This is a genomic window from Pseudomonas sp. (assembly GCF_051660785.1).
Lineage (GTDB): Bacteria > Pseudomonadota > Gammaproteobacteria > Pseudomonadales > Pseudomonadaceae > Aquipseudomonas.
Genome location: NZ_JBOFQE010000089.1, coordinates 166,997 through 224,194, shown reverse-complemented (window position 1 = coordinate 224,194; position 57,198 = coordinate 166,997). Strand labels below are relative to the sequence as shown.

At 58.2% G+C, this 57,198-nt stretch carries 51 protein-coding genes and 5 tRNA genes (2 of these 56 only partly in view); 33 read left to right on the top strand and 23 right to left on the bottom strand.

Annotation, left to right across the window (positions count from 1 at the left end; genetic code table 11):
• Both ACRC4F_RS25760 and ACRC4F_RS25755 read left to right on the top strand, forming a co-directional pair.
• On the top strand, positions 1–19 hold the 3' portion of the coding sequence (locus ACRC4F_RS25760) for a capsule biosynthesis GfcC family protein (protein ID WP_438661881.1). Its footprint begins 743 nt before the window's first position; 19 of the gene's 762 nt are visible here — the last part of the coding sequence; its start codon lies off the left edge, out of view; it ends in the stop codon at positions 17–19.
• A complete protein-coding gene (locus tag ACRC4F_RS25755; RefSeq protein ID WP_438661880.1) occupies positions 16–2,094 on the top strand; it encodes a YjbH domain-containing protein in 2,079 nt (692 codons plus the stop codon). The genes ACRC4F_RS25760 and ACRC4F_RS25755 overlap by 4 nt, the downstream gene beginning before the upstream one ends.
• Positions 2,095–2,349: 255 nt before the next feature.
• Here the strand turns inward: ACRC4F_RS25755 and ACRC4F_RS25750 are convergent, their stop codons facing one another.
• The 4 genes from ACRC4F_RS25750 to ACRC4F_RS25735 form a co-directional block, all read right to left on the bottom strand.
• Complete coding sequence (locus ACRC4F_RS25750; RefSeq protein ID WP_438661879.1) at positions 2,350–3,744, bottom strand: undecaprenyl-phosphate glucose phosphotransferase; 1,395 nt, start codon at positions 3,742–3,744, stop codon at positions 2,350–2,352.
• 352 nt (positions 3,745–4,096) lie between these two features.
• Positions 4,097–4,786 carry a helix-turn-helix domain-containing protein gene (locus ACRC4F_RS25745; RefSeq protein WP_438661878.1) on the bottom strand — a complete coding sequence of 230 codons (690 nt, stop codon included), beginning with the start codon at positions 4,784–4,786 and terminating at the stop codon, positions 4,097–4,099.
• A 31-nt stretch (positions 4,787–4,817) separates the two neighbouring features.
• Positions 4,818–5,570, bottom strand: coding sequence for an EAL domain-containing protein (locus tag ACRC4F_RS25740; protein ID WP_438661877.1), 753 nt, complete (start codon positions 5,568–5,570; stop codon positions 4,818–4,820).
• A 27-nt stretch (positions 5,571–5,597) separates the two neighbouring features.
• On the bottom strand, positions 5,598–6,338 hold the full coding sequence (locus ACRC4F_RS25735) for a winged helix-turn-helix domain-containing protein (protein WP_438661876.1): 741 nt from the start codon (positions 6,336–6,338) through the stop codon (positions 5,598–5,600).
• A gap of 499 nt (positions 6,339–6,837) precedes the next feature.
• Here ACRC4F_RS25735 and ACRC4F_RS25730 point away from each other — a divergent pair, with 499 nt between their 5' ends.
• On the top strand, positions 6,838–7,671 hold the full coding sequence (locus ACRC4F_RS25730; protein ID WP_438661875.1) for an undecaprenyl-diphosphate phosphatase: 834 nt from the start codon (positions 6,838–6,840) through the stop codon (positions 7,669–7,671).
• A gap of 59 nt (positions 7,672–7,730) precedes the next feature.
• Here ACRC4F_RS25730 and dusA read toward each other — a convergent pair whose 3' ends face one another.
• Positions 7,731–8,726, bottom strand: a complete 996-nt coding sequence (gene dusA / locus ACRC4F_RS25725) for a tRNA dihydrouridine(20/20a) synthase DusA (RefSeq protein WP_438661874.1) — start codon at positions 8,724–8,726, stop codon at positions 7,731–7,733.
• 259 nt (positions 8,727–8,985) lie between these two features.
• Here dusA and ACRC4F_RS25720 point away from each other — a divergent pair, with 259 nt between their 5' ends.
• Positions 8,986–9,186 carry a hypothetical protein gene (locus ACRC4F_RS25720; protein ID WP_438661873.1) on the top strand — a complete coding sequence of 67 codons (201 nt, stop codon included), beginning with the start codon at positions 8,986–8,988 and terminating at the stop codon, positions 9,184–9,186.
• 134 nt (positions 9,187–9,320) lie between these two features.
• On the opposite strand, the gene ACRC4F_RS25715 is transcribed toward ACRC4F_RS25720, so the two are convergent.
• The 4 genes from ACRC4F_RS25715 to ACRC4F_RS25700 all read right to left on the bottom strand — a co-directional run bounded on the left by ACRC4F_RS25715 (position 9,321) and on the right by ACRC4F_RS25700 (position 12,987).
• The gene (locus ACRC4F_RS25715) at positions 9,321–10,106 is read right to left on the bottom strand and encodes a transporter substrate-binding domain-containing protein (protein WP_438661872.1); all 786 of its coding nucleotides are present in this window, start codon (positions 10,104–10,106) and stop codon (positions 9,321–9,323) included.
• A gap of 47 nt (positions 10,107–10,153) precedes the next feature.
• Entirely contained in the window at positions 10,154–11,335 is a 1,182-nt protein-coding gene (locus tag ACRC4F_RS25710; protein ID WP_438661871.1) for an ATP-binding protein, read from the bottom strand.
• Complete coding sequence (locus tag ACRC4F_RS25705) at positions 11,322–12,140, bottom strand: alpha/beta fold hydrolase (RefSeq protein ID WP_438661870.1); 819 nt, start codon at positions 12,138–12,140, stop codon at positions 11,322–11,324. The genes ACRC4F_RS25710 and ACRC4F_RS25705 overlap by 14 nt, the downstream gene beginning before the upstream one ends.
• A 142-nt stretch (positions 12,141–12,282) precedes the next feature.
• A complete protein-coding gene (locus ACRC4F_RS25700; protein WP_438661869.1) occupies positions 12,283–12,987 on the bottom strand; it encodes a murein L,D-transpeptidase catalytic domain family protein in 705 nt (234 codons plus the stop codon).
• An 81-nt stretch (positions 12,988–13,068) separates the two neighbouring features.
• Here ACRC4F_RS25700 and ACRC4F_RS25695 point away from each other — a divergent pair, with 81 nt between their 5' ends.
• On the top strand, positions 13,069–14,820 hold the full coding sequence (locus ACRC4F_RS25695; protein ID WP_438661868.1) for a L,D-transpeptidase family protein: 1,752 nt from the start codon (positions 13,069–13,071) through the stop codon (positions 14,818–14,820).
• Between the two features lie 56 nt (positions 14,821–14,876).
• On the opposite strand, the gene ACRC4F_RS25690 is transcribed toward ACRC4F_RS25695, so the two are convergent.
• Positions 14,877–15,341 carry a hypothetical protein gene (locus tag ACRC4F_RS25690; RefSeq protein WP_438661867.1) on the bottom strand — a complete coding sequence of 155 codons (465 nt, stop codon included), beginning with the start codon at positions 15,339–15,341 and terminating at the stop codon, positions 14,877–14,879.
• 111 nt (positions 15,342–15,452) lie between these two features.
• Entirely contained in the window at positions 15,453–16,301 is an 849-nt protein-coding gene (locus tag ACRC4F_RS25685; protein ID WP_438661866.1) for a LysR substrate-binding domain-containing protein, read from the bottom strand.
• A 108-nt stretch (positions 16,302–16,409) separates the two neighbouring features.
• On the opposite strand from ACRC4F_RS25685, the gene ACRC4F_RS25680 reads away from it, so the two are divergent.
• From ACRC4F_RS25680 to ACRC4F_RS25660, 5 genes are all read left to right on the top strand, one after another.
• Positions 16,410–17,114 carry a haloacid dehalogenase type II gene (locus ACRC4F_RS25680; protein WP_438661865.1) on the top strand — a complete coding sequence of 235 codons (705 nt, stop codon included), beginning with the start codon at positions 16,410–16,412 and terminating at the stop codon, positions 17,112–17,114.
• Positions 17,115–17,132: 18 nt separating this feature from the next.
• The gene (locus ACRC4F_RS25675; protein WP_438661864.1) at positions 17,133–17,900 is read left to right on the top strand and encodes an aldolase; all 768 of its coding nucleotides are present in this window, start codon (positions 17,133–17,135) and stop codon (positions 17,898–17,900) included.
• Positions 17,901–18,141: 241 nt separating this feature from the next.
• Complete coding sequence (locus ACRC4F_RS25670; protein ID WP_438661863.1) at positions 18,142–18,600, top strand: hypothetical protein; 459 nt, start codon at positions 18,142–18,144, stop codon at positions 18,598–18,600.
• Between the two features lie 137 nt (positions 18,601–18,737).
• Positions 18,738–20,309, top strand: a complete 1,572-nt coding sequence (locus ACRC4F_RS25665; RefSeq protein WP_438661862.1) for a sensor domain-containing diguanylate cyclase — start codon at positions 18,738–18,740, stop codon at positions 20,307–20,309.
• A gap of 141 nt (positions 20,310–20,450) precedes the next feature.
• Positions 20,451–21,026: a DUF1254 domain-containing protein gene (locus ACRC4F_RS25660; protein ID WP_438661861.1), complete on the top strand. Its 576-nt coding sequence runs from the start codon at positions 20,451–20,453 to the stop codon at positions 21,024–21,026.
• 67 nt (positions 21,027–21,093) lie between these two features.
• Here ACRC4F_RS25660 and ACRC4F_RS25655 read toward each other — a convergent pair whose 3' ends face one another.
• The gene (locus ACRC4F_RS25655) at positions 21,094–21,432 is read right to left on the bottom strand and encodes a hypothetical protein (RefSeq protein WP_438661937.1); all 339 of its coding nucleotides are present in this window, start codon (positions 21,430–21,432) and stop codon (positions 21,094–21,096) included.
• Positions 21,433–21,659: 227 nt separating this feature from the next.
• Complete coding sequence (locus ACRC4F_RS25650; RefSeq protein WP_438661860.1) at positions 21,660–22,244, bottom strand: GNAT family N-acetyltransferase; 585 nt, start codon at positions 22,242–22,244, stop codon at positions 21,660–21,662.
• 170 nt (positions 22,245–22,414) lie between these two features.
• Here ACRC4F_RS25650 and ACRC4F_RS25645 point away from each other — a divergent pair, with 170 nt between their 5' ends.
• From ACRC4F_RS25645 to ACRC4F_RS25635, 3 genes are all read left to right on the top strand, one after another.
• Entirely contained in the window at positions 22,415–24,982 is a 2,568-nt protein-coding gene (locus ACRC4F_RS25645) for a bifunctional diguanylate cyclase/phosphodiesterase (RefSeq protein ID WP_438661859.1), read from the top strand.
• Positions 24,983–25,078: 96 nt separating this feature from the next.
• Entirely contained in the window at positions 25,079–25,873 is a 795-nt protein-coding gene (locus ACRC4F_RS25640) for an exodeoxyribonuclease III (protein ID WP_438661858.1), read from the top strand.
• Between the two features lie 112 nt (positions 25,874–25,985).
• Positions 25,986–26,813 (top strand): arylamine N-acetyltransferase family protein, encoded by an 828-nt coding sequence (locus tag ACRC4F_RS25635; protein WP_438661857.1) that lies wholly within the window; start codon positions 25,986–25,988, stop codon positions 26,811–26,813.
• Between the two features lie 69 nt (positions 26,814–26,882).
• On the opposite strand, the gene ACRC4F_RS25630 is transcribed toward ACRC4F_RS25635, so the two are convergent.
• Positions 26,883–27,215 (bottom strand): BrnA antitoxin family protein, encoded by a 333-nt coding sequence (locus ACRC4F_RS25630; protein WP_438661856.1) that lies wholly within the window; start codon positions 27,213–27,215, stop codon positions 26,883–26,885.
• Between the two features lie 3 nt (positions 27,216–27,218).
• On the bottom strand, positions 27,219–27,500 hold the full coding sequence (locus ACRC4F_RS25625) for a BrnT family toxin (protein ID WP_438661855.1): 282 nt from the start codon (positions 27,498–27,500) through the stop codon (positions 27,219–27,221).
• A 255-nt stretch (positions 27,501–27,755) separates the two neighbouring features.
• Here ACRC4F_RS25625 and ACRC4F_RS25620 point away from each other — a divergent pair, with 255 nt between their 5' ends.
• Positions 27,756–29,273: a nucleobase:cation symporter-2 family protein gene (locus tag ACRC4F_RS25620; protein WP_438661854.1), complete on the top strand. Its 1,518-nt coding sequence runs from the start codon at positions 27,756–27,758 to the stop codon at positions 29,271–29,273.
• 286 nt (positions 29,274–29,559) lie between these two features.
• On the opposite strand, the gene ACRC4F_RS25615 is transcribed toward ACRC4F_RS25620, so the two are convergent.
• On the bottom strand, positions 29,560–30,018 hold the full coding sequence (locus tag ACRC4F_RS25615; RefSeq protein ID WP_438661853.1) for a hypothetical protein: 459 nt from the start codon (positions 30,016–30,018) through the stop codon (positions 29,560–29,562).
• Positions 30,019–30,289: 271 nt separating this feature from the next.
• Positions 30,290–30,365 (bottom strand) — tRNA-Asn (locus tag ACRC4F_RS25610).
• Between the two features lie 227 nt (positions 30,366–30,592).
• Here ACRC4F_RS25610 and ACRC4F_RS25605 point away from each other — a divergent pair.
• Positions 30,593–30,823: a hypothetical protein gene (locus tag ACRC4F_RS25605; protein WP_438661852.1), complete on the top strand. Its 231-nt coding sequence runs from the start codon at positions 30,593–30,595 to the stop codon at positions 30,821–30,823.
• On the opposite strand, the gene ACRC4F_RS25600 is transcribed toward ACRC4F_RS25605, so the two are convergent.
• Both ACRC4F_RS25600 and ACRC4F_RS25595 read right to left on the bottom strand, forming a co-directional pair.
• Positions 30,820–31,029, bottom strand: a complete 210-nt coding sequence (locus tag ACRC4F_RS25600; protein ID WP_109633239.1) for a hypothetical protein — start codon at positions 31,027–31,029, stop codon at positions 30,820–30,822. The two genes, ACRC4F_RS25605 and ACRC4F_RS25600, sit on opposite strands and share 4 nt — an antisense overlap.
• Before the next feature lie 237 nt (positions 31,030–31,266).
• Entirely contained in the window at positions 31,267–32,463 is a 1,197-nt protein-coding gene (locus ACRC4F_RS25595) for an amino acid aminotransferase (protein WP_109633237.1), read from the bottom strand.
• Between the two features lie 351 nt (positions 32,464–32,814).
• Between ACRC4F_RS25595 and uvrB the strand changes: the two genes are divergently transcribed.
• Entirely contained in the window at positions 32,815–34,830 is a 2,016-nt protein-coding gene (gene uvrB / locus ACRC4F_RS25590; RefSeq protein ID WP_438661851.1) for an excinuclease ABC subunit UvrB, read from the top strand.
• 121 nt (positions 34,831–34,951) lie between these two features.
• Here the strand turns inward: uvrB and ACRC4F_RS25585 are convergent, their stop codons facing one another.
• Entirely contained in the window at positions 34,952–36,442 is a 1,491-nt protein-coding gene (locus ACRC4F_RS25585) for an MDR family MFS transporter (protein ID WP_438661936.1), read from the bottom strand.
• Between the two features lie 49 nt (positions 36,443–36,491).
• Positions 36,492–37,541 carry an HlyD family secretion protein gene (locus ACRC4F_RS25580; RefSeq protein WP_438661850.1) on the bottom strand — a complete coding sequence of 350 codons (1,050 nt, stop codon included), beginning with the start codon at positions 37,539–37,541 and terminating at the stop codon, positions 36,492–36,494.
• A 220-nt stretch (positions 37,542–37,761) separates the two neighbouring features.
• Here ACRC4F_RS25580 and gltX point away from each other — a divergent pair, with 220 nt between their 5' ends.
• The 10 genes from gltX to ACRC4F_RS25530 all read left to right on the top strand — a co-directional run bounded on the left by gltX (position 37,762) and on the right by ACRC4F_RS25530 (position 43,717).
• The gene (gene gltX, locus ACRC4F_RS25575; RefSeq protein ID WP_008037650.1) at positions 37,762–39,243 is read left to right on the top strand and encodes a glutamate--tRNA ligase; all 1,482 of its coding nucleotides are present in this window, start codon (positions 37,762–37,764) and stop codon (positions 39,241–39,243) included.
• Positions 39,244–39,432: 189 nt separating this feature from the next.
• Positions 39,433–39,508, top strand: a tRNA-Ala gene (locus ACRC4F_RS25570).
• A gap of 79 nt (positions 39,509–39,587) precedes the next feature.
• Positions 39,588–39,663, top strand: a tRNA-Glu gene (locus ACRC4F_RS25565).
• 53 nt (positions 39,664–39,716) lie between these two features.
• Positions 39,717–39,792: transfer RNA gene (locus ACRC4F_RS25560), tRNA-Ala, on the top strand.
• Positions 39,793–39,872: 80 nt separating this feature from the next.
• Positions 39,873–39,948: transfer RNA gene (locus tag ACRC4F_RS25555), tRNA-Glu, on the top strand.
• A gap of 183 nt (positions 39,949–40,131) precedes the next feature.
• Entirely contained in the window at positions 40,132–40,671 is a 540-nt protein-coding gene (locus ACRC4F_RS25550; RefSeq protein WP_008028313.1) for a TetR/AcrR family transcriptional regulator, read from the top strand.
• A 31-nt stretch (positions 40,672–40,702) separates the two neighbouring features.
• The gene (locus ACRC4F_RS25545) at positions 40,703–41,536 is read left to right on the top strand and encodes an alpha/beta fold hydrolase (protein ID WP_438661849.1); all 834 of its coding nucleotides are present in this window, start codon (positions 40,703–40,705) and stop codon (positions 41,534–41,536) included.
• A gap of 48 nt (positions 41,537–41,584) precedes the next feature.
• Entirely contained in the window at positions 41,585–42,022 is a 438-nt protein-coding gene (locus tag ACRC4F_RS25540) for an acyl-CoA thioesterase (RefSeq protein ID WP_438661848.1), read from the top strand.
• A gap of 172 nt (positions 42,023–42,194) precedes the next feature.
• A complete protein-coding gene (locus tag ACRC4F_RS25535) occupies positions 42,195–43,154 on the top strand; it encodes a tRNA dihydrouridine synthase (protein ID WP_438661847.1) in 960 nt (319 codons plus the stop codon).
• A 119-nt stretch (positions 43,155–43,273) separates the two neighbouring features.
• Complete coding sequence (locus ACRC4F_RS25530; RefSeq protein WP_438661846.1) at positions 43,274–43,717, top strand: Hsp20 family protein; 444 nt, start codon at positions 43,274–43,276, stop codon at positions 43,715–43,717.
• A gap of 235 nt (positions 43,718–43,952) precedes the next feature.
• On the opposite strand, the gene ACRC4F_RS25525 is transcribed toward ACRC4F_RS25530, so the two are convergent.
• Complete coding sequence (locus ACRC4F_RS25525; protein WP_438661845.1) at positions 43,953–47,231, bottom strand: PAS domain S-box protein; 3,279 nt, start codon at positions 47,229–47,231, stop codon at positions 43,953–43,955.
• Positions 47,232–47,300: 69 nt separating this feature from the next.
• Positions 47,301–48,191, bottom strand: coding sequence for a LysR family transcriptional regulator (locus tag ACRC4F_RS25520; RefSeq protein ID WP_438661844.1), 891 nt, complete (start codon positions 48,189–48,191; stop codon positions 47,301–47,303).
• Positions 48,192–48,339: 148 nt separating this feature from the next.
• Here ACRC4F_RS25520 and leuC point away from each other — a divergent pair, with 148 nt between their 5' ends.
• From leuC to ACRC4F_RS25485, 7 genes are all read left to right on the top strand, one after another.
• The gene (gene leuC, locus ACRC4F_RS25515) at positions 48,340–49,758 is read left to right on the top strand and encodes a 3-isopropylmalate dehydratase large subunit (protein WP_438661843.1); all 1,419 of its coding nucleotides are present in this window, start codon (positions 48,340–48,342) and stop codon (positions 49,756–49,758) included.
• An 11-nt stretch (positions 49,759–49,769) separates the two neighbouring features.
• Positions 49,770–50,414, top strand: a complete 645-nt coding sequence (gene leuD / locus ACRC4F_RS25510) for a 3-isopropylmalate dehydratase small subunit (RefSeq protein WP_438661842.1) — start codon at positions 49,770–49,772, stop codon at positions 50,412–50,414.
• A 154-nt stretch (positions 50,415–50,568) separates the two neighbouring features.
• Entirely contained in the window at positions 50,569–51,336 is a 768-nt protein-coding gene (locus ACRC4F_RS25505) for a class I SAM-dependent methyltransferase (protein WP_438661841.1), read from the top strand.
• Between the two features lie 51 nt (positions 51,337–51,387).
• Complete coding sequence (gene leuB, locus ACRC4F_RS25500) at positions 51,388–52,470, top strand: 3-isopropylmalate dehydrogenase (RefSeq protein WP_438661840.1); 1,083 nt, start codon at positions 51,388–51,390, stop codon at positions 52,468–52,470.
• A 69-nt stretch (positions 52,471–52,539) separates the two neighbouring features.
• A complete protein-coding gene (gene asd, locus ACRC4F_RS25495; RefSeq protein ID WP_054052925.1) occupies positions 52,540–53,652 on the top strand; it encodes an aspartate-semialdehyde dehydrogenase in 1,113 nt (370 codons plus the stop codon).
• Between the two features lie 281 nt (positions 53,653–53,933).
• Entirely contained in the window at positions 53,934–54,944 is a 1,011-nt protein-coding gene (locus ACRC4F_RS25490) for an aspartate-semialdehyde dehydrogenase (RefSeq protein ID WP_438661839.1), read from the top strand.
• 208 nt (positions 54,945–55,152) lie between these two features.
• Positions 55,153–57,198: the 5' portion of a FimV/HubP family polar landmark protein gene (locus ACRC4F_RS25485; RefSeq protein WP_438661838.1), read on the top strand. 588 nt of this gene lie beyond the right edge of the window; the window shows 2,046 of its 2,634 coding nt (coding positions 1–2,046); the start codon lies at positions 55,153–55,155; the stop codon falls past the right edge of the window.

The window sequence follows — 57,198 nt, the reverse complement described above, 5'->3', positions numbered from 1 at the left end:
GGCTGAGGTGGTTCCTTGAATTTACGTTTTGCAGCAGTGCTGTTGTTGCCATGTGGTTTGGCTCACGCAGAGCCGCGATTGACTCAAAATGATTTCGGCGGCGTGGGCTTGATGCAGACACCGACTGCCCGAATGGCCCCGGCCGGCGAGTTGAGTGTGAATGCCAGTCGAACCGATCCCTACACCCGTTACAGCGTTTCGTTGCAACCGTTTGAATGGCTGGAAGGCTCGTTTCGCTACACCGCGATCACTAACCGCAAGTACGGCCCCGAGTCGTTGAGCGGCGACCAGAGCTACAAGGACAAGGCCGTGGACCTCAAGGTGCGCTTGTGGCAAGAAAGCCACTGGGCGCCTGAACTGGCCCTGGGCTTTCGCGACATCGGCGGCACCGGCCTGTTCTCCAGCGAATTCCTGGTCGCCAACAAACGCTATGACGACTTTGATTTCAGCGCCGGTATTGCCTGGGGATACATCGGTAATCGCGGCGATTTCGACAACCCGTTGGGTTGGGCAGCGGATCGCTTCGACACTCGGCCAGACGGCGAGGGCACTGGTGACGTTAATACCAATGCCTATTTCCGTGGGCGACCTTCATTGTTCGGCGGTGTCACCTACCAGACACCCTGGGAGCCGCTCAGCCTGAAGCTCGAGTACGAAGGCAACGACTACAAGAACGAGCCGAAAGACAACGACATCAAACAGGACTCGCCCATCAACATCGGTGCGGTGTTCAAGCTGACCGATTCGGTCGATCTCAGTGCTGGTTGGGAGCGCGGCAATACCGCGATGTTCGGCATCACCGTGCACACCAACTTCATCAGCCGCAAGTCGCCGGCCAAGACTTACGATCCGCCAGCGGAACGCCTGCCGGCACAGGCACCCGCCACCCCGCCGGATCAGGTCAACTGGGCCAACGTGTCGCAACGTCTGCAGAAAAATGCCGGCTATAAAGTCGAGCGCATCACCCAGCGCGGCCCCGAGTTATTTGTGTACGGAGAGCAGACGAATTATTTCCATTCGGCTAAAGCCGTCGGCCGCGCCAGCCGGATTCTGGACAACAGCGTCAACGACGACATTGACTGGTTCACCCTGGTGAACAAGCGTTACGACATGCCACTGGAAGAAACCAGTGTGCCGCGCCAGACCTTTCGCGAAGTGGTTAATAACGAGGAGCCGCTGCAAACGCTGCACCGTACGACCGAGGTCAACGGGGCGATGCCGCACACCGAGACCACGCTTTTTACCGCGGCCCGCGATCCGTTCAACTACGGCATCGGGCTGGGCTACAAACAGAACGTCGGTGGCCCGGATGGCTTGCTCTATCAGTTGAGCGCCGATGCGGACGCCGAGTATCGTTTCACGCGCAATACCTGGTGGAGCGGCCTGCTCAGCGCCAATCTGGTGAACAACTACGACAAATTTACCTACGATGCACCGAGCGGATTACCGCGGGTGCGCACGGACCTGCGCAAGTACCTGACCACCTCTGACGTCACCATGCCCACGTTTCAGCTCACCCATGCCGAGCAACTGGACAAAGACCTGTACGGCATGGTCTACGGCGGCTATCTGGAGTCGATGTTTGCCGGTGTGGGCGGTGAAGTGCTGTTCCGTCCGGCGGGTCAGCGCTGGTCGGTGGGCGCCGACCTGAACTACGTGCGTCAGCGCGAGTTCAACCAGGGCTTTGGCCTGCGTGATTACTCGACCGTTACCGGCCACATCACCGGCTATACCGACTTGCCTTTCGATACCCAGGCCGCCGTCAGTGTCGGCCGTTACCTGGCGCGGGATTGGGGCGCCACGGTCGACCTGTCCCGGGAGTTCCGCAATGGTGTGCGATTCGGCGCCTGGGCCACACTGACCACCGCGACCAAAGCGGAATACGGCGAAGGCAGTTTCGACAAGGGCATCTACATCTCGATTCCTTTCGACGAATTGATGAGCATGTCGACCATGCGTCGGGCCAATATCGTCTGGTCGCCGTTGACCCGGGACGGTGGTGCACGGCTCAATCGCAGCTATTGGTTGCACTCGATGACCGATAGCCGTGACAGCGACTTGTTCTACCGCAACTTCGACAAGATCACTGAGTGAAAGTGGGTGAACTACAGGGCGACAGGCGCTGTAGTTCGCAACGCGGTCTACCGGAAGGGGAAACCCTGGAAGGTTTACAGTGAGCACATTTCTGCGCAGGGTTCCCTGCGTTATCCCACACATTCAAGACGGTAAGCAGGGGGCTGGCATAGATCCCCTTTTAAGCGTCTGAGTACGTATCCAAGCCTGATAGACGCCCACGAAAAAGGGGACTTGCGTCCCCTTTTCATTTAACGGTTTCTGCCTGCTAAGCCATTAATAAATGTCTTTTGACAGCAAGGTGAAGGGCGTCTTCACCAGGATCTTCAGATCCAGCCACAACGACCAGTTATTGATGTACGTAAGGTCGATCTCTACACGCTTCTGCATCTTGTCGATGGTGTCCGTTTCGCCGCGGCAACCGTTGATTTGAGCCAGTCCGGTAATCCCCGGCTTGATTCGGTGACGTGCCATGTAGGCGAGAATCTTTCCAGAGTAATAATCGTTGTGTGCAACGGCGTGTGGACGTGGCCCGACGAGGGCCATGTGGCCTTGGAGCACATTGATCAGTTGCGGCAGCTCATCGAGGGAAGTGCGGCGGATAAAGCGTCCGACCGGGGTGATTCGCGAATCGTTACGGCTAGCCTGCTTCACCTCCTTGTCATCGTGCACGCGCATCGAGCGGAACTTCCAGACCTGGATCACCTTGCCATTCCAGCCGTGACGGTCCTGCTTGAAGAACACCGGGCCCGGGGAGTTGAGTTTAACGGACAGGGCAATCAGCAACAGCAACGGACTGAGAAGGACAATCGCCAACAGCGCCACGCTCTTTTCCAGCAAGCTTTTGCTCAGTGCCGCGGTCGGCTGGCTGGTCAACGGACTTTCATTCAAGTAGATCGCTGGCAAGCCGTCCACGACCCTTACCGAATGATTGAGCAGCGTAAGGCTGTTCAAGTCCGGCACCCACACCACATCGACGTTGGCGCCCAGCAAATCGATATACATCGCTTCGATTTTTGCCGCTTCACTCAGGGGCATCGTGATGTACAAACGTCGGATGTCATGGGTTTTGATCAACTCCAGCAACTGCTCCTGCGGGCCTACGATAGGCGGCGAGCCCATCGCCAGCGGGACCGTGGTGTCGGTGCTGACCAAACCAACCAGCGGGAAATGCTCAAGGCTACGCAACTTCCTGGCCAGTCCCAATGCCAACTCACCCGTACCGACGATCAGGGTTTTGTGCTCGCTTTGAAGTGACCGTTGATAGAATTGCGAAAATCCGTGCAGCGGTACGTACAATAGTGCCTGTCCGATGTAACCGCAGGCTGCCCATACCAGGATCAGTTGACGGGAAAACAGTTCATCCGCCTTGCAGATGAATGCCACGCAAGCCAATGCCGCCAGGGTCATTGCCCAGCCCATCAACAAACGTCCCAATCCCTCCAGGTAGTTATCTTTCTTTGCATAGACGCCACACCATGTATAGGCGGGCACCGAGGCAAGTACCGTCAGAATTGCGCACACTCGGTAATAAAACTCTACCGTCCCGGTCTGGTAGTAAACCAATAGAAACAACAGGGCCACAACAAAGCCCTGACCCAGTGCCCATTGTCCCCAGAAGGTCAATCCTTTGAGGTGGGTATTTCGATTGATACGAAGATTGTTAACCATGCGATATCCCCAAAATACGTCCATTCGCGCGTCGACAGACAAGAGCCAAGTTAATGTAGCAAGCGTTATTATTTTTATAAGAGGGCGAAACATTGACGGTCGAAACGCCAGTGTGCGGCGCGCTCGTCAGTGAATAGATTAAGTTATTGGGCTGAAAGCTGTCTGACGACTTTTAACGGGTGGTTAGTTATATATGGCAGCTATGCTGGAGGGCGAGTTGTTAGAAATAGTCGAAAATGAAAGTCGGTTTCAGGTAAGGAGCAGGCGGGGGATGTTGGGGGTAAGCGGTGGGTGAAATGGTGAGGTGCTTTGTTATTTTTGTATGCACTACCATCGTGGTCATTTCATTGACTCAGGTAAGACTTTTCCCCCGTACGATTTTTTGAATCAGGCAATAGCCACGATTTCTGACCGCTCTGAAAAGACGTTCGCCGTTGCTCGCATTTTTAAACTTTTCCTGTAATCGGCTCAGGCACATTTCCAGGCCTCGATAATGTTCGGGTTCTCGGCCAATGCTCCGGATAAGATCATCTTTGCTGACTACACGGTCATCATTGTGAAGCATCTTTTTGACCAATGTGGCCTCCAGGCCGGTCAAGACAATCTCGACATCATCTTTAATCAATGCGCCATTGACATTGCTCAGTCGCCAGGCTTCGGTAAAGGGATAGTGTGGTTTGGCCGTCACGTTGGAGATGGAGTCACGGGTGTCATTCCGGTCTTCATCCGCCTTTGAGGAAGTGTTATTGAGTCGTGTGTCGGACTGGGCTGCTCGCCACTCGGACTCGAATGTCGACAGTATGCGTTGTGTATCGTGTCTGATAACAGGAGGAACAATCCTGTCCAGGTGAGGGGAAATAAATTCCATGAGCTTAGGGGCGGAAGAGGGTAGGGCAACACCTTCGACAAACATCTTTGCCTGCGATGTACCGAATGAGTTATATCGCTCGCTCGATAGTAATGCCTCCAGCTCAAGTTGTAATGCCGGGCTATGAGTAACTACGACAAAATATTTTCTGGGGAGGGGGGTCGTGCTTTCCATGTCTCTCTCCTGAAGGGGCACACTCGGTTTATTAATTTAGTAGGTTGTCGGCAGGGGAGTAATAGCTCCCTTGAAAATAATCAAAAGGCAACGCGCGTGCCAGTATATGGCTAGCAGCCTGCTCGACTCTGTCGGCTATGAAAACGACTTTTGTGGTGTGAGTCAGCATGGTCATGCGTTCGTGGAGTCGATTGAATAAATCGGGGTTGCCCGCCAGTTTAAGGCTCAAGTCTAGGGTTGAAAGGGGAATCTTTATATAGTCAAAAAGATTCAGGGTTGTAAATATTTCGATACTTTCATCATTCATATCGTAGCCATCGAAGGCTATTTCTATGCCGTGGTCTTTCAACAGATATAGATTATTCAGGATCTTCTTTTTTTCAGTAAGACTGACTGCAGAAAGGGGCAACTCATTGAAAGCGATTACCAGTGTCTGACCAAAATTGCGCAGGGCATCGCTGGACTGTATCAACTCTTCAGTCAGTGCGGAATCGGCGAGATCCGCTTGCTCAACGCAAACGAACCGATGACTCAAGTATTTGTTTTTACTAGGAATATTATGGTCTTTCAACGAAAATGCAATCAGCCGGGTCTGCATCAGAGCTTCGCTGTAAATGCCACTCATCTGTTGCATGGGGGCAACAAAAGCTGCATGAGTCGGACTGTCGTTAAACTGTATTTTGATCTCGCTGCCAAATGGGCAGTCATCACGAGTGAGGATCAATTGTCGAGACAGATAATGATTCGCACGATAGATGTGTGACGCGCTCATCGTTGCGTTCATATTGCAATAACTCCCTGCGTGTTTATATCAGGCGGTCGAGATCAGACCCCTGACAAGACGATATCCATGCCCGCGAATACTTTGAATGGCGTTGGTGCCATACATACCTTTTATCTTTCCGCGAAGGCGGCTGATAGATTTTTCCAAGGCTCTTGGGTCATAAAAAGTTATATTCAATCCCATGATTCTTGCAATTTCATCATGGCTTAGAATTTGGTTTCTTGTTTCGGAAAATGCTTCTAGAATCTTCATTTCCGGAAACGATACATCCAGCTTTTTATAGTCTCCAATCAGGCACATGCGAGTAGGGTCCAAGAGCAAATGGTGCTGCTTGTTCCATTCTGCACTATTAAAAAACTCGGACAGTGCGTCCGTATTTTCTTCGGAAAGTGTATTGAATTTAATACAGTGGTCGGCCCCGGCAAGATAATATTTCATCTTGTTGTAGGTGCCTCTGCCAGTGATCGCTACAAAAATAATAAGGGCCTGGTTGTCGGCGCGTATATTTTCCACCAAGGCGAGGCTTTCATCAAACGCCTGAGGGCTATCAATGACAATGAATGCTGCACGGTACGAATAGGAGTCCTTGTTTTTTTTAAACGAGCTGTTGTAACACGTGGTATCAACGGGTATATCATTAGTTAAACAACTTGTTACTAATGTCGTGAAACCCTCAGCTAAACTATGGGTTCGCCCAATGGTGAGAATACCGGCCACCTCCATTGCGGGGCTGTGGCTGGTATTCGTTAATTTCCCTGTAAGCATCATGCTTTGACTCGGCTGGGTGCTGACATTTGGATGTTAAAGCACCAATTCTCATTTGTGACTGACAATTGGTAACATTTCACGGATTTTTCAAGCAGGCGTCACAATTTTTTTAACATTGGTGGCCAATCTGACGAGAATCATTGCGCTCCTGACGCTCGGCTTGCACGGTGGCAAAGGAGTATCATTGTGCCATCTTTTCCCGCTATGTCCCGCTTTTCCAGTTCAATAAGCAGGAGGCGGTGACTCATGCGTGCGTAGTTGATTTCTTTGGTAGGTGTTTATAAGTTGCCAGAACCTGTCTGCTTTAAGTGCTGGTTTAAGCGTGTTTTTGGTTTGAGACTATCGAGAGTTTTCAGTTATATAACAGTCGCATAGTAAGTGGCGGTCATGGACATTTGTTAACGTTGAGTTTTAAAGCGGTGCTGAATGCGCTTTACTGACTCGTTGGCGATAAATTAGACCACGCCAGCGGTTTTGATTTTGTCGATGAGGGGGATTGATGGATTTTTGGACTACCGTAACGGTATTGATTTTAGGCGTTGTGGAAGGGCTGACGGAGTTTTTGCCTATTTCCAGCACAGGGCACCAGATTATTGTTGCAGACCTGCTCGGCTTCGGTGGTGAACGCGCCATGGCCTTCAATATTATTATTCAGTTGGGCGCTATCCTGGCCGTCGTCTGGGAGTTTCGGCGCAAGATCTTCGAGATTGTCACAGGCTTGCCAACCCAACGGAATGCGCAACGTTTCACTTTAAACTTAATGATCGGTTTTCTGCCGGCCGTGGTCTTGGGCGTAATGTTTGCCGATAAGATTCATGAGTATCTGTTCAATCCAATTACCGTAGCGATGGCATTGGTAGTGGGCGGCATTATCATGTTGTGGGCTGAGCAACGCGAACATGTGGTGTATGTCGACCATGTTGACGACATGCGCTGGACTGACGCGCTGAAGGTCGGTTTCGCTCAGTGCCTTGCGATGATTCCGGGCACCTCACGCTCTGGATCGACCATTATCGGTGGGTTGCTCTTTGGACTGTCGCGCAAGGCGGCCACCGAGTTTTCGTTCTTCCTGGCCATGCCGACCATGGTCGGTGCCGCCGTCTACTCAGGTTACAAGTATCGCGATCTGTTCCAGTCCGGCGACCTGCCGGTCTTTGCCTTGGGCTTCGTGACAGCGTTCTTGTTTGCCATGATCGCCGTGCGCGGCTTGCTCAGGTTTATCGCCAGCCACAGTTACGCCGTATTCGCCTGGTACCGAATTGCATTCGGCCTGGTGATCCTGGCTACATGGGTATTTGGTTGGGTTGACTGGACTGAAGCTGCAGCGCTCTGACACTGGAACCAGGCTGCGGACCCGCCAGCCTGGTATTTACTTCGATAAAGCGCAGACCATTACCGACCTTCAAGCAACTCCGCCGCCTGATCCAGCAACGCCAAAGGCTCTTTTGCCTTGTGGATATCCACCGACAACAACTGCCGAAACTTGCGTGCCCCCGGAAAACCGGTGCCCAGTCCGAGCACATGCCGGGTGATATGGTGCATCGATCCGCCCGACTCAATATGCGCGGCTATATAAGGCCGCAACTGCGCCAGCGCCTCGGCCCGACTGATCACCGGCGCCGTACTGCCGAACAACTGCTGATCCACCTCAGCCATCACATAAGGATTGTGATACGCCTCACGGCCCAGCATCACCCCGTCAAACGTCTGCAAATGCGCGTGACAGGCCTCCAGCGTCTTGATCCCTCCGTTAAGAATAATCTCCAACTCCGGAAAATCCGCCTTCAACCGCGCCGCCACGTCATAACGCAAAGGCGGAATGTCACGGTTCTCCTTCGGCGACAACCCCTCCAGAATCGCAATCCGCGCATGCACGGTAAAACTCGTGCACCCGGCATCCCGAACCGTGCCGACGAAATCACACAACTCCTCGTAACTGTCTCGCCCATTAATCCCGATCCGATGCTTCACCGTCACCGGAATCGACACCGCATCGCGCATCGCCTTCACACAATCCGCCACCAACTGCGGATGCCCCATCAGGCACGCGCCGATCATATTGTTCTGCACCCGATCACTCGGGCAGCCGACGTTCAGGTTTACTTCGTCGTAACCGTGGTCCTGGGCCATGCGGGCGCAGGCAGCCAGATCGAGGGGGACGCTACCGCCGAGTTGCAGGGCCAGCGGGTGCTCGGCTTCGTTGTGACGGAGGAAGCGCTCGTGATCACCGTTGAGGAGCGCGCCGGTGGTGACCATTTCGGTGTAGAGGAGGGCGTTTTTCGACAATAACCGTAGGAAGAAACGGCAGTGTCTATCGGTCCAGTCCATCATCGGTGCGACGGAGAAGCGGCGTGAGAGCGGGGCGGGTGTGGCGGTGATTGGGGGCATTGGGGGATCTGGAATTGGTGAGGCTGGGAGGTGGGGGAGTTTATCAGGATTGAGACTGTCGGGGTCGGGCGAGGTTACTGCTCAGTATCAGCGGGCAAGGGATTCGGCAGGAGACTGTCCCCAATTTTGGCTGTACATCAAAGAAGCGCCATAGCTGAACCAATGCTGTCGAACGACCAAGTTTCATAATGTCTGACGAATTGGCGTTCTAGGATGAAGTATGGAAATACCGCGCTTCCAACCCCCAGGAATCTGAAACATGATCTCAAACCTCTTAAAAGTCGTGATGATCACCAGCGCTTTGCTGCTAAGCGCCTGCTCAGGCGTCAGCACCAGCACCTGTTTTTCAGATGACTGCCAATCGTTCGATGGCCACGGCTCCAACAAGTTGAACCTCGGCGGAAGCGCGATCGGTAGCAGTTTCAGCGAGTACAGCTCGGGGTTGTTGCACGATGACTAACGTGTGACGTTCCGGCGGAAGATGTTTCCGCCGGAGCGCTTTGTTATCTGATGCACCGTGGTGTCGAGTTTTGCGGCTGCTTCGCAGCCGGACGCAGGCTTCGCCAGCTGCTACAGTAGAATTGTGCGCGGCTGCTATTTGGAATCAGGCGTTGCGATCCACTGGCTCAGGACTTTCTGATAGTTGCCGGTCACCTTGGCCAAGTGCAGCCATTGGTCGACATATAACTTCCAGGTCATGTCATCACGAGGCAGCAAGTAAGCCTTCTCGCCGTATTGCATGAATTGACTTGGGTTAACAGCACACAACCCGGGTTTAAGTTTCTGCTGATACAACGCTTCCGACGCATCGGTAATCATCACGTCAGCCTTTTTATCCAGCAGCTCCTCAAAGATCGTCACGTTGTCGTGAAGGCTCAGTTGCGCCTTCGGCAGAAACGCGTGAACAAACGCTTCGTTAGTGCCACCAGCCGGTTCGACCAAGCGAACCGAAGGCTGGTTGATCTGTTCGACAGTCTGATACAGCGCCTGATCTTCGCAGCGCACTAACGGGATCTTGCCGTCGACGTCCAGTGTGGTGCTGAAGAATGCCTTCTTCTGGCGTTCCAGGGTGACCGAGATACCGCCGACGCCGATGTCGCACTTGCCGGCCAGCATGTCGGGCATCAGGGTTTTCCAGGTGGTCTGCACCCATTCAACTTTGACGCCGAGACTGTCGGCCAGTGAACGGGCCATGGCAATGTCGATCCCCGAATATTCGCCATCTTCGGATTTGAAGGTATAGGGTTTATAGTCACCGGTTGTGCAAACGCGTAGTTGGCCTTGCTGGATGACGCTGTCCAGGTGCGAGGGCTCTGCCTCAGCGGTAAACGATAGGGCGAGCAGGCCACCGAGCATGATTGTGCTTTTCAGGTTTTTCATTGTTATCCGGCTTCCATAATGGACTTGATCAGTTCTTGGCGTAGCGCTCAGAGCGCAGTTGCCCCCAACGGAAAATAAACACTAAACACCGTCCCGTCCTCCTGACTCGAACTCACCGAAACATCCCCGCCATGCGCCTTGGCAATTTCCCTGACGATAAACAATCCAAGGCCAACACTGCGAACATTACTGTCGGTCTCAGTGCCACGAGTCATCGGTTCAAACAGTACTGCGATCAACGACTCCGGAATAACCGGCCCATGGTTTTGCACCGACACAATGGCCTGATCATCTTCCAGCCGCGAAGTAATCGTAATCGGTTGCGTCAAATCGCCATAAGCCACGCTATTGGCGACCAGGTTGCCGATGATTTGCTGGACCCGGTCAGCGTCCAGAAGAGCAGCGCCGGTGCCAATGGACGGGTGCAGCAACTTCGCCTCAGGAAACGCAACTCGCAGTTCGTCGACGCTCTGGCTAACGAAGGAATGCAAGTCCAGCGGCGTAGGAGAAATCCCGATGCCGCGGCCGACTCTGGCCAGGGCAAAGTCGAGCAGGTCAGCGATCATGCGCTCCGCACGATCCGCCGATTGGCTGATGTGGCCGAGCATCCTGGTTTCTTTGGCGGTGCGCTGTCCTCGAGAGAGGATGTCGGAAGCCATTTTGATCGCGGTTAGCGGGTTTTTCAGGTCGTGGCTGACGATGGCGACCATTTGTTCGGCGAACGAGGCACGGCGTTTGGCTTTTTCGTAGGCCAGGTTCAGTTGGGTCTGGGCGTCGAGAAGGGCGGCATCGGCGGCCATCTTCTTGGATAACAACTCCTCCGCGAGTTTCCGGGCGTTGAGCAGTTCGCGCTCGTACTTGTCGCGGTCGGTGGTGCCGAACAGCGCCAGTTCATAAAACGCGCCGCTGGCGTGCGCGCGTCTTACGCCGTTGAGCAGCATGGTGACGATCCGTTTGTCCTGGTGAACCACATCGAGTTTTACCTCGGCCACGGAGCCTTGCATTTGCATCAGCGGCGCCCAGTGGGTCTGGTGAAAAATGCGTCCGCCCATGGTCAGCAGGTCCTGAAAACGCCGGCCGACCAGCGCTTGGGAATCGAAGCCGATCCAGTTGCTGAACGTCTGATTACTGCGCAGGATCGTGCCGTCTTCTTTCGTTACCACCAAGCCGCAGGGCGCACCTTCGAATAGCGTCTGCGGGTCGGGCAGTGACGGGTCATCGGTCGACATATGCGTCCACCCACGGCGACAGGAAGCTGGCCATGGCTTCGGAGCAGGCACTCGGCGCGCTCATGTGCGGGCAATGGCCGACGTTGGCCACCAGACAGAGCTCGCTGTTTGGGAGTGCGGCGTGCAGGTATTCACCCACGGCGACGGGGGCGATGAGGTCGTCGGTGGATTGCAAGATCAGGGTCGGGGTGGTCAGGCCTGCGACGTCTTTGCGGTTGTCCGACATGAACGTTACCCGCGCGAACTGCTTGGCGATGTCGGGTTCGGTGCGGCAGAAGCTGTTGGTGAGTTCTTCGCCGAGCGCCGGTTGCCCGGGCGCGCCCATGATCACAGGGGCCATCGTGCTGGACCAGCCAAGGTAGTTGCTGTCGAGGGTGTCGAGCAATGAGTGGATGTCTTCGAGTTTGAATCCGCCCACATAGTTGTCGGAATCGATGTAGCAGGGCGAAGGACCAATCATGACGTGGGCGGCGATTTTGCCGGGGGACAGACGATCCGCCAGGACGCCGATCATGGCGCTGACGGAGTGACCCACCAGAATCACCGGGCCGGTGGCGAACTGATCGATTACTTCGCTCAAGTCTCGGGCATACCCGGCCAGTGAGTTGTATTTTTCTTTGTCGTAGGCACTGAGATCCGACTGCCCTGCACCTACCAGGTCATACAACACGACCTTGAAGCGGCCCGTAAAATTGTCGACGAGATAGCGCCACATGGTTTGATCGCAGCCAAAGCCATGGGAGAAGATCAGCGTTGCCGGACCGTTGCCCATCACTTTTACGTTGTTGCGATGTTGAAGGTCCATGCGTGTTTTTCCCGGGCGGGCCAAATGTATTTTTGGCATCCGTGGGAGTTTAGATAGTCGTAGGCATCAGGTCACGCGTTGCTAAGGAAAGAGGGCGCCCTGATGAGGCGCCCCTGTGATGTACAGACCGTTTCACACGATGTCACTTGCGCACAGTCGTTTTCGAGGCTGACGCCACGGTACCGCCGCCACAATTGATATACGAAGAAGACTTCAACCAGCGCTGATCCGGATAGTAAGAAAACAACAGTTGTCCATTCTTCATCGAATCAATCAGTCGACGAGCAACCGCCGGTCGGACCGCTGGACATCCCAGGCTGCGGCCAATCCGCCCATTTGCACGGGCGAGGACCGGACTCACGTAAGGCGCGCCGTGAATCACGATTGCCCGGTCAAACGCGTTGTCATTGAAGCCCGGCTCCAGGCCTTCCATACGCAACGAGTAACCGTTCTGCCCGACATAACTTGACTGTGTGCGGTACAGGCCGAGGCTGGTGGCGAAGCTTTCATTTTGATTGGAGAAGTTGACGGCCATGTTCTCGCCGCTGTTTCGTCCATGGGCGACCAGTTCATGAAACAGCAACTTGCGCTTTTTTAAATCGAACACCCAGAGGCGCTGTTCGGTCGAAGGCAGGGAATAATCAATAACCGCAAGTCTTTGGACAGGAGCAGCACCTTGAGCGATGCTGCATTGCGAGGCGCGAACGGCGAGGTTGATGACGTTGGCGTTAGCCTTCGGTGCCGCTTTGATGAGGGCGGCCGCGAGCGAATCGGCGTAGGCTGACGGTACGGACATTGCAGTCAGTAGCAGGGCCGAAAACAGATAGCCAAAACGTAGTGGCGCCATATAGATGTCTCATCATGTTAATTTCGAGTCTAGCAGCGTGTTGAAAGCCAGGCGTTGAATGCGGGGGATTAAGGATTATTCATGGTGCTTTTAACAAGGTTATTCGTCATAAGCCGCGTAATTTTTATGGGCTTTCTGATCAGCGGCACAGCGTACGCGGAAACTTCGCCGATCGAGCCGATAAGTGCGCCTACCTCCATTATCGAGGCTGGAGCGGACGATAACGTCGGGCAAGCGATCCAGGCCTCGCTTGAACCGTTGAAATCCGCGTTTCCACCTCTGCTCACTGGACCGCGTCACCGGCGAGTGGATGTCAGCCGTCTGGTGATGGATTTTTATACGCATCGCGCTTATCGCGCAGCGTGGACCAATGACAGCGATGTCGCGCAATTGATTGCCAGTTTGAACGCGACAGAGGCCGATGGCCTGACACCGGCTGACTTTCACATCGATGAATTGATCCGGTCCCGGACCACGATGCAGACGACCCCGGTGACGCCCGAGCAGCAGGCGGCTTTTGATTTGGCCACCACTCACACCTTTATCACCGCCCTGCTGCAGTTGCGCCGCGGCAAGGTTGATCCTTCCAGGCTGGATATTCACTGGAACTTTGATTCGAACGGCGTCGATCCGCGCGATGACGTCAATGCCTTCTTTGCTGCGCTCGACAATCACGACGTGGCCAGAGCGTTTGCCCAGGCACCGCCGCAAGAAGCGGTGTACGTCGGATTGCGTCAGGCCCTGGCGCAATTGCGCGGTATCCGGGATCGGGGCGGTTGGCCGAAAGTGGTTGTAGATCATTCGCTCAAACCCGGCATGGACGAACCGGCCGTCGCGCAGTTGCGTGCGAGGATGGTTGCTGCAGGTTTTCTCGATCCGCGGTTGATCCGCGGCACGAAGTACGACGGCGCCGTCACCGCGGCGGTGAAAAAATATCAAAACGAGCAATACCTGGGCGCGGACGGCATGGCCGGGGCGACGACATTGGCCGCACTGAATGTGCCAGTCGATGCGCGAATCGATCAAGTGCGGGTGAACATGGAGCGGGCGCGTTGGTTGCTCTACAAACTCCAGGGCACCTTCGTCATCGTCGATATTGCCGGCTATAAGGTAGCCATGTACCGCGATGGCTTGCCGATCTGGCGATCCCGGGTGCAGGTCGGTAAAACGGCTCGCAATACGCCGATCTTCCAGGCGCAAATCACCTACATCACGTTTAACCCGACCTGGACCGTGCCGCCGACGATCCTCAAGGAAGATATGCTGCCGAAGGTTCAGAGCAATCCCGGCTACCTCGCGGCTAACCGGATACGAGTGCTTGATCGCGAAGGCAATGTGCTCGATCCGTCGACCGTCGACTGGACCCACCCGCGTGGCCTCACATTGCGCCAGGATGCCGGGCCCGACAGTTCGCTGGGCCAAGTGGTGATCCGGTTTCCCAACGATTATGCGATTTACCTCCACGACACACCGCACCGCGAGTTGTTTGCCAAAACCGTCCGTGCCACCAGCTCGGGTTGCATACGGGTAGAGAATCCGCTGCAACTGGTGGAGCTGTTGTTCAACGACCCGGTCCGGTGGAACAGCGAAGGGATTCAAAAGCAGTTGGCCAGCGGCAAGACCGAGAACATTCGGCTTCCTGTGAAGGTGCCGGTGTTGCTGGCTTACTGGACCGTGGATTTGGGCAGTGACGGGCGAGTGGCGTTCAAGCCTGATGTGTATGGCTACGACGCGCCGGTGTTGCGGGCGTTGAACCGTCCTTCGCAAATGCCTGTTCTGGATTTGCATACGGCAGTGGGGTCGGTGGTGGCGGCGGGCCCAGCGCGGCAGTAGGGGAGTGGGCTTGATTTAACAAGTGCGTCCCCTTTTCGGTCCTTGGTTTTGACTCGCTATAGCCCCAGCCCCTCTTGCACCACCGCCAGCAAGTTGTGTTCGGTCAGCGCAACCGCATCCAGTTGTTGTCCGGCCTGCTCAATGGCCTGCAACCACCAATGCGTTTCGCCGTGTTCGTCCACGGTACGCAATAGTGCGAGTTCCTTGCCTTTCGAGTGGATTTCGACACGCCCTGCGCCATCGTCGGTGAAACGCGCAACAGGGTCGAAGGTGATGTTGTGGTTATTGCCCTCGATCAGCAGTTGGTCGATTGCATAGTCGTAAGTCGCGCTTGAATCGCTTTCGCACACGTGAGTAGGATTACGCCGCAGGATCAGACCCACCTCGATAAGCGGCAGCAACCACGACTCGATGTGGTGATACAGCTCATAGACTTGACCTGGCCAACTGTCGATGACTTGGTCCGCACTGATGTGCCGGGTTTGTTTCAGCTTGGTCGCGAGCTCGTCTGCCTTACTCATTTCGATTCCTTGTCGTGATGTAAGAGTAATCGTAGCTCCTTCAACGCCAATCAGGCTTTGCCCTGCGTCATGTCAGCGACACAAGCGTGACAAATCATTTCTACTCAACATTCAATTGCCCGAGACCGCCAACTCCCCTCGCAAGAACTCCACCAAATCCCGCTGCAACCCCGTCAGCGCTCCCTCCCGGCTGATCAACGCCAACTCCGTCGGCGGCAACTCCGGCAGATCAGTGCACACGCTGTGCTCCGGCAACACCGCCGAAGCCGGCAATACGGAGATGCCCAACCCCGAAGCCACTGCCGCCTGAATCCCGGTCAAACTGTGGCTGCCAAACGCAATCCGCCAGGGTCGCTGTGCCACGTCCAGCAAGCGGATCGCCCGCTGCCGATAAATGCATCCCTGCGGAAACAATGCCAGTGGCAACACGCCGTTGGCCGAGTCCACCCCCGCACCTTTGACCCACACCAGCACTTCCGGCCACGCCGCCCAACATGGTCCGCTGTCCGGTTCCCGCTTGATCAGGGCGATATCGATTTCACCTGATGCGAGTTTCTGTTTCAGATCCGTACTCATGCCGCTGACGGTTTCCAGCCGGGCTTGCGGGCAAGCGCGATTGAATCCGGCGAGGATCAGCGCCATGCGCCGCGCATCGAAGTCCTCCGGTACGCCGATGCGCAGGATCTCCAGATCCAGATCACTGGCCAAGGCTTCAATCGCCTCAGAAGACAGGGTTAACAAGCGTCGGGCATAGTGAATCAGCAGTTCGCCATGTTCGGTGACGTTGACGTTCTGGCCAGTTCGATCACGCAGCAACAGGGGATGACCGAGCAACTCTTCCAGCTTGCGAACCTGTTGGCTCACGGTGGATTGGGTTCGATGCACGCGTTCGGCGGCGCGGGTGAAGCTGCCTTCATCGACCACACAGACGAAAGTCTTGAGCAGCTCAAGATCGAGCATGGCGGTTTCCTTGATATTTGATTTGCCACTGACGAGTCGACATTAATTTAATTTCACACTATCAACAAGGACTCGTAATCTGAAGATCACCCTTCAGAGGACATGATCATGACGCTCAAAAACACCCCGCGCCCCGAATGGCTGACCTTCGATTGCTACGGCACGTTGATTCAATGGGATGAAGGCCTCAAGGCTGTGGTCGCCGAGATCCTGCATGACAAGGGCGACCACAGCGTGGAAGTTGATCGCCTGATCGAGGTCTACGATCGGCATGAACATCGACTGGAGCAGATTTCGCCGCACCGTTCGTTTCGCCAACTGAGCACGCTCGGGTTGCAACTCGCGCTGGAGGAGTTGGAATTGGCGAGCCTGCCTGAAGACAGCCAGCGGTTGGCCGGGGCAATTCCGCGCATGCCGCCGTTCCCTGAAGTGATCGAGACACTCGCGACACTCAAGGCAATGGGCTTCAAGCTGTGCATCGTCTCCAACACCGACGACGACATCATCGCGGGCAACGTTGCGCAACTCGGCGGGCACATCGATCGGGTTATCACCGCGCAACAGGCGGGGGCCTACAAGCCGAATCCGCGGCTGTTTGACTACGCTCATGAACAGCTCGGCATCAGCCGTGATCAAGTGGTGCACATCTGCGCCAGCCCGACACTGGACCACACCGCTGCCCGGGACATGCACTTTCGCTGCGTGTGGGTCGATCGTGGCACGGGTCGGCAATTGCTGCCGGACTATCAGCCCGATGCGATAGTGAGCACGCTGGATCAGGTCGTGCCCTTGTTCAAATCCCTGGGCTGGTAAAAACACGGAGATCTCACCATGGCACACACTCTTGCTGGACGATCGCATTCCGCGCGTTATGCCGACCTCAACCTGGACTCGGAAGACGCTATCACTGCCCGCACGGAGTTGGCTGCGTGTTTTCAACTGGCGGCGCTGCATGGACTGGAGGAGGGCATCTGCAATCATTTTTCGGCGATGGTGCCGGGGCGGGATGATCTGTTTTTTGTGAATCCCTACGGCTACGCGTTTGCCGAGGTGACTTCGCAAAATCTGTTGGTGTGCGACTTCCACGGCAATGTCGTGGACGGCGAAGGGCAGCCCGAGGCCACCGCGTTTTACATCCATGCCCGACTGCATAAACAGCTGCCGAGGGTAAAAGTGGCGTTTCACACCCACATGCCTCACGCCACAGCATTGTGCTTACTGCAAGGGCCGCCGTTGTTATGGTCAGGTCAGACGGCGCTGAAATTTTACGGCCGCACGGCGGTGGACGAAGACTACAACGGCCTGGCCCTTGATGAGTCCGAAGGCGACCGGATTGCCAGTGTCATGGGCAGCGCCGACATTCTGTTTCTCAAGAATCACGGTGTCATCGTCGCCGGGCCGACCATCGCTGAAGCCTGGGATGATTTGTATTACCTGGAGCGTGCCGCGCAGGTGCAACTGATGGCAATGGCGACCCAACGTGAACTCAAGCCGGTGCCCCATGAGATTGCCCAGAGGGCCTACGAGCAAATGCGCCTGGGTGATGCCGAAAGCGCGCGGGCGCATTTGCACAGTGCGATGCGGCGGCTGGGCATATAAATGTATTAGATGCCCAGTCTGATGTGGCGCCGTTTTCGGAACGGGCTGAAGTAAGGGGCGAAGTTTCGTGGCAGCAAAATAAAGTGACGCTATATTGATTACTAATATCTGCATTAGCCAAGCTGAATTTTGCGACGAGATCTAAGACGCAGTAACAACACAACGCAGGAAGAAGAAAATTTCACGAAATTTGATGGTTTTTTCCTGTGAAACACGGAGGCGGTTATTTAAGGGGGTTGTCATGACAGAGGATCAGCTTAATGCCGCACTCCAGGCAGAGTATTTGCACATTCAAAAAACAATCGAAGATTTTGATGCTCGAGCCCTGACTATTAAGGCATGGAGCGTTACCTTCGGGTTGGCTGCGATTACCGGTGCATTTATAAGTAACTCATGTATCGCGCTTCTCCTGGCAGCATTGAGCGCGGCAATATTCTGGGTGTTGGAAACGCAATGGAAGCTATTTCAGCTTTGTTACTACGAACGATCAGGTTTGATTGAGGCACATTTCGCAGGCGAAAAGGTGGTTGAACATCCGTTTCAGATCAGTATTGCCTGGCTCCGTACCTGGAGGGAAATTCGATACGCAGATATTTCCGCAGTCGCACAAATGCCTCATGTAGCCTTGCCTCACGTCATTGTCATGGGTATGGGCGTACTTCTGTTTATTCTCGCCATCCTGCAAATCATCGAACTTTAACATTCCGAAACGGCTATCCATCCATTCAGGTTTTTGTAAAATTCGGCCAATTGCCTCTCACCCCTGACGTAGACTAAGCTCACAAAAAATAAGGGCTTTGGGCCTTCGCCCATGCCTTGCCCTTACAGGACGAGCTTTTGCCTTTCCTCACTCAAGACCCGCACGAACCTCCAGGCGGCGCGTTGAAGCGGTTATCCCTGCTCAAGGCAGCGGTGCTGTTTATCGCGACGGTGTGCCTCTGTCTCTGTGGTCTGCTTTACCTGCAGCTGGAGCAATCGCGCCGCCATGCGCTGGACGTGGCGCAAGTTTCGTCGTCGAACCTGACGCGCGCCATGGCGCAGCAGGCCGAAGATACTTTCTTGAAAGCCGACCTGGTACTGACCAGCCTGGTGGACTGGATTCAGGCCGATGGCCACGGCGCGGCGCAGAAACCGCGCTTGCAGAAAACCTTCGCCCGACGGGTGCAGGCACTGGATCAATTGCACGGGATATTTCTGTTCGACAAGCAAGGGCAGTGGGTCGTGACCTCGTTCGAGGATTTGCCCCGTGGCCCTGGCGTGGCTGATCGGGAGTACTTCAAGTTCCACCAGCAGAACGCGTCCGCCCTAGCGCATATCGGACCGGCGCTTCGCAGTCGGGAGAACGGCGAGTGGATTATTCCCGTGTCCAAGCGGGTGAACGACAAAAACGGCAACTTCCAGGGCGTGCTGTTGGCCGGAATCAAAATGGCCTACTTCGATCAGTTTTTCAAAAGCTTCAGCATCGATGACAACGGCTCGATGTTTTTGGCGTTGACCGATGGCACGTTGCTGGCGCGAAGGCCGTTTGTGGAATCGCAGATCGGCACGTCTCTGGCCAAGGGCGAAATCTTTCAGAATTTTTTGCCGAACGCGCCCGCTGGCAACGCGATGATCAGCTCAGTAGTCGATGGGGTTGTGCGTTTGTATGGCTACCGTCAGCTCGACGCCTATCCGCTGGTGGTGTCGGCGGCATCGTCCCGGGACTCGATTCTCAAGGAATGGTACGGCACCGCGTTTCAATCCAGTTTCATCGTTGCCCTGGTGGTGTTGGGTGTGGGTCTGTTCGGTTGGGTGTTCGTTCGGCAGGTGCGCGTCGGCGTGCGGGTCGAAGCCGATTTGCGCAAGGCAAAGGAAGCGCTGAAGCTGATCGCGACTCACGACAGCCTGACGGGCCTGGCCAATCGCCGGCTGTTCGAGCAGGCGCTGGACATCGAGTTTGGCCGAGGTGCCCGGCAGTCGAGTTCGCTGAGCCTGATCATGCTCGATATCGATTACTTCAAACGCTACAACGATGCATACGGTCACGTGGCGGGGGACCACTGCCTGGCTGAAGTGGCGCGCGCGATCAAGAGTTGCTGTCACCGCAAGGCCGATCTGGCGGTGCGTTATGGTGGTGAGGAATTTGCGGTGCTGCTGCCCGACACTGACATTCACGGCGCGCTGGTGATCGCCGAGCAGATTCGTCGCGGCGTCATGGACAGGAACATCACCCACAGCGGTTCGCCCACGGGTTACGTGACCGTCAGTCTTGGCTGCTACGCGTTTGTGCCGACCGGGCGCGACAGCATTGAAGTGTTCATCGAGCGAGCGGATGCGGCGTTATATCAGGCCAAGCATTCGGGTCGAAACCGTGTGGCCGTGTTGTCGATGGAAGGCGGCATGCAGGCACTGATGCGCTCCGATCGTTGAGACGTTCGTGTGGTTGTTTCAGCGCTGCAACAGTCGCGCGTCCGTCTGTCTTTCTGTCAGTTTCGTCTGAATTGATCGTCTAGAGTTCCGGTAGCTCCGTCGAACCCGGCAGGGTTTCCCACAGCACGGACAATCGCCAAAATGTTGATCACTCAAGCATTGAAAGCCGTTGCTCTAATCCTTGCAGCTTCCGTTGTTTTGCCGTCGGCCAGCCAGGCTCAATCGAAAGTCACGCCGCAAGAAGCCAACGTCTTTGTGGCTGTGCCGCAGTACCCGTCCGAAGATTTCAAAGCCGTGGTGCAGTCGAATATCGACACGTTGTACTCCATCGCCTGGCTCGATTTGACCAGGGAGCCACTGGTGATTACCGCGCCTGACACCGCCGGGCGTTTTTATGTGGTGCCAATGCTCGACATATGGAGCGATGTGTTCGCCGCGCCAGGTGGATATGCGACGGGCACACAGACCGGCGAGTTTCTGGTGACGCCACCGGGATGGACCGGAACGGTGCCGGCCGGGCTGAATCATTTGCCGGCGCCCACGCCCTTCGTCTGGGTCGTCGGGCGCACCGACGTCAGCGGGGCGGTGGACTATGCGACGGTGAACAGGATTCAGGCGGGCTACACCGTGACGCCGTTGTCGCAGATCGGCAAAAGAGCCGAGCCTGTCGACCCGGAAATCGCCATCCGCGCTCGAGTGGTCACGGCGGGTCGATGAGGGCCAACAACATAGCGGTCCGCAACTCCGTCAAGAATACCGAATAGAAGCAGCCGACGACTTCCCGTCATTGGTTGCTTCTGCGCGTCCAGCTGCCGGTTCCGCCGCCTGCCCCGCCGGTGCCACCACCGGCAGCGCCCGTGCCGCCGCCCGCACCCGAGCCGCTGTTCCCGGCATTTCCACCATTGCCTTCTCTCGATGAACCATATCCGCCTTTGCCCCGGTCGGGGGTGTATCGGAGCGAGGGTTTGTCGGGATAGTTGTTGGGCGCCATGTTTGAGCCTCCGCCATACCAGGATCTGGTCTCGGCCGCGTCAGCGTTATCGCCCGAGGCTGCGAAAGTGGTGCCTATTGCTGCGGCCAGCAAACCGAGCAACAACAGCGTAGTGATTTTGATGTTCATCAGCGCACGTCTCCAAACATGAGTCGTTACCTGCTGATGGTGTGACGAGGAGAGCGGAGGGTGTTGGCGGGATGACGAGTGGTCGATGGTGCGTAGATCATGGAAAGTCTGTGCAACATCAATCCCTGTGGGAGCGAGCCTGTTCGCGATGGCGTTCGTCCAGCCGGCTCATGGGTGGGCAGGACTACCGCCATCGCGAGCAGGCTCGCTCCCACAAGGGTTTTGAGGTGTCAGTGAAGGCTGTATCCGGTCAGTTTTTTCTCAAGATTCTCCCGCACCAACGGCCACTCTTCATCAATGATGCTGAACCGCACAGAGTTGCGCTTGCGTCCGTCCGGCATGATCCGTTCGTGGCGCACGATGCCTTCCTGTTGTGCGCCGAGCCGCAGGATCGCGTTGCGCGATTTCTGGTTGTTTTCATCGGTGGTGAATTGCACCCGCACGCAATCCAGCACGTCGAAGGCGTAACGCAACATCAGGTATTTGGCCTCGGTGTTGACGAAGGTTTTCTGCCAGCACGCGGAAATCCAGCTGCTGCCGATTTCAAGCTTGCGGTTGAGGCGATCGATTTTCCAGAAGCGGGTCGAACCGATGACCTCACCCGTGGCCTTGAGCACGATAACGAAGGGCAGGACCGTTCCGGCGTCGCGACCGTCGATGGCTTTTTTCAGGTAACTGTCGACGGTGGTCGGGGAGGGCACGACGGTGACCGTCAGGTTCCACAATTCGCCATCCCGCGCGGCGTTGACCAGCGCATCGGCGTCGCCGGTTTGCAGGGCGCGCAGGGTGATTCGTTGACCGTCCAGGGTGTCCATGAGCGGGAGATTCTCGGCATAAAAAGGTTTGCGGGCAATGCGCGCCATTACAGGGTAGCGGCCGTTGATTGGCAATAGTTGCGGCGCGATGACGGACCATGGCTGCTATGGTCAATGGACGCTTGCCTGTCATGCATCCGATCAGGCAATTGATTAACAGGATCCCATGCATGGAATTGAGCGCCACGACCACCGCCGCCCCCGGGCGCCATACGCCGATCACACGGAACCTGGTCTGGTCCGTCGGGTTGGCTTTTGTACTGGGGGTGCTGATCGCCCTGGTTGCCTTGTTCAATATTGCCGGCCGGCTCGACGCCCAGGACCTGGCCAAGACTACGTTCTACACCCAGCGTGCGCTGGAAAACCGCATTGCAGCCTCGAAAAACTACGTCGCCAGTTATGCCACCTGGACGACCGCCTACGACCGTCTCAACGGTGAAGTCGATACGCAGTGGGCTTATGTCGAGCAGAACATGGGTAAAACCTTGTTCACCATGGACCATTACGACAGTGTCTTGGTGGTCGATCACCAGCGAACCAAATACGCCACGGTGCGTGGTCTTCAGGTGCAGGACGACGCGGCGGCCCGTCTTTCGGTATCGATGGCGGCGTTGATGAAGGAGGTTCAGGGGCAGGAAAGCCTGCTCGTCCCCGTCAGCCGCTTCACGCTGTTCGAGGGCCAGCCCGCGCTGTTGACGGCTGCCGCGATCGTGCCGAACGACGAAAGGCCTGCGGTCGATCCGAAAAGCACTTCGGTGCTGGTGTTCGTCGATCAATTGAGTCCGGAAAAGCTCAGCGCCTTGAGTGCCGATTATGGTTTGCATGACTTGAGCCTTGCGCCTGACAACACCCTCGCTCCCGGTCAACCCGCAGTGGCACTCACGGGTACCGGTTATAGCCTGGTGTCCCGGCTCGAACAGCCGGGCCATCAACTGCTTTGGTCGCTGCTGCCGCCACTGGGCGGCGCGTTGTTGATTCTGGCGTTGTTGACGGCTTGGTTCTTTCGATATGTGTTGCGCGCGTCCGGGCACGTGGACGCCAGTTACATCAACCTGGACTTGTCGAACCAGGCGCTGGAGGCCAGTGAAGAGCGTTTTCGTGCCGTGGCCGAGGCGGCTTCCGACTGGATCTGGGAAATCGACGACAAGCACCGCATCACGTATCTGTCGGGGCGTTTCGGCGCCGTCACCGGTTTTTCCGATCAGCAATGGCTGGGGCAGGACATCGAGCAGTTGTTGTATTGCGACACCACGCCGTTGTCACTGTGGCTGAACAAACTCAACGAAGAACACAACGTCAGCCACCTGCGTTGTTCCTATCGCGATCAATCCGGGCAGCAACGTGTCTGCCGGGTGTCGGCGCGACCGATCCACAGCAAAGGCGCACTGCTGGGTTACCGCGGCACGGCCAGTGACATCACCGATGAAGTCGCCGCCCATGCGCAGATCCAGCATCTGTCGTTGCACGACGCGCTGACCGGCCTGCCCAATCGCAACAAGCTGGCGCGTTACCTCGAAGAAGCCCTGGTGCTGAAGGAGCATTCGGCGCCGCTGACGTTGTTGATGATCGACCTGGATAACTTCAAGCCGATCAATGATTCCCTAGGCCATCCGGCCGGCGATGCGGTGTTGCTGGAGGTAGCTACCCGGTTGCGTGAGTGCACGCGGGACATCGATCTGGTCGCTCGACTGGGCGGCGACGAGTTCGTACTGGTGCTCAATGGCATGGACATCCACACCGAGATCGACCGCATTTGCGAACGTATCCTCGAAAGCCTGCACCAGCCGATACACCATGACCATCACACGCTGCACATCGGCGCGAGCATCGGCATCGCCTTGAGCCGACGTCAAGGGCACATGCCGGAAGAGCTGATTCGCTGTGCCGACATCGCGCTGTATCAAGCCAAATCCGATGGCAAGAAAACCTGGTGCTATTTTGCGCCGCACATGAACGATCAGATTCAGCACCGTCGCAAACTCGAAAACGACCTGCGCCAGGCGATCAAGAACAACGAGTTCGTGATGCACTATCAGCCGCGTTATCACGTCGACGGAAAGCAGATCGTCTCAGTCGAAGCGCTGCTGCGCTGGCAGCATCCGGTCCAGGGGTTGTTAAGCCCCGATGCATTTATTCCATTGGCCGAGCAGACCGATCTGATCGTGCCGTTGGGGCGTTGGGTGCTGCGCGAAGCGTGCGAGACGGCACTGACCTGGCCGGGTGAGTTGATGGTCTCGGTCAACCTGTCGCCCGTGCAGTTTGTTCGTAGTGACGTGGTGGAGGATGTCAGGGAGGCGTTGATCCACACCCGTTTGCCGGCCAGTCGGCTGGAGCTGGAGATCACCGAAAACGTAATGCTCAATGACGTCGACGGGGCGCTCGCGACCATGAACGCACTTAAGGAACTGGGCGTGCGACTAAACATGGACGACTTCGGCACTGGTTATTCTTCGCTGGGTTACCTGCGCACGTATCCGTTCGACGGGATCAAGATCGACAAGCGTTTCATCTCGTCCATGAGCGGTGCCGGTAACGACCGTGCAGTGGTGCAGGCGATCATCAACCTGGGCAAGGCCATGGGCCTGACCGTGACCGCTGAGGGCGTCGAGACGCTGGAGCAGCTGGATTTCCTGATCTCTGACGAGTGCCATGAGGTGCAGGGTTTCTACCTCAGCCGGCCGATGGAGAACCAGGCGCTGTTGCCGTTGCTTAAAGCATCGCGTGATGAGCACCCGTAAGTGGACCTTTAGTCGCCTGTTTCGTTTGTCGGGGCAACTGCGATGACGCCTTCCGGTCACAACTGGATAGTGTCCATCCGTTGCGAGCCTCGGCCCATGAAAAACCTGAAAATCGCCACCTTCAATGTCAACGGCATGCGTGCCCGACTGCCGAATCTGCTGGCCTGGCTTGAGCGGGAAAAACCGGACATTGCCTGTTTGCAGGAGCTCAAATCGGTCGACAGTGCATTTCCTGCCGCCGAACTTGAAGCCGTCGGCTACGGCGCAATCTGGCAAGGTCAGTCGTCGTGGAACGGGGTGGCGATTCTGGCGCGTGATGCCCAGCCTTTAGAGAGCCGGCGCGGCTTGCCGGGTGATGACGCCGACACGCATAGCCGCTACCTCGAAGCCGCGGTGCACGGGGTTCTGGTGGGCTGCCTGTATTTGCCAAATGGCAATCCGCAGCCGGGGCCGAAGTTCGACTACAAACTGGCGTGGTTCGAGCGGCTGATCACCTACGCCAAGGATCTGCAGGGCAGTGAGCACCCGGTGGTGCTGGCCGGCGACTACAACGTGGTGCCCACCGACATGGACATCTACAACCCGCGCTCCTGGCTCAAGGACGCGTTGCTGCAACCGGAAAGTCGCGAGTGCTACCAGCGCTTGCTGGCGCAGGGCTGGACCGACTCGCTACGTCATCTGTACCCGGAAGATCGGCTCTACACCTTCTGGGATTACTTCAGGCAGCACTGGCAGAAAAACTCGGGGTTGCGCATCGATCATTTGTTGCTCAATCCGGCGCTGAGTCCTTATCTGCATGAGGCCGGGGTCGATGCCTGGGTTCGCAATGAACCGCACGCCAGCGATCACGCACCGACGTGGATTCGCCTGGGTTCGCGCAAACGGCGTTGATCTTCCGCAGTCTGGCGATTGGCGAAATCAATTGTCAGTCAGACCGCTTTATCCCTTATACATGGCGCCCATCGGCGGAGAGATCCGCGGCCCCATGCATAAGGACCAAGCAATGAGCGAGCCACGCCTGACGAACCGTGCGTCATACCTGCAACGCCTGGGTTTCGATGCGCCCCCGGCGCCGACCCTGGACACCCTGCGCCAGCTTCAGTTGCGCCACACCGGGGCCTTCCCGTTCGAAAACCTCACCACACTGTCCGGCGAACCGGTACTCGTCGACCTGCCGTCCATCGAACGGAAAATTCTGCACGAGGGGCGCGGCGGTTACTGCTACGAACTCAACTACGCGTTTCTGGCGTTGCTCCAGGAATTGGGTTTCGATGCACGCGGCATTACCGGGCGAGTGGTCATGGGCCAGCCCGAAGGCGCCTGGACTGCCCGCACGCACCGCCTCAGCCTGGTCACGCTGGACGGCGTGCGCTACATCACTGACGTCGGCTTCGGCGGCATGGTGCCCACTGCACCGCTCCTGCTCGACACCGACGCTGCACAGCTCACACCCCACGAACCGTATCGGATCGAGCGCCATGCAGATGGCTACACCCTGCGTGCCAACGTCGGCGGCGAGTGGCGGCCGATGTACATCTTCGACCTGCAACGCCAGGAAGACATTGATTACGCCGTTGGCAACTGGTACGTCTCGACCTATCCAGAGTCGTCATTTGCCAAGCAACTGATGGTCGCGCGCACCGGGGATGGCTGGAGACGCACGTTGAACAATGGCAGTTTTGCGATTCATCGAGTGGGTGCCGAGAGCGAGCGGCGGCAGGTGGCGGATGTGGAAGAGTTGATCGGGTTGCTGGAGGGGGAGTTCGGGATCCGGGTGCCGGAGCATGCGGGGTTGAGGCAGATGCTTGGGCGGTTGATCGAGTCGACGTAGGCGCCCTGTCGCACGCAACGAGAAAAGGGCCAGGCTTGATGGCCTTGCCCTTTTTCTCTGGGGCGAAACTCAAGGTTTCATCACGCGATGGATTTCGCTGAGCACCTCTGACAGTTTTTTCTCCAGGCTTTTAAGCTCGGAAGCCGTTATCCCGTCTTTGAAATGTCCTGCATTGGCAACCGCGGTGTACTGATCGGCTGTTGCGGTGTTGTCTCTGTCTCTGATTAACGCCTGACGCAGGGTGTTGTTGATCACCGTTTGATAGCCATACCCCTCGCTCTCGGCCACGGCGCGCGCGGCTTCGATGACGACGTCATCGAGCATGATGGTGATTCGGGTTTTGCCTTTGCCGGAGGCAACCGCCCCACGCTTGGCGTTGCTGAAATCGTACTCGTCTTCCATCGGTCAATTCTCCAGATAGCGGCGACGCTCGCTTTGGGTGGCAAGGCGCGCGGAAATGATTCGAACGAAATTCGGATCGCGATAGGTGTACGCAACCACCAGCAAGCGTCCTTTGGCATCCAGCCCCAGGGTGATCCATCGCTGTTCATCATGATGGTTGTCCTGAAAGGTCAGCGCTCGTTCGTCATAAAACACAGGTTCTGTTTCGGCGAGGCTGATGCCTTGGTGCTTTAATTTGTTGGCCGCGTTTTTTGCCTTGTGATACTGAATTTCGAATGACTTCATTATGCATACATTATATGTATAAGCGAGGGGGCGTCCGTGCCGGCGGTCGCTTGGAATTCAGAAGGCTAGCGGGTGGGGAAGAGCTCGGATGAAGGATGTATTTCAAGATTTTTTGCAGGGGAATACGGCGTAACCAAAGGGCAGCGTGGACACCTGTCCATAATCTGACCGATGAGTTGTATACAACTCTATAGACATTTGTCCTGAGTCTTGCATACAGTGTGCGCATAACAAAAAACCAGGGAACCCCCCAACATGAAAACGCCCCATGTTTCACACCAACGGCCTGAGGACGAAAACCTCGGAGTCGGCGCGAATATGGCTTACGGCCTGCAACATGTTCTGACCATGTACGGCGGCATCGTCGCGGTGCCTTTGATCATCGGCCAGGCGGCCGGGCTTTCGCCGGCGGACATCGGTTTGTTGATTGCTGCTTCATTGTTTGCGGGGGGCTTGGCGACATTACTGCAAACCCTCGGTTTACCGTTTTTCGGGTGTCAGTTGCCGCTGGTTCAGGGCGTGTCGTTCTCGGGTGTTGCGACGATGGTGGCGATTGTCAGCAGCGGCGGGGAGGGAGGCTTTCAGTCGATTCTCGGGGCGGTGATCGCCGCGTCGTTGATCGGATTGCTGATTACGCCGGTGTTTTCACGAATTACCAAGTTTTTCCCGCCGCTGGTGACGGGCATTGTCATCACCACCATCGGCCTGACGCTGATGCCAGTGGCTGCACGATGGGCCATGGGCGGCAACAGCCATGCCCCGGATTTCGGCAGCATGGCCAACATCGGTCTGGCGGCGGTGACGCTGGTGCTGGTGCTGCTGCTGAGCAAGATCGGCAGCGCGACCATCTCCCGTTTGTCGATCCTGCTGGCGATGGTCATCGGCACGATCATCGCGGTGTTCCTCGGCATGGCGGACTTCTCGTCCGTCACGCAAGGCCCGATGTTCGGCTTCCCGACCCCGTTCCACTTCGGCATGCCGACGTTCCACTTTGCCGCGATCCTGTCGATGTGCATCGTGGTCATGGTGACCCTGGTCGAAACCTCGGCGGATATCCTTGCTGTCGGTGAAATCATCGACACCAAGGTTGACTCCAAACGTCTGGGCAACGGCCTGCGCGCCGACATGCTCTCGAGCATGATCGCGCCGATCTTCGGCTCCTTCACCCAAAGCGCCTTCGCCCAGAACGTCGGGCTGGTGGCCGTGACTGGCATCAAGAGTCGCTTCGTGGTCGCCACCGGCGGCTTGTTTCTGGTGATACTCGGTCTGCTACCGTTCATGGGCCGGGTCATCGCAGCGGTGCCGACCTCGGTACTCGGTGGAGCTGGTATCGTGCTGTTCGGCACCGTGGCGGCCAGTGGCATTCGCACGCTGTCCAAGGTCGATTACCGCAACAACGTCAACCTGATCATCGTCGCCACCTCCATCGGTTTCGGCATGATTCCGATCGCCGCGCCGAACTTCTACGACCACTTCCCCAGCTGGTTCGCGACCATCTTCCACTCGGGCATCAGTTCCTCGGCAATCATGGCCATCGTGCTCAACCTGGCCTTCAACCACCTCACCGCCGGTAACTCGGATCAGCAATCGGTGTTTGCGGCCGGTACTGAACGGGTCCTGCGCTATCAGGATCTGGCGGCGTTGCGTGAAGGGGATTACTTCAGCGAAGGCAAACTGCGTGACTGCGACGGGAATGAGATTCCGGTGGTGGAGGCGGGGCATGATTCGGGCGAGCATCGAGCGGTTCATGCGAAAAGCGGTGAGCATGTCTGATAGCACTAAAGGGTGGTTCGAGTGACAGGTTGACACTCGCTCCGCTCATGGCTGAAAATCAGTTTCGAGGTCTGCAATTGCGCATCCTTGGGCTTGGCCTCCAGTATCGGCCCCCCATCTTGTTGGCAGCAGAGAAGCTGGCTCCCTCTGAAGTAGTGACGACTGGCATGCCGGTCGGATTCTGAACCCAAGGTCATTCGTGACCAGGAGCTAAAGAATCGCTGCGACTACTCCTCGAAATATTCAAAAGGCGTCCTTTGGGGCGCCTTTTTTATTGTTCTTGTTTTTATTTTCTCGAGTGCGATTTGGCGATGGCTCCGACCAAAGTGCCTTCTGCACGCCGCTTGGGATACCAGGTCACGACGTAATAGCCGAAGCCGCGGCGTTCGTTCCTTGGCTCAAGAATGAGCGAGCCGGTGGGGTTCTTAAGGACGGCAACCCTGTGGTCTCCGCGCATTTCCTTGAATTCGCAGTAGATCGGAGCGCCTGGCACGACCATTTTGGCTATGTGGGTCGCGACGTCGTCGATGGTGTAACAGCCATATTTGGCTAAGTCAGTTTTGTGGGCTTCCCAGACATGCCGAACGCCAAACCCTTTGTTGATTCCCTTATGAATTCCGACCCTCAGGAATATTTCACCTCCCCGTAACGCGAACTTGGGCATGTCAGGAAGGGTGCCAAAGCTCGGGGAGCCTGACGGGTGAGGAACAAGGACGTTCTCCTTGAGTTTGAATAACTCTGACACGTGAACAATCCATGGCTATAAGCAGGCGAAAGGCGCTATTCATAACGCACAAACTCTCCGGCTTACAGTCCGCATCTGGCCATCACAATGTTGGGTACTGAGGCTCTAACTCAATGTTTTAGGGGGTTAGGCGGGAGGCATGAAATCGAGCTACGGAAAATCAGGAAACTTCCTACTCTCGGCGGGATAGATTCAAACGCCCCTGCTTTTTCATTAGCCACAAAAAAGCCCCTGAACCTTTCGATTCAGGGGCTTTTCGATATTGCTTGTCTGGCTCCACGACCTGGACTCGAACCAGGGACCCAGTGATTAACAGTCACTTGCTCTACCAACTGAGCTATCGCGGAATGGCGTGTATGTTACTGATTCAAAAAGAGAAGTCAAGCATCTGTTAACAACTTGATGGATTCATCGAGACGGACGGTGGTTTATCGGCCATGGGCGGTTACCAGAATCGCCTCAGAGGTCTACCATGGCCGCCCGGAAGTGGTTACACGCGCTGCCGGCCATTCGCCGAAAAGGTACGTGCCATGAATCACCCAATCCTCACCCTTCAAAACAGCGGGGTGTTCGCATGAGCATCGCTCAGATCAGCCTGCCCAAAGGTGTCGGCCCGCATGCCGAGAAGCTGTTTGACGCGATCACTCAGGCCAGCACCGCTGTCGAACTGAACCGCGCGGGCGGCAAGGCTGAAGGCTTCGTCCTAGGTCTGGAAAGTGCCAAAGCGATCAAGAGTCAGGTCGCCGAATCGCTCTACGTCGCCTATGACGACGCCGCCAGTCAGCGTGCGACCGAACTGGCTTAACCGCCGAAGGTTACCGTGGCGAGCATCAGTTTGGCGTACAGCATCGTGGCGGCCAGTTGCACCAGCCACAAGGCCAGGCCGCCAAGAAATACGCCAGCGGCTACTTGCAGCACCAGGTTATTGCTGCGTTTGGCCGGGACGCGGGGAGTGAAGTCATTCAAGTCGTCCAGGTCATCGCGCTCAGCGCGCAGGTCATCGTTTTTCATGTGGGCTCTCTTCAGAATTCTCGGGTGGACATAGAACCTGTGGGAGCGGGCTTGCCCGCGATGAGGCCATGACATTCAACATTGACGTTGGCTGGCTGACCGCTATCGCAGGCAAGCCAGCTCCCACATTTTGATCTGTGTGCAGTTTAGAGGGCTCGGTTAACGTATCGGGAATTATCTGCAATCAAAAAAAACGGGAAGCCCAGAGGCTTCCCGTTTTTCGTAGCGCTCAAGGACTCAGATCACCGCAACGATGGCCTTGGTCACCGCATCAATGTTGCTCTGGTTCAACGCTGCAACGCAGATGCGGCCGGTGTCCAGGGCGTAGATGCCGAACTCGCTGCGCAGACGGGTGACTTGCTCAACGGTCAGGCCGGAGTAGGAGAACATGCCGCGCTGGCGACCGACGAAGCTGAAATCACGCTGTGGCGCGTTTTTCGCCAGCAGGTCGACCATCTGGGTGCGCATGCCGCGAATCCGCAAACGCATTTCCGCCAGTTCTTCTTCCCACTGGGCGCGCAGTTCCGGGCTGTTCAGCACAGCAGCGACGATGCTTGCACCGTGGGTTGGCGGGTTGGAGTAGTTGGTGCGGATCACGCGTTTGACTTGCGACAGCACGCGCGCGCTTTCTTCTTTCGATTCGCTGACGATCGACAGGGCGCCAACGCGCTCGCCGTACAGCGAGAAGGATTTGGAGAACGAGCTGGAGACAAAGAAGGTCAGGCCCGACTCAGCGAACAGGCGCACGGCAGCGGCGTCTTCGTCGATGCCATCGCCAAAGCCCTGGTAGGCCATGTCGAGGAACGGTACGTGACCTTTGGCTTTCACCACGTCGAGGACGTTTTTCCAGTCCGCCGGGCTCAGGTCGACGCCGGTCGGGTTGTGGCAGCAGGCGTGCAGCACAACGATGGAGCCGGACGGCAGGGCGTTGAGGTCTTCGAGCAGGCCGGCGCGGTTGACGTCATGGGTCGCGGCGTCGTAGTAGCGGTAGTTCTGCACCGGGAAACCGGCGGTTTCGAACAGCGCGCGGTGGTTTTCCCAGCTCGGGTCGCTGATCGCCACGACGGCGTTCGGCAACAGTTGCTTGAGGAAGTCGGCGCCGATTTTCAGGGCGCCTGTCCCGCCGACTGCCTGGGTGGTGATGACGCGGCCAGCGGCGATCAGTGGCGAGTCATTGCCGAACAGCAGTTTTTGCACAGCCTGGTCGTAGGCGGCAATCCCGTCGATTGGCAAGTAGCCACGGGAAGCGTGTTGAGCGACGCGAATCGTCTCGGCTTCGACAACGGCGCGCAGGAGTGGAATTCGCCCCTCCTCGTTGCAGTAAACACCGACCCCCAGGTTGACCTTGGTGGTACGTGTATCGGCGTTGAATGCTTCGTTGAGGCCCAGGATTGGATCGCGTGGTGCCATTTCGACAGCGGAGAACAGGCTCATTTTTGCGGCGGCTCTGAATGGAGTGTGGAGGGACGTGTCGCGCTCCAGCCGAATGCACTAGAGCGGTGCACAAACGGGGAGCTAGTATAGAGGCCATCCGCGACTGATGGCGACAGACGATTCGGCTTTTAGCTGAAGTTTTTTCGATTATTTTTCGACCGTTAGTCGAATGCCGACATCAAAGACTTCAAGGGATGTAGGACGTTTGCCTTGAAAGCGCAGGCAAACGGCACCACATTGAGCACAATCCAGTTTTTTCCTCGGGCGACCTGAGTCGTTTGCGGCCTGTCTCGTTGCTGCCGGTTTGTCCGCGCAGGTGCGATACCCTGCTTCGAGAATCGAGAGGTATGCATGTCTGAATTCCAGCTAGTGACCCGCTTCGAGCCCGCCGGCGATCAGCCGGAAGCCATCCGCCTGATGGTCGAGGGCATCGAGGCCGGGCTTGCGCACCAGACGTTGCTTGGTGTGACCGGCTCGGGCAAAACCTTCAGCATCGCCAACGTGATCGCCCAGGTGCAGCGTCCGACCCTGGTGCTGGCGCCGAACAAGACCCTGGCCGCGCAGCTATACGGCGAGTTCAAGGCGTTCTTCCCGAACAACGCCGTCGAGTACTTCGTTTCCTACTACGACTACTACCAGCCCGAAGCCTACGTGCCGTCGTCGGACACCTTCATCGAGAAAGACGCCTCGATCAACGATCACATCGAGCAGATGCGACTGTCCGCGACCAAAGCGCTGCTGGAGCGCAAGGACGCGATCATCGTCACCACGGTGTCGTGCATCTACGGTCTGGGCAGTCCGGAAACCTACTTGAAGATGGTTCTGCACGTGGATCGCGGCGACAAGCTCGATCAGCGCGCATTGCTGCGTCGCCTGGCAGACCTGCAATACACCCGCAACGACATGGATTTCGCCCGGGCGACCTTCCGGGTGCGCGGCGATGTGATTGACATCCACCCGGCGGAATCCGATTTCGAAGCGATCCGCATCGAGCTGTTCGATGACGAGGTCGAGAGCCTGTCAGCCTTCGATCCGCTGACCGGCGAAGTGATCCGCAAGCTGCCGCGTTTCACCTTCTACCCGAAAAGCCACTATGTGACGCCACGGGAAACCCTGCTGGGCGCCGTCGAAGGGATCAAGGTCGAATTGCAAGAGCGCCTGGATTACCTGCGCTCCAACAATAAACTCGTTGAAGCCCAGCGCCTGGAGCAGCGCACCCGTTTCGACCTGGAGATGATTCTCGAACTGGGTTACTGCAACGGTATCGAAAACTACTCGCGCTACCTGTCGGGCCGTGAGTCCGGCCAGGCGCCGCCAACACTGTTTGACTACCTGCCGGCCGACGCCTTGCTGGTGATCGACGAATCCCACGTCAGCGTGCCGCAGGTCGGCGCCATGTATAAGGGCGACCGTTCCCGTAAAGAGACGCTGGTGGAATACGGCTTCCGCCTGCCGTCAGCGCTGGATAACCGGCCAATGCGTTTCGATGAGTTCGAAGGCATCAGTCCGCAGACGATTTTCGTCTCGGCCACGCCGGGCAATTACGAAGCGGAACACGCCGGACGTGTGATTGATATGGTGGTGCGTCCGACCGGCCTGGTGGACCCGCAAATCGAAATCCGCCCGGCCCTGACCCAGGTCGACGACTTGCTCTCGGAAATCGGCAAGCGCGTGGCGCTGGAAGAGCGGGTGCTCGTCACGACCCTGACCAAACGCATGTCCGAAGACCTGACGGATTACCTCGCCGACCACGGCGTACGCGTGCGTTACCTGCACTCGGACATCGACACGGTCGAAAGGGTCGAAATCATCCGCGATCTGCGTCTGGGCACGTTCGATGTGTTGGTGGGCATCAACCTGCTGCGTGAAGGCCTGGACATGCCGGAAGTGTCTCTGGTGGCGATTCTCGATGCGGACAAGGAAGGTTTCCTGCGTTCCGAACGTTCGTTGATCCAGACCATTGGTCGGGCGGCGCGTAACCTCAATGGCCGGGCGATTCTCTACGCGGATCGCATCACCGGTTCCATGGAGCGGGCGATGGGCGAAACCGAGCGCCGACGCGAAAAGCAGATCGCGTTCAACCTGGCCAACGGCATTACGCCGAAGGGCGTGTTCAAGGACGTGGCCGACATCATGGAAGGCGCCACCGTGCCGGGTTCGCGCAGCAAGAAGCGCAAAGGCATGGCCAAGGCCGCCGAGGAAAGCGCCAAGTACGAAGCAGAATTGCGTTCGCCGGGGGAAATCGCCAAGCGCATTAAAGCCCTGGAAGAGAAGATGTACGCGTTGGCTCGCGACCTGGAATTTGAAGCGGCGGCGCAGATGCGTGATGAAATTACCAAGTTGCGGGAGCGGTTGATTACTGTCTGAGTTTTGCGGTGCCTTTCAGGCCGCCATCGCGAGCAGGCTCGCTCCCACATTGGATCGCGTTCACTTGGGCAGCGCGGTCACCTGTGGGAGCGAGCCTGCTCGCGATTGGGGCGACTCGGTCTCAATGAGCTTCGCCAGCCTTCAACCCCACCGGTAACTTCTTGGTCAACAACACCGCCAGCATGCTGATCCCCAGCGCAATCCCCACGAAGTGAAACGCATCGTTGTACGCCATGATCGACGCCTGCTGATGCGCAATCTCGCTCAGCTTGCCCAGCGCCGCCGTCTCGCTGCCGAACCGGTCCGTCATCGATGCCATTCGCTCTGCCACCTGCGGATTGCTCGGCACGATGGACTCGCGCAAATAATCAAAGTAAGTCTTGGTCCGCGCATCCAGCAACGTCGCGAGCAGGGCGATGCCAATCGCCCCGCCGAGGTTGCGCAGGATGTTGAACAGGCTCGACGCTGACCCCGCGTCCTGCGGCAGGATGTAAGCGGTGGCGATCAGCGAGATGGTCACCATGATCAGCGGCTGACCCAGCGCCCGGATGATCTGGATCTGATTGAACTGCGGCCCGGCAAAGTCCGGGTTCAGCACCCCCGACGAAAAACTCGCCAAGCCGAACAGGCCGAACCCCAGCGTGCACAGCCATTTCGGCGACACGTATTTCATCAGCTTCGGCACCAGCGGAATCAGAAACAGCTGCGGCACGCCCATCCACATGATCACTTCACCGATCTGCAAAGCGTTGTAGTTCTGGATCTGCGCCAGGTACAGCGGCAACAGGAAGATCGAGCCGTACAAACCGACGCCCATCCCGAGGCTGGAAATACTCGATAACCCGAAATTGCGATTGCCCAGGATGCTGAGGTTGATCAGCGGATTGGGTTTGGAAAATTGCACGATCACAAAGGTGATCAGGCTGACCAGCGCGATGCTGCCCAAGGTCACGATCAGGTTCGACTCGAGCCAGTCCTTGCGATGGCCTTCCTCCAGAAACACCTGCAAGCAACCGAGGCCGACGCCGAGCGTGAGGATGCCCATGTAGTCGGTGCTTTTGAGCAATTCCCAGTGCGCTTCTTTCTTCTCCAGGCCGTACATCAGGCCGGCGATCATGATCAGGCCTGGCGGAATGTTGATGTAGAAGATGTATTCCCAACCCCAGTTTTCGGTCAGCCAGCCGCCCAGCGTCGGGCCGATGGACGGCGCGAACGTCGCAGTCATGGCAAACATCGCCATGCCTTTGGCGCGGTGGTGTTCCGGGAGTTTGATCAGGGTGAGGGTGAACGCCAGCGGAATCAGTGCGCCACCGGTGAAGCCCTGTAGCGCGCGGAAGATGATCATGCTCTCCAGGCTCCAGGCCATGGAGCAGAGCAGGGAGGCGGCGAGAAATCCGAGCGAGACCCAGACCGCCAGGCGTCGTGCCGAAAGCAACTGCACCAGCCACGCGGTCAGCGGGATCATGATGATTTCCGCCACCAGGTAGGAAGTGGAAATCCACGAGCCTTCTTCCAGCGTCGCCGACAATGCGCCCTGAATGTCCTTGAGCGATGAATTGGTGATCTGGATATCCAGCACCGCCATGAAGGCGCCGAGCATCACACTCATCACCGCAATCCAGTCCCGCCGGGTCGGTTCGCCGACCGGGCGGATCAGTGAATCACCGGCCATCGTCAGGGGCGTCTTTGATGTTCACTTTGGCGGTGACCGACATGCCCGGGCGAATCTTCCCGTGCAGCGGATTGTCCGCGGCGAAAATCAGTTTTACCGGAATCCGTTGTACGACTTTGGTGAAGTTGCCCGTGGCATTGTCCGGCGGCAACAGGCTGAACTGAGCACCCGAGGCGGCAAACAGGCTGTCGACCCGCGCATCGATTGGCGTGTCGCTGTAGGCGTCGAAGGTCAATTTGGCCTTCTGGCCGGGCTGCATGTGGCCGATCTGGGTTTCCTTGAAGTTGGCCTGAATCCAGATGTCCTGGTCCGGTACGATCGACATCAGATAAGCGCCGGCCTGCACGTATTGGCCTTCGCGAGCCGCACGCTGGCCGATCAAGCCGCTGATGGGCGCGTGGATTTCGCTGCGGGTCAGGTTCAGTTCGGCCTGGGCGAGGTCGGTCTTGGCGTTGGCAATCATGGCGTCGAGGCGCTTGATCTCGGCGCTCAGGGAATTGACTTGCTGGCGCTGACTTTGTGCATCGGCCTGGGCCTTGGTCACTTGCGAGCGGGCGATGTGGTTGTCGGCGGAGAGAGTGGTCACCCGTTCTTCCGACACGTAGCCGGGTTTGCGCAGGGTTTGCGCGCGGGACAAGTCGATTTGCGAGCGACCCAGGCTGGCCTGGCTGGAAGCGACTTGCGCCTCGCTGGCGGCGATCAGGCTGGCTTGCTGGGTCAGTTTGCTCTGGGCTTGCAGGCGTTCGGCCTGGCGGGTGGCGAGGGTGGCGTTGGCACGGTCGACAGCGAGGTGAAAGTCATCGCCTTCGAGCTTGATCAGCAACTGGCCTTTCTCGACGTGCTGGTTGTCCTGCACCAGCACCTGATCGATGCGCGCGCCCAATTGGCTGGAGACACGAGTAATTTCGCCCTGGACATAAGCGTTGTCGGTGCTTTCATAAAACCGTCCCTTGAAGAACCACTGGGCAAAAAAGCCGCCGGCAATCAGCAGGACGATCAGCAGGAAAATAAACAGGCGACGCTTGAGTTGGGCAGGCATGGGGCAGACTGTAGTCGAGAAATTGTAAGGAAAGTTATCAGCAGCTGAATCTGGCATACAGTCAGTAGTGGGTAAATGCCATCGGCTGATATTCCATCATTCATCGCGGCTCAGGCCCGTTGTAGACGCAACCTTGGCTTAAATGCCCTGCTGACTGGAGCCGGGCGGGCATCGCCTGTTACCATTCGCCCTTTGTTTTATCTTCATTTCGAGACTTGCCATGACCACCGTCCGCACGCGCATCGCGCCATCGCCTACCGGGGACCCCCACGTAGGTACCGCTTACATCGCTTTGTTCAACTACTGCTTTGCCAAGCAGCACGGCGGTGAGTTCATCCTGCGGATCGAAGACACCGACCAGTTGCGCTCGACCCGCGAGTCCGAACAGCAGATTTTCGACGCCTTGCGCTGGTTGGGCATCGACTGGAGCGAAGGCCCGGACGTTGGCGGCCCGCACGGCCCGTATCGTCAAAGCGAGCGCGGCGACATCTATCAGAAGTACTGCCAGCAGCTGGTCGAGATGGGCCACGCGTTCCCGTGCTTCTGCACCGCCGAAGAACTGGACCAGATGCGCGCCGAGCAAATGGCCCGCGGCGAAACCCCGCGTTACGACGGCCGTGCGCTGTTGCTGTCGAAAGAAGAAGTTGCACGTCGCCTGGCCGCTGGCGAGCCACACGTGATCCGCATGAAAGTGCCGAGCGAAGGCGTCTGCGTGGTGCCGGACATGCTGCGTGGCGATGTCGAGATCCCGTGGGATCGCATGGACATGCAAGTGCTGATGAAGACCGACGGCCTGCCGACGTACTTCCTGGCCAACGTGGTCGACGACCACCTGATGGGCATCACCCATGTGCTGCGCGGCGAAGAGTGGCTGCCATCGGCACCAAAACTGATCCTGCTTTACGAGTACTTCGGCTGGGAACAACCGGAGCTGTGCTACATGCCGCTGCTGCGTAACCCGGACAAGAGCAAGCTGTCCAAGCGCAAGAACCCGACCTCGGTGACGTTCTACGAGCGCATGGGCTTCATGCCGGAAGCGATGCTCAACTACCTGGGCCGCATGGGCTGGTCGATGCCGGACGAGCGCGAGAAGTTCTCGCTGCAGGAAATGGTCGATAACTTCGACCTGAGCCGCGTCTCCCTCGGCGGGCCGATTTTCGACATCGAGAAATTGTCGTGGCTCAACGGCCAATGGCTGCGTGATCTGCCGGTGGAAGAGTTCGCCTCGCGCCTGCAAACCTGGGCACTCAACCCGGAATACATGATGAAGATCGCGCCGCACGTACAGGGCCGCGTCGAAACCTTCAGCCAGGTTGCACCGCTGGCCGGTTTCTTCTTCGCCGGTGGTGTTAACCCGGATGCCAAGCTGTTCGAATCGAAGAAACTCTCGGGCGATCAGGTTCGTCAGTTGATGCAACTGATTCTGTGGAAGCTGGAAAGCCTGCGTCAGTGGGAGAAGGACAGCATCACCGCAACAATTCAGGCGGTGGTCGAATCCCTCGAGCTGAAGCTGCGTGACGCCATGCCGCTGATGTTCGCCGCGATCACTGGCCAGGCCAGCTCGGTATCGGTGCTGGATGCGATGGAAATCCTCGGTCCGGACCTGACCCGTTTCCGTCTGCGCCAGGCCATCGACCTGCTGGGCGGCGTGTCGAAGAAGGAAAACAAGGAGTGGGAAAAACTTCTGGGCAACATCGCCTGAGGACGTTTGACCCTGAAGGAACTACCGGAGGTTGCGATCATTTGATCGTGATCTTCGGTGCCACCCCCGTTTTTCCGGGGGGAGGGCGGTAAGTGATTGTTATGTCGGCAAAAAACTTTGAAATATTTTAAAAATAAGTTTGACAGCTTTCCGAAGCGCCATTAAGATTCGCCCCGTCCTCAGCGATGAGGGGCTATAGCTCAGCTGGGAGAGCGCTTGCATGGCATGCAAGAGGTCGACGGTTCGATCCCGTCTAGCTCCACCAATTTACACTTCAAGGTCTGGCCACACCGGCCTTGAAGCGATCAACACTCAGCGTTGATCTGTTGTATAGAAGGGTTTGCGTCCCCTTCGTCTAGTGGCCTAGGACACCGCCCTTTCACGGCGGTAACAGGGGTTCGAGTCCCCTAGGGGACGCCAGTTTTACAGAAGCGATGTTGCAAGATGTCGCTCCGCCGCGAGGCGAAAAATCCGGGGCTATAGCTCAGCTGGGAGAGCGCCTGCATGGCATGCAGGAGGTCAGCGGTTCGATCCCGCTTAGCTCCACCAATTTTACAGTTCAAGGTCTGGCCACACCGGCCTTGAATCGATCAGCTCTCAGCACTGATCAGTTGTATAGAAGGTTTTGCGTCCCCTTCGTCTAGTGGCCTAGGACACCGCCCTTTCACGGCGGTAACAGGGGTTCGAGTCCCCTAGGGGACGCCACGATTACCCGCTCTGCGGGATTTTATAAGGGTCATTCAATTATTGAATGGCCCTTTTGTTTGTCTGGCGTTTGGCCAAATCCCCCATTTCTTTCAAACTGTTCTTCAGACCAGCGGTCACATCCACGACTTGCGGAAAATTATTATGAGAATAATATTCTAGTCGTAATATTCGGAGGCAACGATGAACGATAAAAAAGCTCAAACCCGCGAACGCATTCTCAAGGCCGCCAGCGCAGCGCTGATTCAGCGCGGCCCGGCCGAACCGAGCGTGGGCGAAGTGATGGGTGCAGCCGGCCTGACGGTTGGCGGCTTCTATGCACACTTCGAAAGCAAGGACGCAATGATGCTGGAAGCGTTCAAGCAACTGCTCGGTCACCGCCGTGGCTTGATCGCCGACATGGACGCCGAATTGACCGGTGAAGAGCGTCGCGCGTTGGTGGCTGCGTTTTATCTGTCGCGCAAACACCGTGATTCCTCTGAGTCGGCATGCCCGATCCCGGCGTCTGTCGGTGAGCTGGGTCGCCTGCCGGACGCGTTTCGAGTGGCACTGAATGAGCATGTGGAAATGATGGTCGCGCAGTTGGCGGCCAGCCCGGAAGACACCGACAAAGCCTTGGCCGACATGGCCTTGATGGTCGGTGGTCTGGCTCTGGCGCGGGCGCTGGGGCCAGGAGAGTTGTCTGATCGATTGCTGCGCGCCGCCAAGTCGGCGGTGCTATGACCTGAAGGCATTGGCCTGAGGAGTGAGAGCGATGAGCACGTTAAAGTGGGTTCGTGGCGTTAATGGCACCTTGGGCTGGTTTGCACCGAAACTGGTCGCGAGCAAAATGCGACTGGCGTTCATGACGCCGCGGGACCTGCCACCGCGCGATTGGGAGTTGCCGCTGCTGGCGAAATCCGAACGAATCACCTTGCGCTTCGGCCTTTCGGCGCTGCGCTGGGGGCAAGGTCCGGCCGTGTTGCTGATGCACGGTTGGGAAGGCCGGCCGACGCAGTTTGCGAGTCTCATCACGGCGCTGGTCGATGCCGGCTACACGGTCGTTGCGCTGGACGGTCCGGCCCATGGTCGCTCGCCGGGTAGCGAAGCGAATGTCGTGCTGTTTGCCAGGGCCATGCTCGAAGCGGCTGCCGAGTTGCCACCGTTGCAAGCGGTCATCGGTCATTCCATGGGCGGCGCCAGTGCGATGCTCGCGGTGCAGCTGGGCTTGCGCACCGAAACCCTGGTGACCATCGCCGCACCGGCGCGGATTCTCGGCGTGTTGCGCGGCTTCGCCCGTTATGTACGGCTGCCGCCCAAAGCGCGTTCGGCGTTTATTCGTCAGGTCGAAAAAGATGTCGGCATGCGTGCTGCGACGCTGGATGTCGCGCACTACCAGCTCGACATGCCGGGGTTGATCGTTCACGCCGAAGATGACTGCTTTGTTCCGGTCAAGGAATCCCAGTTGATCAACGAGGCCTGGTTCGACAGCCGGCTGTTACGCCTGGAAGAGGGTGGTCATCAGCGAGTGCTGGCAGATCCTCGGGTGATTGATGGCGTGCTATCACTGCTGTCCGGTCGCAGTCTGCATTCGCGCCAATCGGCCTGAGCATCCGTTACACTGCCCCGGTCGAAATCATCTGACCGGGAGTGGGGCATGGGCTGGGATCGGGCAACGCCGTTTATCATTGATCTGGAAGTCGGCGCCGAGGACATCGACGGGCTGGGGCACGCGAACAACGCGGTGTACGTGACCTGGCTCGAACGCTGCGCCTGGCGCCACTCGCAGCGGCTGGGCCTGGACCTGGTCGAATACCGTCGGCTGGATCGTGCGATGGCGGTGGTGCGGCACGAAATTGATTACCTGGCCGCCGCCTACGAAGGCGACGAGTTGCAACTGGCAACCTGGATTGTCGATTGGGATCAGCGCCTGAAAATGACCCGCCACTTCCAGCTCAAGCGCCCGAGCGACAACACCACGTTGCTGCGTGCGCAAACCACCTTCGTCTGCATCGAACTGTCCACGGGCAAGCCCAAGCGCATGCCGGCCGAGTTCATCGAAGGCTACGGCCCGGCATTGCAAATTCCTGGTTGAAGCGATCCTGTGGCGAGGGAGCTTGCTCCCGTTAGAGTGCGCAGCACTCTTCAGCGCGAGGGACCGCTTCGCGCTCCAGCGGGAGCAAGCTCCCTCGCCACAGAGGCGGATGCAAGTCTTTCGGCAGAGAATCCAGTAAACTGCCGCACGTTTTTCGTCGAGTGTGTTTTTCATGCAAATTGCTTTGGCGCCCATGGAGGGGTTGGTCGACAACATCCTGCGGGACGTGCTGACCCGTGTGGGCGGTATCGATTGGTGCGTGACCGAGTTCATTCGGATCAACGATCAACTGCTCACGCCCGCCTATTACCACAAGTTCGGCCCGGAATTGTTGACCGGCGCCCGCACCGCGTCCGGCGTGCCATTGCGCGTGCAGTTGCTCGGTTCCGACCCGGTGTGCCTGGCAGAAAACGCCGCACTGGCCTGTGAATTGGGTTCCGAGGTCATCGACCTGAACTTCGGCTGCCCGGCCAAGACCGTCAACAAGTCCCGTGGCGGCGCTGTCCTGCTGAAAGAACCCGAACTGCTCAACCAGATCGTTGAACACGTCCGCCGCGCCGTGCCTGCGCACATTCCGGTCACCGCCAAGATGCGCCTGGGCTTCGACAGCCCGGACGGTTCGCTGGTCTGCGCAACAGCGCTGGCCGAAGGCGGTGCGGCGCATATCGTGGTTCACGCGCGGACCAAAACCGACGGTTACAAGCCGCCTGCTCATTGGGAATGGATCCCTCGTGTACAGGAAGTGGTCAAGGTTCCGGTGTTTGCCAATGGCGATATCTGGTGCGTTGAAGACTGGCGCCGTTGCCGTGAAATCAGTGGTGTGGAAGACATCATGCTCGGCCGCGGCCTGGTTTCGCGCCCGGACCTGGCCCGGCAAATCGCCGCGGCGCGGGCCGGTGAAGAAGTGGTCGAGATGACGTGGGCAGAGTTGCTGCCACTGATTCAGGACTTCTGGCTGCAAGCCAAGGCGCAGATGACCGCACGCCAATCGCCGGGTCGTTTGAAGCAGTGGCTGGCGATGCTGACCCGCAATTATCCCGAAGCAGTTGAGCTGTTCACCGTCCTGCGTCGTGAAACTGAACTGGATCAGGTCTCGCGTTTATTGGGTCTGCAGGTGGCTGAAGCGGCCTGAAAAAATCTGTAAATACTCTCTTGAAAAGCAATCAGCGATCCTTATTTAAGGATTACGCGATGCCGAATTCGGGTCGCGGAGACAAAAACCTTGCTGATTGTTTTCAGGAGATTTGAATCATGACTACTGCATTTTCCCTGGCCCCACTGTTCCGTTCCTCGGTAGGCTTCGACCGTTTCAACGACCTGTTCGAAACCGCTTTGCGCAACGAGCCAGGCAGCACCTACCCACCCTACAACGTTGAAAAACACGGTGATGACCAATACCGCATCGTCGTGGCTGCGGCCGGTTTCCAGGAAGAAGACCTGGACCTGCAAGTCGAGAAGGGTGTGCTGACCATCAGTGGCGGCAAACGCGACGCGACTGAAGGCGTGACCTTCCTGCACCAGGGCATCGCCCAGCGTGCGTTCAAGCTGTCGTTCCGCCTGGCCGATCACATCGAGATCAAGGCCGCTGACCTGCGCAACGGTCTGTTGAGCATCGACCTGTTGCGCATCGTGCCGGAAGAGGCGAAAGCCAAACGCATCCCGATCAACGGGGCGCAAAAACCAGCTCTGCAGTAACCAGTCAGAGCAATGAAAAAGGGCGCCATTGGCGCCCTTTTTTTTGTGTCGATCATCTCGCGCTCGACGCACGACCTGTAGCAGCTGCCATGTGGCGAGGGGATTTATCCCCGTTCGGCTGCGAAGCAGTCGTCAATCCTGCAAGCTCTATGTGCCTGAATGAATGTAGGGGGCTGCTTCGCAACCCAACGGGGATAAATCCCCTCGCCACAGGGCAGCTGCTACAGGGCCCAGGTTATTTGAGGAGTTTCTGGAACTCTTCCACCGGCAGCGGCCGGCTGTGCAGATACCCCTGATAAAAATGGCACCCCAGTCCCTGCAAGAACTCCAGTTGCTCCGGCGTTTCCACCCCTTCGGCGATCACTTTCAATTCCAGGCTGCGGGCCATGGCCACAATGGCGCGGATGATTTCGGCGTCGTTGGGGTCGGTGGTGGCATCGCGGATGAACGACTGATCGATTTTCAGTGTGTCGACAGGCAGGCGCTTGAGGTAGGTGAGCGAGGAGTAACCGGTGCCGAAATCGTCCATCGCAAAACTCACGCCGAGTTTTTTCAGGCTGCGCATTTTGCTGATGGTGTCTTCCAGGTTCTGGATGACGATGCCTTCGGTGATTTCCAGTTTCAGCAATGAGCAGGGCAGGCCGTGGCTGCTGAGGCTGTGTTCGATACGTTCGACGAAGTCGTTCTGACGAAATTGCCTCGGACTGATGTTCACGCACAAGCTGAAGCTGAGCGGGTTGACCAGGCCTTTGGCAATCAGTTTTTTGAAGGCCGCACAGGCCTCGTCGATGATCCAGGTACCGACTTCCAGAATCAGCCCGCTGTCCTCCAGCACCTTGATGAACTCGTTGGGCGATTGCGGCCCGAGTTCCGGGTGATCCCAGCGCACCAGTGCCTCGGCGCCGACAATGCGGTTGCCCCGGGCATCGACCTGGGGTTGGTAATGCACACGAAACTCGCCTCGGGAAAGCGCCAGGCGCAGATCGGTTTCCATGCGCAGGCGCTCGCTGGCGGCCTTCTGCATGGTGTTGTGATACATCTGCGCGGTGTTGCGACCCGAGTCCTTGGCGCGATAAAGCGCGATGTCGGCACGTTTGAGCAGGTCGGTCGGCGTCGAACCGTGGTCGGGAATCAGCGCAATGCCGATGCTCGGCGTGACTTGCAGGCGCTGGCCGTCGAGAAACATCGGTTCCGACAGCAGTTCGCGCAAGGTGTCTGCCAGGTCCCGGACCTGAGCACTGACTTCGTTGCGCGAGCCCTCGAGGCCGCTGAGCAGCACCACAAACTCGTCGCCACCCAGGCGCGCCACGGTGTCTTCCATGCGCACGCTGGCTTCAAGGCGTGCGGTGATGATTTTCAGCACTGTGTCGCCCACCGGGTGGCCGAGGGAATCATTGATGTGCTTGAAGTGATCGAGGTCGAGGAACAGCAGCGCGCCGCGCAGGTTATGGCGTTTGAGCAGGGCAATCTGCTGGCTCAGGCGATCCATCAGCAGCGCGCGGTTCGGCAGGTTGGTCAGCGGGTCGTGATAGGCCAGGTGACGGATCTGTGCCTCGGCATTTTTCAGCAGGCTGACATCCCGCGCGGTCAGCAGCAGGCACGCGGTCTCGTTGAGGGTGATCGGCTCCACCGAAACTTCGACGGTCAGCAGCTCGCCGCGTTTATTGCGACCGAGCATTTCCTGATGGTGCACGCGGCCCTTGAGCTGCAGTTCGGCCAGCAGCGCTGAACGTTGTTTCTCTTCGGCCCAGATGCCGACCTGGTAAACCGTACGGCCGATTACTTCGTCGGCACGGTAGCCGGTCAGGCGGCAGAAGCCGTCGTTGACCTCAAGGTAGCGCCCGGTATCGCGCTCGGTGATGGTGATGGCGTCGGGGCTTGAGTGGAACGCCTTGGCGAACTTCTCTTCGCTGGCCTTCAACGCCGCTTCGGAACGTTGTTGCTGGGTGATGTCGCGCAGGGTGGTGACGACGCAGGGCTGCTCGCCAACGCTGATTTGTCGGCTGGAAATCACGCAGGTCAGCGACTGTCCGTCCTTGTGCTGCACCACAATCGCCACGTTGTTCAGGCCTTGCTCGCGGATCACCTGTTCGATTCGTTGCAGGCTCTTCGCCGAAGCGTCCCACAACCCGATTTCGTCGGCGCTGCGGTCAATCACATCGGTGGCGCTCCAGCCGAAGGTCTGGGTGAAGCTGGAGTTGATTTCGATGAATTGGCCGGTGTCCTGGCGGGTTACGCAGATCGGGTCCGGACTGACCTGGAACAGCGTGGCGAATTTCTCTTCCGAGGCCACCAGCCGCTGCTCGCGTTCCACTTGATCGGTGATGTCCAGCAGCGTGCCGGCCATGCGTAGCGGCGCGCCGTTTTCATCGCGATAGAGGCGCGCGCGGCTTTCCAGGTAGCGTGAGCTGCCATCGGCCAGTTGCACGCGATAGGTCAGTTGATAATTGCCGGCCGGCCCTTCGCGCAGGCTGCGGTAAGCGTCGCGCATGGTGCCGCGTTCTTCGTCGGGCACGCCTTCGAAAAACGCGTCAAAGGATTCATGGAAGGGTATGGCCTCCAGCCCGTGCAACTGCGCGGCCCGCGCCGAGCCGTACAGCATGCCGCTGGGAATGTGCCAGTCCCAGGTGCCGAGTTGTGCCGAATCCAGGGCCAGATCGAGGCGTTCCTGACTGTCTTTCAGGGCGTGTTCGGCGGCCTTGCGTTCGGTGGTGTCGAGGAACGTGCTCAGCAAATAAGGCTGGCCTTCGAGTTCGACTTTCTGTGCGCTGAGGATGCCGTCGTGGATCTGGCCATTACTGGCGCGAAACTGCACCTCCATGCTGGTCAGCTCACCCTTGGCCTTGGTCGCCTTGACCAGCAGCGCCCGTTGTTCCGGATGCACCCAGAGGCCCAGTTCGATAGTGGTTCGGCCAATGGCGTCCTGCACCGGCCAGCCGAACAGGCTTTCGAAATACTGGTTGGCTTCGGTGATCAGGCCATCTTCCTGGCGGGTCAGCAGCACCATGTTCGGGCACAGGTGAAACAGCGTGGCGAAACGCTTTTCCGAGCTGCTCAGCGCCTGTTCCCGCTGGCGCTGGTGGGTAATTTCGCGAATGACCCCGATCATCCGTGGCCGGCCGTGTTTGTCCGGCAGCAGGCTGCCGTTGATTTCCAGCCAGTGCAGGCTGCCGTCGGGCCAGCGAATGCGGTGGTGCATCGCCTGTTCCAGCGGGGCACCGGCAATCACGGCATGAAAGGCGCGGATGGTTTTCGCTCGATCTTCGGGTGGCAGCAAGTCGAGGTATTCCAGATCGGCCGGCAACGGTTGCCGTGGATCGAAGCCGAACAACGCCTGAGTGCCCCGCGACCAGCTGATCTGTCCGCGCTCAATGTCCCAATACCAGGCGCCCAGGCGCGCGCCGTTAAGGGCGGCCAGCAATTGCGGCGCACTTTCCCAGCTCTGCTCGGATCGTTTTGGGTCAAGCGCCTGTATACGCGGCATTGGCGGAATACGGTCAACAGATTTGGGCATTGGCAGCAAGCCTTGGGCTGAATTGGGCGTTAGGCACAGGAGTTCACGGCTCTATGGCAGTAGCACAGCTTAGCCTTGAGTCCCTGGCAGATCGATTTGTGCATCCAGCAAGGCCATGAAGGCCCGTGCCGCATTCGACAGCGTCCGTTCGGTGTGCAGGATATAGCCTAGCTGGCGAGTGAGTTGTATGCCCGGCAAAGGTATTCGCGCAACCTGATCATCCAGCATCGTGCGCGGCAAAACGCTCCAGGCCAGGCCGATCGAGACCATCATCTTGATGGTTTCCAGATAATTCGTGCTCATGGCGATGTTCGGCGTCAAGCCCTGGGCCTCGAACAGGCGCTGAACGATGTGATGCGTAAAGGTGTTGCCGCCGGGGAACACCGCCGGGTGCAGGGCAATGTCCGCCAGGCTGACGGGGCCGTTGCTGATCAGCGAATGCTCCGGGGCGACCACGAAATCCAGCGGGTCGTCCCACACCGGCGTGGCTTTGACCAGAGTGTGAGGTTCCGGGGCGAGGGTGATCACCGCCAGTTCCGCGCGGCCATGGAGGATTTCTTCGTAGGCCACTTCCGAATCGAGGAACTGAATATCCAGCGCGACTTGTGGGTAACGTCGGGTGAACTCCCTTAATAAGGGCGGCAAGCGGTGCAAGCCAATGTGGTGACTGGTGGCCAGCGTCAGGCGCCCGCTGACCTCGCCGGTCAGGTTGGTCAGGGCGCGGCGGGTGTCATCCAGCACATTGAGAATCTGATAAGCCCGTGGGAGCAAGGCGCGCCCGGCCTCGGTCAGGCCGACTTCGCGACCCAGGCGATCGAACAGTCGCACCTTCAATTGCTGTTCCAGCCCGGCAATGCGCTTGCTGATCGCTGGTTGCGTCAAGTGCAGCCGTTCGCCGGCGCCGGAGAAGCTTCCGGTCTCGGCAATCGCGATAAAGGCATTGAGGTTGGCGAGGTCCATTGCGGTATTCCAGTTGGTTATCCAAAGCATAAAAAATATGAATTTGAGTTATTTAATGTAACCCCCTAGGATCGACCTCACAAGCCAAAGGGTTATTGAAACCGTCAAAGCCCGGGGCATAGAAACAAGCTGATGAGGAAAACGTCTGATGGCCGGCAAAACGCTCTACGACAAGCTCTGGGATTCGCACTTGGTCAAGCAGCGCGACGATGGCTCTGCCTTGATCTACATCGATCGTCACATCATTCACGAAGTGACCTCGCCGCAAGCCTTTGAAGGCCTGCGTCTGGCCGGGCGCAAGCCTTGGCGCATCGATGCCAACATCGCGACCCCGGACCACAACGTACCGACCACCCCGGAGCGCAAGGGCGGCATCGAAGCCATTGTCGACCAGGTCTCGCGTTTGCAGGTTCAGACCCTCGATGACAACTGTGATGAATACGGCATCGTCGAATTCAAGATGAACGACGTGCGCCAAGGCATCGTCCACGTCATCGGCCCGGAGCAGGGCGCGACCTTGCCGGGCATGACCGTGGTCTGCGGCGATTCCCACACCTCGACCCACGGCGCTTTTGGCGCTCTGGCTCACGGTATCGGCACTTCCGAGGTCGAGCATGTGCTCGCCACGCAGTGTCTGGTCGCCAAGAAAATGAAGAATATGCTGGTGTCGGTCGAAGGCAAATTGCCGTTCGGCGTGACCGCCAAGGACATCGTCCTGGCTGTCATTGGCAAGATCGGCACCGCTGGCGGTAACGGCCACGCCATTGAGTTCGCTGGCAGCGCGATTCGCGATCTGTCGGTCGAAGGGCGGATGACCATTTGCAACATGTCCATCGAGGCCGGCGCTCGCGTAGGGCTGGTGGCCGCTGACGAAAAAACCGTGGCCTACGTGAAGGGTCGTCCATTCGCCCCGAAAGGCGCGGAATGGGACCTGGCCGTCGAAGCCTGGAAAGACCTGGTGACCGATAAAGACGCCCAGTTCGACACCATCGTCGAACTCGACGCGACCCAGATCAAACCGCAAGTCAGCTGGGGCACCTCGCCTGAGATGGTGTTGGCTGTGGACCAGAATGTTCCCGATCCTGCGAAGGAAATGGACCTGGTCAAACGTGGCTCCATCGAACGCGCCTTGAAGTACATGGGTCTGACCGCCAATCAGGCGATCACTGATATCCAGCTGGACCGCGTGTTCATCGGTTCCTGCACCAACTCGCGAATCGAAGATTTGCGCGCTGCTGCCGTGATTGCCAAGGGCCGCAAAGTCGCTTCGACCATCAAGCAGGCCATCGTGGTGCCGGGTTCGGGGCTGGTGAAGGCTCAGGCGGAATCGGAAGGCCTGGACAAGATTTTCCTCGATGCCGGTTTCGAATGGCGTGAGCCGGGTTGCTCGATGTGCCTGGCGATGAACCCGGACCGCTTGGAGTCGGGCGAGCATTGCGCCTCGACCTCTAACCGCAACTTCGAAGGCCGTCAGGGCGCCGGTGGCCGTACCCACCTCGTGAGCCCGGCCATGGCCGCCGCCGCCGCTGTGAACGGTCGTTTCGTCGACGTCCGTGAATTGATCTAAAGGAGCGCAGCATGAAAGCTTTTACCCAGCACACTGGTCTTGTCGCGCCTCTGGATCGTGCCAACGTCGACACCGACCAGATCATCCCGAAGCAGTTCTTGAAGTCGATCAAGCGCACGGGTTTCGGCCCGAACCTGTTCGATGAATGGCGCTACCTGGATGTCGGGCAGCCTTATCAGGACAACTCCAAGCGCCCGTTGAACAAGGACTTCGTACTCAATGCCGAGCGTTATCAAGGCGCCAGCGTGTTGCTGGCCCGTGAGAACTTCGGTTGCGGCTCCAGCCGCGAGCACGCGCCGTGGGCCTTGGAAGAATATGGTTTCCGCAGCATCATCGCGCCGAGCTACGCCGACATCTTCTTCAACAACAGCTTCAAGAACGGTTTGCTGCCGATCATCTTGAGCGATGCTGAAGTGGATGAGCTGTTTCAGCAGGTTGAAGCTACGCCGGGTTATCAATTGCAGGTGGATCTGGAAGCGCAGACCGTGACACGTCCGGATGGCAAGGTGTTGAACTTTGAGATTGATGCGTTCCGTAAGCATTGCCTGCTCAATGGTCTGGACGATATCGGTCTGACGTTGATGGATCATGAGGCGATTGCGACGTTTGAAGCCAGGCATCGTGCGAGCCAGCCTTGGTTGTTTCGCGACGCTTGATTGATCCGATATTGATGTAGGCAGTTCTGGCCTCATCGCTAGCAGGCTAGCTCCCACAGGGATTTGTGTACGCCATAGATCCAATGTGGGAGCTAGCCTGCTAGCGATGGCGGCAGTAGAGGCACCCAAGGCTAAACCCAAAAAGGAAGTCCCCATGACCAGCACCGCCCAGCACAGCCAGGTAGTCCAAAAGCAATTCGGTGAACAGGCCGCGGCCTATCTGAGCAGCGCCGTCCACGCTCAAGGCACCGAATTCGCGCTTCTACAGGCCGAACTGGCCGGGCAGGGCGATGCACGGGTGCTGGACCTGGGTTGTGGCGCCGGTCACGTCAGTTTTCACGTGGCCTCGCTGGTCAAGGAAGTCGTGGCCTACGACCTCTCCCAGCAGATGCTTGACGTAGTCGCCGCAGCCGCCGTCGACCGTGGTTTGAGCAATGTGACCACGGTCAACGGGGCCGCCGAACGCCTGCCGTTTGCCGACGGCGAGTTCGACTTCGTGTTCAGCCGTTACTCGGCGCACCATTGGAGCGATCTCGGCCTGGCCCTGCGCGAAGTGCGCCGGGTGCTGAAACCGGGTGGCGTGGCGGCATTCGTCGACGTGTTGTCACCGGGCAGTCCGCTGTTCGACACTTACTTGCAGAGCGTCGAAGTGCTGCGCGACACCAGCCATGTGCGCGATTATTCCGCCGGCGAGTGGTTGCGTCAGGTCAGCGAAGCGGGGTTGCATACCCGCAGCACCACGCGTCAACGGTTGCGTCTGGAGTACAACAGCTGGGTCGAGCGCATGCGTACTCCGCAAGTGATGCGCGCGGCGATCCGCGAGTTGCAGCAGTCGATGGGCAATGAAGTGCGCGAATATTTTGAGATTGAGGCCGATGGTTCGTTCAGTACAGATGTGCTGGTACTGATGGCGGAACGATAGAATTTTTCCGGGTGTGCCCAAGGGCGCACCGACTGATGACATGAGGAAAGCATGAGCAAGCAGATTCTGATTCTCCCAGGCGACGGTATTGGCCCGGAAATCATGGCCGAAGCGGTCAAGGTGCTGGAACTGGCCAACGACAAGTACAGCCTGGGCTTCGAGCTGAGCCACGACGTGATCGGTGGCGCCGCCATCGACAAGCACGGCGTGCCTTTGGCTGACGAAACCCTGGACCGTGCACGCGCCGCCGACGCGGTGCTGCTGGGCGCCGTGGGCGGCCCGAAATGGGACACCATCGAGCGTGACATTCGCCCTGAGCGCGGTCTGCTGAAGATCCGTGCGCAACTGGGCCTGTTCGGCAACCTGCGTCCGGCGATCCTGTACCCCCAACTGGCCGAGGCTTCCAGCCTGAAAGCGGAAATTGTTTCCGGCCTGGACATCCTGATCGTTCGCGAACTGACCGGCGGCATCTACTTCGGCGCGCCACGCGGTACACGCACCCTGGAAAACGGCGAGCGTCAGGCTTACGACACCCTGCCGTACAGCGAAAGCGAAATCCGCCGCATCGCCCGTGTCGGTTTCGACATGGCCATGGTGCGCAGCAAGAAGCTGTGCTCGGTGGACAAGGCCAACGTGCTGGCTTCCAGCCAACTGTGGCGTGAAATCGTCGAGCAAGTGGCCAAGGATTACCCGGAAGTCGAACTGAGCCACATGTACGTCGACAACGCCGCCATGCAGCTGGTGCGTGCACCGAAGCAATTCGACGTGATCGTCACCGACAACCTGTTTGGCGACATCCTGTCCGACCAGGCGTCGATGCTCACCGGTTCCATCGGCATGCTGCCGTCGGCATCCCTGGATACCAACAACAAGGGCATGTACGAGCCGTGCCACGGTTCGGCGCCGGACATCGCGGGCAAGGGCATTGCCAACCCGTTGGCGACCATTTTGTCGGTGTCGATGATGTTGCGTTACAGCTTCAATCTGCAGGACGCGGCCGACGCCATCGAGAAAGCCGTCAGTCTGGTATTGGACCAGGGCCTGCGCACGGGCGACATCTGGTCGACCGGTTGCACTAAAGTCGGTACGCAGGAAATGGGTGACGCAGTAGTCGCCGCGCTGCGGAATCTGTAATCTCTCGGGCCCGCTGCCACTTTCACCCATGAAAGCAGCGGCCCACTTTTTAAAGAAGGTGTAGTTGCGATGAAACGTGTAGGTCTGATCGGTTGGCGCGGTATGGTCGGTTCCGTGCTCATGCAGCGGATGCTGGAAGAGCAGGATTTCGATCTTATTGAGCCGGTGTTTTTCACCACTTCCAATGTCGGTGGCCAAGGCCCGTCCGTGGGCAAGGACATTGCTCCGCTCAAGGACGCTTACAGCATTGAAGAGCTGAAAACCCTCGACGTGATCCTGACCTGCCAGGGTGGCGACTACACCAGCGAAGTCTTCCCGAAACTGCGCGAAGCCGGCTGGCAGGGTTACTGGATCGACGCCGCTTCCAGCCTGCGCATGCAGGATGACGCAGTGATCGTGTTGGACCCGGTGAACCGCAAGGTCATCGACCAGCAGCTCGACGCGGGCACCAAGAACTACATCGGCGGTAACTGCACCGTCAGCCTGATGCTGATGGGCCTGGGTGGCCTGTTCGAAGCTGGCCTCGTCGAGTGGATGAGCGCCATGACCTATCAGGCGGCCTCCGGTGCCGGCGCGCAGAACATGCGTGAACTGATCAAGCAAATGGGCGCGACCCACGCTGCTGTCGCCGATCAACTGGCCGACCCGGCCAGCGCGATCCTCGACATCGACCGTCGTGTCGCCGAAGCCATGCGCAGCGACGCGTACCCGACCGAAAACTTCGGCGTACCGCTGGCCGGCAGCCTGATCCCGTGGATCGACAAGGAACTGCCGAACGGCCAGAGCCGCGAAGAGTGGAAGGCCCAGGCCGAGACCAACAAGATCCTCGGTCGCTTCAAGAGCCCGATCCCGGTCGATGGCATTTGCGTGCGCATCGGCGCCATGCGCTGCCACAGCCAGGCGCTGACCATCAAGCTGAACAAAGACGTACCGATCGCCGACATCGAAGGGCTGATCAGCCAGCACAACCCTTGGGTCAAACTGGTGCCGAACAACCGCGAAGCCAGCATTCAGGAACTGAGCCCGACGAAAGTTACCGGCACCCTGAACGTACCGGTTGGCCGTCTGCGCAAGCTGAACATGGGCACGCAGTACGTTGGCGCGTTCACCGTCGGCGACCAACTGCTGTGGGGCGCGGCCGAACCGCTGCGCCGCATGCTGCGGATCCTGCTTGAGCGTTGATCGATTGAAGTAAACAAAGAACCCGTGCCTTGAAAGAGGTGCGGGTTTTTTTATGTCCGACAGTCTGATGTTGACGGGGTGTTTGTGCCGGCCCCATCGCGAGCAGACTCGCTCCCACAGGTTTCAGGGGGGTACACAAATCTTGTGTATGAAACCAACTACTGTGGGAGCGAGCCTGCTCGCGATGGGGCCGGTTCAGGCGCCACAAATCCCGGCACAATTGCCTGTGCGGCGGTCAGCCGGTAAAGTGCCGCTCCCCCCGTTTCGCCAGAGGTAGAACCATGAGCCAGTCCTTTGATATTGCCGTGATCGGCGCCACCGGTACTGTCGGCGAAACGCTCGTGCAGATTCTCGAAGAACGCGACTTCCCGGTCGGCAATCTGCACTTGCTGGCCAGCAGCGAATCCGCCGGGCATTCGGTGCCGTTTCGCGGCAAGAACGTGCGGGTTCGTGAGGTCGACGAGTTCGATTTCAGCAAGGTTCAGTTGGTGTTTTTCGCCGCCGGCCCGGCGGTGACCCTGAGTTTCGCCTCGCGCGCCCGTGCCGCCGGTTGCTCACTGATCGACCTGTCCGGCGCCTTACCGGCCGATCAGGCGCCGCAAGTAGTGCCGGAAGCCAACGCCGAGATCCTCGCCGGTTTGAAAAAACCGTTCCAGGTCAGCAGCCCAAGCCCGTCGGCCACCACCCTGGCCGTGGTGCTGGCGCCGTTGCTCGGTTTGCTCGACCTGCAACGCATCAACCTGACCGCCAGCCTGGCCGTCTCCGCCCAAGGCCGTGAAGCGGTGACCGAGCTGGCCCGGCAAACCGCCGAGCTGCTCAACGTGCGCCCGCTGGAGCCGACCTTTTTCGATCGGCAAATGGCTTTCAACCTGTTGGCTCAGGTCGGCAAGCCGGATGAGCAGGGCCACACGCTGCTGGAAAAACGCCTGGTGCGTGAGCTGCGTCAGGTCATGACGCTGCCGTTATTAAAGATTTCCGTCACTTGCATTCAAGCCCCGGTGTTTTTTGGCGATAGCTTTAGCGTGACCTTGCAGTCAGCGAACGCTGTGGACCTGGCGAAAGTCAACGCGGCGCTGGAAGACGCACCGGGTATCGAGCTGGTGGAAACCGGCGATTACCCGACAGCGGTCGGCGATGCGGTAGGGCAGGACGTGGTCTACGTTGGTCGGGTTCGCCAGGGTATCGACGACCCGTCGGAACTTAATTTGTGGCTGACGTCAGATAACGTACGCAAAGGCGCCGCGCTCAATGCTGTGCAGGTAGCTGAATTGTTGATAAAAGACCTGCTGTAAAAGATACTTGGCAACAATTTTTCGAATGAGTCCGGTCGAGCGCTATGCTTGGCCGGATTGCTGATGGCGAGCCACCTTTTGGGGCTTTCCGGGGCATGAATGAAATGATCGCGCGTGACGACCCTTCGTCGCCGCGCGCAATGCCTTACGGCAGCGGCTATCAACACCTTCTCGCTGGCCGAGGAATGTTCAAACAAAGGAAGAGGCTATGGTTCAAGTTCGCAAACTGGTGTTAGCAATAGCGGCCGCCTCGGCGCTGTCCTCCGGTATGGCGCATGCCCTCGGGCTCGGGGAATTGACCCTGAAGTCGACGCTGAACCAACCTCTGGTGGCGGAAATCGAGCTGCTCGACGTCAAGGACCTCACCGCCGCGGAAGTGGTGCCGAGCCTGGCTTCGCCGGAAGATTTCGCCAAGGCCGGCGTCGATCGCCAGGCGTTTCTCAACGACCTGACCTTCACGCCCGTGCTCAACGCCAGCGGCAAAAGCATCCTGCGTGTGACGTCCAGCAAGCCACTGTCCGAGCCCATGGTGAAATTCCTGGTTCAAGTGATGTGGCCCAACGGTCGACTGCTGCGCGATTACAGCGTGCTGCTCGATCCGTCCAAATTTTCCCCGCAGACCGCTGAAGCGGCTGCGCAGCCTGCGCCGACCCAAGCGGTCACGGCGCCGGTGACCGGTGCCACCAAATCGTCCGAATACACCACCACGCCGCGCGATACCCTCTGGGAAATCGCCGCGAAGGCGCGTAATGGCGGGTCGGTCCAGCAAACCATGCTGGCTATCCAGGCGCTGAATCCGGATGCTTTTATCGATGGCAACATCAACCGGCTGAAAACCGGTCAGGTGCTGCGCATGCCCGATCAGGCGCAAAGCACCACGCTGCCGCAGCCTAAAGCGATCGCTGAAGTCGCTGCACAGAACACCGCCTGGCGCCAGGGTCGCCGTTATGTGGCGAAGCCCGGTACCGGGCAGCAGCAACTCGATGCCACCAAACGTGGCCGCGCTGACGCTGCTCCGACGCAAGCGGCGAAAGACAACCTGAGCCTGGTCTCTGCCGAAACCGGTAAAGGCCGTGGCAAAGGCCCTGCAGGCGATGCAAAAGCCTTGGGCAACAAGCTGGCGGTGACTCAGGAAAGCCTCGACACGACCCGTCGTGACAACGCCGAACTGAAAAGTCGCATGACCGATCTGCAAAGTCAGATGGAAAAGCTGCAGCGCCTGATCGAGTTGAAGAACAATCAATTGGCCAAATTGCAGGCCGAAGGCGCTGCTGAAGCGCCGGCTGCAGCAGCGACCGCTCCGGCAATGTCTGCGGAATTGGCTGCCAACCCTGCGGCGGCTCCGACGGAAGTGGCGCCTGCTCCGGTTGCGCCTGCTCCAGAGGCGGCACCTGAAGCCGCTCCGGCGCCAGCGCCTGCCGAGCCGGCAGTCGAGCCGGAGCCAGTCGCCTCCGATGACCAGAAATTCAACGAGCTGCTGACCAATCCGGTGCTGCTGGGGCTGGTGGGCGGCGGTGCAGTGGTTCTGTTGCTCTTGCTGCTGTTGCTGGCACGTCGCCGCAAAGCGCAGCAAGAAGCCGAGAAACACCTGCGCATGGCGCGCGCCCTGGAAGAAGAGAAGGAATTTTCTGTCGAGCAAGAGCTGCCGGAAAGCAGCTTCGAAGGCCTGGAAGTGCCGCCGCCAAGCGTGAAACTCGCTACGGCGCCGATACCAACGCCGCCACCTGCGCCAGCCCCAGTCGCGGCGCCAGTCCCGGATGTAATGACGACGCCGATCGCCGCGCCACTGGTATCGCCAGCAGCCGACCGCGATGACGACGTACTGACCAAGGCCCAGTCGCACATTGCCGCCGGTCGTTTGAACCAGGCAGCCGCATTGCTCGAAGACGGCATCAAGCAAGAGCCACAACGCAGCGACCTGCGTCTGAAGCTGATGGAAGTCTACGGTCAGCAGGGCGATCGCGATGCATTTGTCGCTCAGGAGCGCCAGTTGGTCGCCAACGGTGACAACTTCGCCCAGGTCGAGAAGCTTAAAACCCGCTTCCCGGCCATGGCTATCGCTGCTGCCGGTGGTCTCGCCGCAGCTGCCATCGCCGCCGAGCTGGACGCGCAGTACGTCAAAGATTTGTTACTGGACGAGCCGCAAGCACCGGCTGATGACTTGGACAGTGCTTTCGACTTGAGCCTGGATGATCTGGAAGCCGCTTCTCCGGCGGTGGTTGAACCAGAGCCGGAATCGCTCGCTGACCTTGAC

Coding starts and splice junctions, on each gene's coding strand:
- ACRC4F_RS25535 (WP_438661847.1), top strand. CDS start 42,195: ATGCAAATTGCTTTGGCGCCCATGGAGGGGTTGGTCGACAACATCCTG.
- ACRC4F_RS25685 (WP_438661866.1), bottom strand. CDS start 16,301: ATGCTCGATCTTGAGCTGCTCAAGACTTTCGTCTGTGTGGTCGATGAA.
- ACRC4F_RS25675 (WP_438661864.1), top strand. CDS start 17,133: ATGGCACACACTCTTGCTGGACGATCGCATTCCGCGCGTTATGCCGAC.
- ACRC4F_RS25630 (WP_438661856.1), bottom strand. CDS start 27,215: ATGGAAGACGAGTACGATTTCAGCAACGCCAAGCGTGGGGCGGTTGCC.
- ACRC4F_RS25715 (WP_438661872.1), bottom strand. CDS start 10,106: ATGAAAAACCTGAAAAGCACAATCATGCTCGGTGGCCTGCTCGCCCTA.
- ACRC4F_RS25540 (WP_438661848.1), top strand. CDS start 41,585: ATGGGCTGGGATCGGGCAACGCCGTTTATCATTGATCTGGAAGTCGGC.
- ACRC4F_RS25650 (WP_438661860.1), bottom strand. CDS start 22,244: ATGGACACCCTGGACGGTCAACGAATCACCCTGCGCGCCCTGCAAACC.
- ACRC4F_RS25635 (WP_438661857.1), top strand. CDS start 25,986: ATGAGCGAGCCACGCCTGACGAACCGTGCGTCATACCTGCAACGCCTG.
- ACRC4F_RS25720 (WP_438661873.1), top strand. CDS start 8,986: ATGATCTCAAACCTCTTAAAAGTCGTGATGATCACCAGCGCTTTGCTG.
- ACRC4F_RS25700 (WP_438661869.1), bottom strand. CDS start 12,987: ATGGCGCCACTACGTTTTGGCTATCTGTTTTCGGCCCTGCTACTGACT.
- ACRC4F_RS25670 (WP_438661863.1), top strand. CDS start 18,142: ATGACAGAGGATCAGCTTAATGCCGCACTCCAGGCAGAGTATTTGCAC.
- ACRC4F_RS25525 (WP_438661845.1), bottom strand. CDS start 47,231: ATGCCCAAATCTGTTGACCGTATTCCGCCAATGCCGCGTATACAGGCG.
- ACRC4F_RS25705 (WP_438661870.1), bottom strand. CDS start 12,140: ATGGACCTTCAACATCGCAACAACGTAAAAGTGATGGGCAACGGTCCG.
- ACRC4F_RS25640 (WP_438661858.1), top strand. CDS start 25,079: ATGAAAAACCTGAAAATCGCCACCTTCAATGTCAACGGCATGCGTGCC.
- ACRC4F_RS25595 (WP_109633237.1), bottom strand. CDS start 32,463: ATGAGCCTGTTCTCCGCTGTCGAAATGGCACCACGCGATCCAATCCTG.
- ACRC4F_RS25745 (WP_438661878.1), bottom strand. CDS start 4,786: ATGGAAAGCACGACCCCCCTCCCCAGAAAATATTTTGTCGTAGTTACT.
- ACRC4F_RS25490 (WP_438661839.1), top strand. CDS start 53,934: ATGAGCCAGTCCTTTGATATTGCCGTGATCGGCGCCACCGGTACTGTC.
- dusA (WP_438661874.1), bottom strand. CDS start 8,726: ATGCCCCCAATCACCGCCACACCCGCCCCGCTCTCACGCCGCTTCTCC.
- ACRC4F_RS25550 (WP_008028313.1), top strand. CDS start 40,132: ATGAACGATAAAAAAGCTCAAACCCGCGAACGCATTCTCAAGGCCGCC.
- ACRC4F_RS25520 (WP_438661844.1), bottom strand. CDS start 48,191: ATGGACCTCGCCAACCTCAATGCCTTTATCGCGATTGCCGAGACCGGA.
- ACRC4F_RS25710 (WP_438661871.1), bottom strand. CDS start 11,335: ATGTCGACCGATGACCCGTCACTGCCCGACCCGCAGACGCTATTCGAA.
- ACRC4F_RS25680 (WP_438661865.1), top strand. CDS start 16,410: ATGACGCTCAAAAACACCCCGCGCCCCGAATGGCTGACCTTCGATTGC.
- gltX (WP_008037650.1), top strand. CDS start 37,762: ATGACCACCGTCCGCACGCGCATCGCGCCATCGCCTACCGGGGACCCC.
- ACRC4F_RS25735 (WP_438661876.1), bottom strand. CDS start 6,338: ATGATGCTTACAGGGAAATTAACGAATACCAGCCACAGCCCCGCAATG.
- ACRC4F_RS25645 (WP_438661859.1), top strand. CDS start 22,415: ATGGAATTGAGCGCCACGACCACCGCCGCCCCCGGGCGCCATACGCCG.
- ACRC4F_RS25530 (WP_438661846.1), top strand. CDS start 43,274: ATGACTACTGCATTTTCCCTGGCCCCACTGTTCCGTTCCTCGGTAGGC.
- ACRC4F_RS25660 (WP_438661861.1), top strand. CDS start 20,451: ATGTTGATCACTCAAGCATTGAAAGCCGTTGCTCTAATCCTTGCAGCT.
- ACRC4F_RS25730 (WP_438661875.1), top strand. CDS start 6,838: ATGGATTTTTGGACTACCGTAACGGTATTGATTTTAGGCGTTGTGGAA.
- ACRC4F_RS25600 (WP_109633239.1), bottom strand. CDS start 31,029: ATGAAAAACGATGACCTGCGCGCTGAGCGCGATGACCTGGACGACTTG.
- ACRC4F_RS25750 (WP_438661879.1), bottom strand. CDS start 3,744: ATGGTTAACAATCTTCGTATCAATCGAAATACCCACCTCAAAGGATTG.
- ACRC4F_RS25620 (WP_438661854.1), top strand. CDS start 27,756: ATGAAAACGCCCCATGTTTCACACCAACGGCCTGAGGACGAAAACCTC.
- leuB (WP_438661840.1), top strand. CDS start 51,388: ATGAGCAAGCAGATTCTGATTCTCCCAGGCGACGGTATTGGCCCGGAA.
- leuD (WP_438661842.1), top strand. CDS start 49,770: ATGAAAGCTTTTACCCAGCACACTGGTCTTGTCGCGCCTCTGGATCGT.
- ACRC4F_RS25740 (WP_438661877.1), bottom strand. CDS start 5,570: ATGAACGCAACGATGAGCGCGTCACACATCTATCGTGCGAATCATTAT.
- ACRC4F_RS25625 (WP_438661855.1), bottom strand. CDS start 27,500: ATGAAGTCATTCGAAATTCAGTATCACAAGGCAAAAAACGCGGCCAAC.
- ACRC4F_RS25690 (WP_438661867.1), bottom strand. CDS start 15,341: ATGAGTAAGGCAGACGAGCTCGCGACCAAGCTGAAACAAACCCGGCAC.
- leuC (WP_438661843.1), top strand. CDS start 48,340: ATGGCCGGCAAAACGCTCTACGACAAGCTCTGGGATTCGCACTTGGTC.
- ACRC4F_RS25545 (WP_438661849.1), top strand. CDS start 40,703: ATGAGCACGTTAAAGTGGGTTCGTGGCGTTAATGGCACCTTGGGCTGG.
- ACRC4F_RS25695 (WP_438661868.1), top strand. CDS start 13,069: ATGGTGCTTTTAACAAGGTTATTCGTCATAAGCCGCGTAATTTTTATG.
- asd (WP_054052925.1), top strand. CDS start 52,540: ATGAAACGTGTAGGTCTGATCGGTTGGCGCGGTATGGTCGGTTCCGTG.
- ACRC4F_RS25605 (WP_438661852.1), top strand. CDS start 30,593: ATGAGCATCGCTCAGATCAGCCTGCCCAAAGGTGTCGGCCCGCATGCC.
- uvrB (WP_438661851.1), top strand. CDS start 32,815: ATGTCTGAATTCCAGCTAGTGACCCGCTTCGAGCCCGCCGGCGATCAG.
- ACRC4F_RS25580 (WP_438661850.1), bottom strand. CDS start 37,541: ATGCCTGCCCAACTCAAGCGTCGCCTGTTTATTTTCCTGCTGATCGTC.
- ACRC4F_RS25505 (WP_438661841.1), top strand. CDS start 50,569: ATGACCAGCACCGCCCAGCACAGCCAGGTAGTCCAAAAGCAATTCGGT.